The organism is Vibrio sp. B181a, assembly GCF_030248375.1.
Taxonomy (GTDB): domain Bacteria; phylum Pseudomonadota; class Gammaproteobacteria; order Enterobacterales; family Vibrionaceae; genus Vibrio; species Vibrio campbellii.
Genome location: NZ_JAHGAD010000012.1, coordinates 57,380 through 115,050, shown reverse-complemented (window position 1 = coordinate 115,050; position 57,671 = coordinate 57,380). Strand labels below are relative to the sequence as shown.

Annotated in this window: 42 protein-coding genes and 1 pseudogene (2 of these 43 running past the window's edge); 13 read left to right on the top strand and 30 right to left on the bottom strand. The window is 46.7% G+C overall.

Annotated features, from left to right (window positions below; translation table 11 throughout):
- Together bioF and bioB are read right to left on the bottom strand one after the other, a co-directional pair.
- A protein-coding gene (gene bioF / locus KIO97_RS06690; RefSeq protein ID WP_285381635.1) for an 8-amino-7-oxononanoate synthase crosses the window boundary here: on the bottom strand, positions 1–796 show its 5' portion. 356 nt of this gene lie to the left of the window's left edge; 796 of the gene's 1,152 nt are visible here — the first part of the coding sequence; the start codon lies at positions 794–796; its stop codon lies off the left edge, out of view.
- Positions 783–1,835 (bottom strand): biotin synthase BioB, encoded by a 1,053-nt coding sequence (bioB, locus tag KIO97_RS06685; RefSeq protein WP_005378222.1) that lies wholly within the window; start codon positions 1,833–1,835, stop codon positions 783–785. Before bioB ends, bioF begins: the two co-directional genes overlap by 14 nt.
- A 130-nt stretch (positions 1,836–1,965) precedes the next feature.
- Between bioB and bioA the strand changes: the two genes are divergently transcribed.
- A complete protein-coding gene (gene bioA / locus KIO97_RS06680; RefSeq protein WP_285381633.1) occupies positions 1,966–3,243 on the top strand; it encodes an adenosylmethionine--8-amino-7-oxononanoate transaminase in 1,278 nt (425 codons plus the stop codon).
- A gap of 139 nt (positions 3,244–3,382) precedes the next feature.
- Here bioA and KIO97_RS06675 read toward each other — a convergent pair whose 3' ends face one another.
- The 8 genes and pseudogenes from KIO97_RS06675 to lrp all read right to left on the bottom strand — a co-directional run bounded on the left by KIO97_RS06675 (position 3,383) and on the right by lrp (position 12,578).
- Complete coding sequence (locus tag KIO97_RS06675; protein WP_012127608.1) at positions 3,383–3,649, bottom strand: DksA/TraR family C4-type zinc finger protein; 267 nt, start codon at positions 3,647–3,649, stop codon at positions 3,383–3,385.
- 136 nt (positions 3,650–3,785) lie between these two features.
- Positions 3,786–4,217: pseudogene (locus tag KIO97_RS06670) on the bottom strand (hypothetical protein).
- Positions 4,211–4,942 (bottom strand): ATPase, encoded by a 732-nt coding sequence (locus KIO97_RS06665; protein WP_285381631.1) that lies wholly within the window; start codon positions 4,940–4,942, stop codon positions 4,211–4,213. Before KIO97_RS06665 ends, KIO97_RS06670 begins: the two are co-directional and overlap by 7 nt.
- A gap of 206 nt (positions 4,943–5,148) precedes the next feature.
- Complete coding sequence (gene serS, locus KIO97_RS06660) at positions 5,149–6,456, bottom strand: serine--tRNA ligase (RefSeq protein ID WP_285381629.1); 1,308 nt, start codon at positions 6,454–6,456, stop codon at positions 5,149–5,151.
- 92 nt (positions 6,457–6,548) lie between these two features.
- Positions 6,549–7,904: a replication-associated recombination protein A gene (locus KIO97_RS06655; protein ID WP_285381627.1), complete on the bottom strand. Its 1,356-nt coding sequence runs from the start codon at positions 7,902–7,904 to the stop codon at positions 6,549–6,551.
- Positions 7,905–8,531 (bottom strand): outer membrane lipoprotein chaperone LolA, encoded by a 627-nt coding sequence (gene lolA, locus KIO97_RS06650; protein WP_005431005.1) that lies wholly within the window; start codon positions 8,529–8,531, stop codon positions 7,905–7,907.
- Positions 8,532–8,592: 61 nt separating this feature from the next.
- A complete protein-coding gene (locus tag KIO97_RS06645; RefSeq protein WP_285381624.1) occupies positions 8,593–11,931 on the bottom strand; it encodes a DNA translocase FtsK 4TM domain-containing protein in 3,339 nt (1,112 codons plus the stop codon).
- Positions 11,932–12,083: 152 nt separating this feature from the next.
- Positions 12,084–12,578: a leucine-responsive transcriptional regulator Lrp gene (gene lrp, locus KIO97_RS06640; RefSeq protein WP_005528862.1), complete on the bottom strand. Its 495-nt coding sequence runs from the start codon at positions 12,576–12,578 to the stop codon at positions 12,084–12,086.
- Positions 12,579–12,734: 156 nt separating this feature from the next.
- Here lrp and ald point away from each other — a divergent pair, with 156 nt between their 5' ends.
- Positions 12,735–13,859 carry an alanine dehydrogenase gene (ald, locus tag KIO97_RS06635; RefSeq protein ID WP_005528864.1) on the top strand — a complete coding sequence of 375 codons (1,125 nt, stop codon included), beginning with the start codon at positions 12,735–12,737 and terminating at the stop codon, positions 13,857–13,859.
- A gap of 93 nt (positions 13,860–13,952) precedes the next feature.
- Here ald and KIO97_RS06630 read toward each other — a convergent pair whose 3' ends face one another.
- Entirely contained in the window at positions 13,953–15,149 is a 1,197-nt protein-coding gene (locus KIO97_RS06630) for a methyltransferase (protein WP_285381622.1), read from the bottom strand.
- Between the two features lie 53 nt (positions 15,150–15,202).
- On the bottom strand, positions 15,203–16,177 hold the full coding sequence (gene cysB / locus KIO97_RS06625; RefSeq protein ID WP_005425353.1) for an HTH-type transcriptional regulator CysB: 975 nt from the start codon (positions 16,175–16,177) through the stop codon (positions 15,203–15,205).
- A 338-nt stretch (positions 16,178–16,515) separates the two neighbouring features.
- Here cysB and KIO97_RS06620 point away from each other — a divergent pair, with 338 nt between their 5' ends.
- Positions 16,516–17,280, top strand: coding sequence for a hypothetical protein (locus tag KIO97_RS06620; RefSeq protein ID WP_038889536.1), 765 nt, complete (start codon positions 16,516–16,518; stop codon positions 17,278–17,280).
- 126 nt (positions 17,281–17,406) lie between these two features.
- Positions 17,407–18,186 (top strand): tRNA isopentenyl-2-thiomethyl-A-37 hydroxylase MiaE, encoded by a 780-nt coding sequence (locus KIO97_RS06615; protein WP_005528870.1) that lies wholly within the window; start codon positions 17,407–17,409, stop codon positions 18,184–18,186.
- 238 nt (positions 18,187–18,424) lie between these two features.
- Here the strand turns inward: KIO97_RS06615 and KIO97_RS06610 are convergent, their stop codons facing one another.
- Together KIO97_RS06610 and KIO97_RS06605 are read right to left on the bottom strand one after the other, a co-directional pair.
- A complete protein-coding gene (locus tag KIO97_RS06610) occupies positions 18,425–19,453 on the bottom strand; it encodes a metal-dependent hydrolase (RefSeq protein ID WP_285381619.1) in 1,029 nt (342 codons plus the stop codon).
- A gap of 157 nt (positions 19,454–19,610) precedes the next feature.
- Entirely contained in the window at positions 19,611–19,868 is a 258-nt protein-coding gene (locus KIO97_RS06605; protein WP_010646166.1) for a hypothetical protein, read from the bottom strand.
- 395 nt (positions 19,869–20,263) lie between these two features.
- On the opposite strand from KIO97_RS06605, the gene guaD reads away from it, so the two are divergent.
- Positions 20,264–21,682: a guanine deaminase gene (gene guaD, locus KIO97_RS06600; RefSeq protein WP_285381617.1), complete on the top strand. Its 1,419-nt coding sequence runs from the start codon at positions 20,264–20,266 to the stop codon at positions 21,680–21,682.
- 94 nt (positions 21,683–21,776) lie between these two features.
- Here guaD and KIO97_RS06595 read toward each other — a convergent pair whose 3' ends face one another.
- From KIO97_RS06595 to KIO97_RS06585, 3 genes are all read right to left on the bottom strand, one after another.
- A complete protein-coding gene (locus tag KIO97_RS06595; protein ID WP_285381615.1) occupies positions 21,777–24,215 on the bottom strand; it encodes a M9 family metallopeptidase in 2,439 nt (812 codons plus the stop codon).
- A 240-nt stretch (positions 24,216–24,455) separates the two neighbouring features.
- Positions 24,456–24,794, bottom strand: a complete 339-nt coding sequence (locus KIO97_RS06590; protein WP_038889541.1) for a GFA family protein — start codon at positions 24,792–24,794, stop codon at positions 24,456–24,458.
- A 67-nt stretch (positions 24,795–24,861) separates the two neighbouring features.
- Positions 24,862–25,719 (bottom strand): YDG/SRA domain-containing protein, encoded by an 858-nt coding sequence (locus tag KIO97_RS06585; RefSeq protein WP_285381612.1) that lies wholly within the window; start codon positions 25,717–25,719, stop codon positions 24,862–24,864.
- A 340-nt stretch (positions 25,720–26,059) separates the two neighbouring features.
- Between KIO97_RS06585 and KIO97_RS06580 the strand changes: the two genes are divergently transcribed.
- Entirely contained in the window at positions 26,060–27,388 is a 1,329-nt protein-coding gene (locus KIO97_RS06580; RefSeq protein ID WP_285381610.1) for a sphingomyelin phosphodiesterase, read from the top strand.
- Positions 27,385–28,344 carry a chromosome partitioning protein ParA gene (locus tag KIO97_RS06575; RefSeq protein ID WP_285381608.1) on the top strand — a complete coding sequence of 320 codons (960 nt, stop codon included), beginning with the start codon at positions 27,385–27,387 and terminating at the stop codon, positions 28,342–28,344. Before KIO97_RS06580 ends, KIO97_RS06575 begins: the two co-directional genes overlap by 4 nt.
- A 730-nt stretch (positions 28,345–29,074) precedes the next feature.
- Here the strand turns inward: KIO97_RS06575 and trpS are convergent.
- The gene (gene trpS, locus KIO97_RS06570) at positions 29,075–30,097 is read right to left on the bottom strand and encodes a tryptophan--tRNA ligase (protein ID WP_045368461.1); all 1,023 of its coding nucleotides are present in this window, start codon (positions 30,095–30,097) and stop codon (positions 29,075–29,077) included.
- Positions 30,098–30,892: 795 nt separating this feature from the next.
- Between trpS and katG the strand changes: the two genes are divergently transcribed.
- Positions 30,893–33,073, top strand: coding sequence for a catalase/peroxidase HPI (gene katG, locus KIO97_RS06565; protein ID WP_285381606.1), 2,181 nt, complete (start codon positions 30,893–30,895; stop codon positions 33,071–33,073).
- Between the two features lie 142 nt (positions 33,074–33,215).
- Here the strand turns inward: katG and KIO97_RS06560 are convergent, their stop codons facing one another.
- Positions 33,216–34,664 (bottom strand): lytic transglycosylase F, encoded by a 1,449-nt coding sequence (locus KIO97_RS06560; RefSeq protein ID WP_285381604.1) that lies wholly within the window; start codon positions 34,662–34,664, stop codon positions 33,216–33,218.
- 252 nt (positions 34,665–34,916) lie between these two features.
- On the opposite strand from KIO97_RS06560, the gene KIO97_RS06555 reads away from it, so the two are divergent.
- The gene (locus KIO97_RS06555) at positions 34,917–35,873 is read left to right on the top strand and encodes an AEC family transporter (RefSeq protein ID WP_285381603.1); all 957 of its coding nucleotides are present in this window, start codon (positions 34,917–34,919) and stop codon (positions 35,871–35,873) included.
- A gap of 135 nt (positions 35,874–36,008) precedes the next feature.
- On the opposite strand, the gene KIO97_RS06550 is transcribed toward KIO97_RS06555, so the two are convergent.
- The 3 genes from KIO97_RS06550 to KIO97_RS06540 form a co-directional block, all read right to left on the bottom strand.
- Positions 36,009–36,710, bottom strand: coding sequence for a DUF1028 domain-containing protein (locus tag KIO97_RS06550; RefSeq protein ID WP_285381601.1), 702 nt, complete (start codon positions 36,708–36,710; stop codon positions 36,009–36,011).
- A gap of 23 nt (positions 36,711–36,733) precedes the next feature.
- Positions 36,734–38,125, bottom strand: a complete 1,392-nt coding sequence (locus tag KIO97_RS06545) for a YfcC family protein (RefSeq protein ID WP_005426186.1) — start codon at positions 38,123–38,125, stop codon at positions 36,734–36,736.
- Between the two features lie 133 nt (positions 38,126–38,258).
- The gene (locus KIO97_RS06540; protein WP_285381598.1) at positions 38,259–39,506 is read right to left on the bottom strand and encodes an allantoate amidohydrolase; all 1,248 of its coding nucleotides are present in this window, start codon (positions 39,504–39,506) and stop codon (positions 38,259–38,261) included.
- A 238-nt stretch (positions 39,507–39,744) separates the two neighbouring features.
- Between KIO97_RS06540 and KIO97_RS06535 the strand changes: the two genes are divergently transcribed.
- Positions 39,745–40,491: an FCD domain-containing protein gene (locus tag KIO97_RS06535; RefSeq protein ID WP_285381595.1), complete on the top strand. Its 747-nt coding sequence runs from the start codon at positions 39,745–39,747 to the stop codon at positions 40,489–40,491.
- A gap of 28 nt (positions 40,492–40,519) precedes the next feature.
- Here KIO97_RS06535 and KIO97_RS06530 read toward each other — a convergent pair whose 3' ends face one another.
- From KIO97_RS06530 to KIO97_RS06520, 3 genes are all read right to left on the bottom strand, one after another.
- Complete coding sequence (locus tag KIO97_RS06530; protein WP_285381593.1) at positions 40,520–40,972, bottom strand: MarR family winged helix-turn-helix transcriptional regulator; 453 nt, start codon at positions 40,970–40,972, stop codon at positions 40,520–40,522.
- Positions 40,973–41,463: 491 nt separating this feature from the next.
- The gene (locus KIO97_RS06525) at positions 41,464–44,625 is read right to left on the bottom strand and encodes an efflux RND transporter permease subunit (RefSeq protein WP_045397915.1); all 3,162 of its coding nucleotides are present in this window, start codon (positions 44,623–44,625) and stop codon (positions 41,464–41,466) included.
- A 2-nt stretch (positions 44,626–44,627) separates the two neighbouring features.
- Positions 44,628–45,764: an efflux RND transporter periplasmic adaptor subunit gene (locus tag KIO97_RS06520; protein ID WP_285381590.1), complete on the bottom strand. Its 1,137-nt coding sequence runs from the start codon at positions 45,762–45,764 to the stop codon at positions 44,628–44,630.
- Positions 45,765–46,264: 500 nt separating this feature from the next.
- On the opposite strand from KIO97_RS06520, the gene KIO97_RS06515 reads away from it, so the two are divergent.
- On the top strand, positions 46,265–46,891 hold the full coding sequence (locus KIO97_RS06515) for a winged helix-turn-helix domain-containing protein (RefSeq protein WP_285381589.1): 627 nt from the start codon (positions 46,265–46,267) through the stop codon (positions 46,889–46,891).
- Between the two features lie 467 nt (positions 46,892–47,358).
- Here the strand turns inward: KIO97_RS06515 and KIO97_RS06510 are convergent, their stop codons facing one another.
- From KIO97_RS06510 to ascF, 5 genes are all read right to left on the bottom strand, one after another.
- Positions 47,359–48,996, bottom strand: a complete 1,638-nt coding sequence (locus tag KIO97_RS06510; RefSeq protein ID WP_285381587.1) for a methyl-accepting chemotaxis protein — start codon at positions 48,994–48,996, stop codon at positions 47,359–47,361.
- Between the two features lie 194 nt (positions 48,997–49,190).
- Positions 49,191–49,658, bottom strand: coding sequence for a hypothetical protein (locus KIO97_RS06505; RefSeq protein ID WP_285381586.1), 468 nt, complete (start codon positions 49,656–49,658; stop codon positions 49,191–49,193).
- A gap of 173 nt (positions 49,659–49,831) precedes the next feature.
- Complete coding sequence (locus KIO97_RS06500; RefSeq protein WP_039841615.1) at positions 49,832–50,167, bottom strand: zinc ribbon domain-containing protein YjdM; 336 nt, start codon at positions 50,165–50,167, stop codon at positions 49,832–49,834.
- 141 nt (positions 50,168–50,308) lie between these two features.
- Entirely contained in the window at positions 50,309–51,736 is a 1,428-nt protein-coding gene (locus KIO97_RS06495; protein ID WP_285381583.1) for a 6-phospho-beta-glucosidase, read from the bottom strand.
- 63 nt (positions 51,737–51,799) lie between these two features.
- The gene (gene ascF, locus KIO97_RS06490) at positions 51,800–53,293 is read right to left on the bottom strand and encodes a PTS cellobiose/arbutin/salicin transporter subunit IIBC (protein WP_045413890.1); all 1,494 of its coding nucleotides are present in this window, start codon (positions 53,291–53,293) and stop codon (positions 51,800–51,802) included.
- Between the two features lie 1,007 nt (positions 53,294–54,300).
- Here ascF and KIO97_RS06485 point away from each other — a divergent pair.
- Complete coding sequence (locus tag KIO97_RS06485) at positions 54,301–55,419, top strand: hypothetical protein (protein ID WP_045378006.1); 1,119 nt, start codon at positions 54,301–54,303, stop codon at positions 55,417–55,419.
- Positions 55,420–55,485: 66 nt separating this feature from the next.
- Positions 55,486–57,671: the 5' portion of an RHS repeat domain-containing protein gene (locus KIO97_RS06480; RefSeq protein WP_285381581.1), read on the top strand. Its footprint extends 1,507 nt past the window's final position; 2,186 of the gene's 3,693 nt are visible here — the first part of the coding sequence; its start codon is at positions 55,486–55,488; its stop codon lies beyond the right edge, outside the window.

Here is a 57,671-nt window from a genome sequence, read left to right as displayed (position 1 = left end):
CCGTTGAATACACATGGTGACGAGCAAACTGAGTTAAAAAGTCCCCCGTTGCGTGGTCACATAAGATAGCCGCGCCGGACATACCGAAAGCTTTGCCAAAAGTAACGATCAACAACTCAGGCTTAACTGTTGCCAGCTCGCAAGAACCACCACCGGATTCACCAAGAACGCCAATACCGTGTGCATCATCGACGGCGAACCAAGCATCGTGGCTTCTTGTAACTTCAGCGATATCAGCAAGCGGTGCACAATCCCCGTCCATACTGAATACCCCTTCAGTTACGACCAGATGATTGTCTTCGCTACTCAGCAGCGATTTTAGATGCGCGATGTCATTGTGCTTGAAGCGCTTCATTTTAGCTGGCGACAACATCCCTGCCTCCATCAAAGAAGCATGGTTCAAACGGTCTTGAATGAGTACGTCTGATTTTTCTAGCAAGGTGAATAACAACGCTTGATTGGCACTGAAGCCAGAACCAAACAGGATTGCCCGTTCGTAACCCAGCCATTCGGTCAATGCAGCTTCTAAATTACTGTGCGCCGCACTAAAGCCTGTCACCATTGGAGAGGCGCCACTACCGCTGCCATATACACTCAAGCCTTGCTGCCAAGCACGAACAAGCGCTTGATCATTGGCCAAGCCTAAGTAGTCGTTACTTGAGAAGTTGATGTAGCGTCTGCCTTCGTACTCCAAAATCGATTGGTTGCCTGAAAACACCACATTCATCGAACGATTCAGCCCCTGCGCTTTACGATCGGCAAGGGCGGACTCGATACGAGATTTAAACGCTGGCATCGTAGAATAGGTCGTCTTTTGTTGGACGAGCAGCAACACGCTCTACAACGCGATCCAGCAACTCGTTTTCTTCGATTTCATCAGGTTTTTGAGACACTTCTTGGCTGTTAATGCCGAGCTTATTGAACAGCATCATGTCTTTATCTTCAGAAGGGTTTGGTGTCGTCAGAAGTTTGCAGCCATAGAAGACTGAGTTTGCACCCGCCATAAAACACAGCGCTTGCATTTGTTCGTTCATGTTTTCACGGCCAGCCGATAGACGAACCGCTGATTGAGGCATCATGATGCGCGCAATCGCAATCAGGCGAATGAAATCGAATGGCTCAACATCGTCCACTTCTTCCAGTGGTGTGCCTTTCACCTTAACCAGCATGTTGATTGGCACGCTTTCAGGGTGCACTGGCAAGTTAGCTAATTCAACCAACAAGCCCGCTCGATCATTGGCACTCTCACCCATACCGATAATGCCACCAGAGCAAATCTTCATGCCAGCATCACGAACGTGAGAAAGCGTATCTAAGCGGTCTTGATAAGTACGTGTGGTAATGATGTTGCCGTAGAACTCAGGTGAAGTATCTAGATTGTGGTTGTAGTAATCCAGACCTGCAGTTGCCAGTTGCTTTGCTTGGTCTGGCGTCAACATGCCTAACGTCATACACGTTTCTAAACCCATGCCTTTCACGCCTTTGATCATGTCGGTCAAGTGCGGCATATCACGCTCTTTTGGGTTCTTCCACGCTGCGCCCATACAGAATCGAGTAGAACCCGCGTTTTTCGCTTTTTGCGCAGCATCGAGTACACGTTCTACTTCCATCAGACGCTCTTTTTCGATATCTGTGGTGTAACGAGCACTCTGAGGACAGTACTTACAATCTTCCGGACAAGCACCTGTCTTAATCGAAAGAAGCGTGCTTACTTGAACATGGTTGGTTTGTTGGTATTGACGATGAACAAGCTGTGCTTCGAATAGCAGATCCATGAACGGTTTTTCCATGAGATCGCGCACTTCAGCATGCGTCCAGTTATGACGAACTTCCACGTGTATTCCTTTAGTCACTTTTTTTGTTGTGTTGACAGTCTACTGAGTCTCGATAAACTGTCAACACAACACCAAATCACAAAGTTTACACCTGTATATTTTTTAAACTCAATTACTATTGGAATAGCACATGGATCTCGCCTTCGACCGCCAGCACATCTGGCATCCCTACACTTCGACGTTGACACCTCTGACCTGCTATCCAGTGGCATCGGCAAGTGGTGTCCAGATTAAATTGGAAGACGGGACAGAGCTTGTCGATGGTATGTCTTCTTGGTGGTCAACGATCCACGGCTACAACCACCCGCACTTAAATCAAGCGGCTCACCAGCAAATCGACCAAGTCTCTCACGTGATGTTTGGCGGGATTACCCACCAGCCAGCAATCAGTTTGTGTAAGAAGTTGCTATCCCTAGCCCCAAGTAATCTTGAACATGTATTCCTTGCCGATTCAGGTTCCGTTGCCGTAGAAGTCAGCTTAAAAATGGCACTGCAATATTGGCATGCAAAAGGCGAACGCCGACCAAAGTTTCTTACTTTGCGACACGGTTATCACGGCGATACGTTTGCGGCTATGTCGGTCACCGATCCTGATAATTCCATGCACTCTCTCTACAAAGGTTTTTTGCCTGAGCATATCTTTGCCCAGTCACCTACTTGTGGCTATTGGGATGAATGGAAGCCGGAAGATCTTGCCGACTTTGAGCGCAAGATTGAAACGCATCACCAAGAACTCGCTGCGGTGATCCTAGAGCCTATCGTTCAGGGTGCGGGCGGTATGCGTATCTACCATCCAGAATTTCTCAAAGGTGTGCGTAGGCTTTGCGACAAATACGGTTTGTTATTGATTGCAGATGAAATCGCGACCGGATTTGGGCGTACCGGTAAACTGTTTGCTTGCGAGCACGCAGATGTCCAGCCAGACATTTTGTGTGTCGGCAAAGCACTCACGGGCGGCTACATGACCCTCTCTGCGACCCTAGCGAGCAAACACGTCGCGGATACTGTTTGTGGTGGTGATGCTGGTTGTTTCATGCATGGCCCAACCTTTATGGGTAACCCGCTCGCCTGTGCCGTGGCCACCGCAAGTTTAGAATTGATAGAACAAGGTAACTGGCAGCAACAAACCCAGCAAATTGAAACGCTGTTTTCTGAGCTACTGCCAAAACTGGAAAAATACGACTTGGTCAAAAGCACCCGTTGGTTGGGTGCCATTGGCGTTGTAGAAACACACCGCCCAGTGAATATGGAAACCATCCAAGCACTGTTTGTTGAGCACGGTGTTTGGATTCGTCCATTTGGCAAACTGATTTATATGATGCCGCCATTTATTAGCAAACCGGAAGATATTGAGAAGCTAGTTAACGCAATTAATGCTGCGCTTCAACGTCAAGATTGCTTCGCTTAATGCGTTCTCATTAAATTTAAAGAACATTTAAAAAATAAAAACAAGAACGGTTTGAGCATGCAACTCAAACCGTTTTTACTATTTAGAGCAATATTATTAAGCGTCGTACTGATAATCTAAATGCCACTACGAAACATGATTAGCGTAATTGGCTATCTTTACTTGCTCGTCGATTAAATAACGCTTGGCGTTGAGACACCAATTCGATTGTTGACTGACATTCGATACATAAACGAACGCCTTTCATGGCTATTCGACGCGCTTCAGGAATTTCATCTCCGCATTCATCACAATAATGAGCACTTTCGCCCTGTTTGATATTGCCACGAACACGGGAAATCTCGTCGTCGATGGTATGTTGAATTTGTTGGCTGACGCTATCGTCGTTTGCCCACCCTACGGCCATAAGCCCTCCTCGTTACTTGAATGAGAAAATCTACTTACCGTGGTAAGGTGGATGATTATATCGATTACAAATAACAAGATAATTAGGGTGAATTCGAAAACACTATTACACCTTGGTAATAATTTTCTGTCATTGATTAATCGCTACTCTCTTGAAAAAGCAGTGCGAGGTTACTCATACTCCCTTCCTCACACTCAAAATATTGCGTTTACCCTGACTGCTTCAACGTAACACTGAGTATCTTCTCTATCTCATCAAACTCCTCGCTAAAGTACTCACTGACTAATATGACGCGCTCACCAACACTAAATTCCAGTGACTTCTCATCTACCAATGCTCGGTGATAATGTTCGACACGATAATCTAGAGGTTTTATCCGCTGTAAAAGTGGGCTTTTATTCGCAATGGACGTGTAAAGGATAAGCCAGCCTTTGGCTTGCTCTATCGAAATACTAAAGTTCATAGTTTCATTCACTGAGCATTCAAAGACCTTTTTTGGCGAGGTATCAGCAAGAGTAAACGTGCTCATCATGGCAACACTTAAGGCCACCAATCGTTTCATTACCATTCAGCCAACACAGTAAATAGCGCTTGCTCAGACATGCGAGTTAATACATAGCCGTGTGAAGAAGAATACGAGCCACTGAGTACGCTATTCTCTTTCTCAATAACGATATCCTCGATTCCGTCAGCGTTGTAATCCCCTTTTGCCACAATCGTAACAACTTGAAAACCATCGGTCGCGTCAAAGAACTCTGCTCTCACTGGACTGGCGACCTGAGTTCTTTGGATACGGTCCGCTTCATCCCACGTTAATAGTATCTTTGCTTTCTCAGCGCTTTCGTTAGAAATAACAAAAGCAAGCGCACTTGGAGCTAAACTAGGAAAGCGATCATCTAACTTAAATTTCGATATATATGAGCGCTTAGAGGCAGCTAACTTTGCCATCTCACTCCATGTTTGGCACTGCGTTAAATACGCTTTAAACGCACCGTATTCATAAGCTTTAGCCGCAGTAAAACCCGCTGAGCTTGCATTAGCTAAATCTTTGCAATTAGACACCGATTTTGTGTCACCAGACGCACGTCTCAATTCAAGTTCATAGCCCCAATCGAGCGAGTTACGAAGTTGCATATTTTCTTTGGAAGGTTTCGCTACTTCGCGCGCGAAAAAGCGGTCTGTTCGCTCACTATCTAAGTATTGAGGTGGGATAAGTTCGCTTGCGATAACCCTACCGAAAACGAGCAAGGTAAGCGCAAAAATAACACGTAATAAAAGGTGATTCACTGGCATAACATTTCACAACAAAGACAGATGAGGACGTTAGCTTGTCACGTGAAAAACCGCTAAGAAAAATATCATTTATCTCGTACTGCCAGATTCTGGGCGAGCTCGTCACTAATGCGTGTGCTAATTACATAACAACGTATTTTCACTCGACGCAGATAACAAAAAACCCAGCACTGAGGCTGGGTTTTGGTGTTCTAGTGGTTAATGAATTAACCGATGTGCGTTGCGCCTGCCATGTACTTCTGAAGTACTGTAGGGATTGCAATGCGGCCATCCGCTTCTTGGTTGTTTTCTAGGATAGCAACCATTGTACGACCTACAGCAAGACCAGAACCGTTAAGCGTGTGTACAAGCTCAGGTTTCTTCTCGCCTTTACGACGGAAACGTGCTTGCATACGACGAGATTGGAAGTCCCACATGTTAGAACATGAAGAGATTTCACGGTAAGTTTCTTGAGCAGGAACCCAAACTTCTAGGTCGTAAGTTTTACGAGCGCCGAAGCCCATGTCACCTGTACATAGAACCACTTTACGGTAAGGAAGTTCTAGAAGTTGTAGAACTTTCTCAGCGTGACCTGTTAGCTCTTCTAGCGCGTTCATTGAATCTTCTGGCTTAGTGATTTGTACTAGCTCAACTTTGTCGAACTGGTGCATACGAATCAGACCACGAGTATCACGACCGTAAGAACCTGCTTCTGAACGGAAACATGGTGTGTGAGCTGTCATCTTAAGTGGTAGATCCGCTTCGTCAGAAATCGTGTCGCGAACTAGGTTCGTTACAGGTACTTCTGCAGTAGGGATTAGAGACAGTTTACGTGGCTCTTCGTCGTTTACTTTTTCTACTAGCGGCTCAGTGTGGAAAAGATCTTTACCAAACTTAGGAAGCTGACCAGTACCGAATAGGCTGTCAGAGTTTACTAGGTAAGGTACGTACATTTCTGTGTAGCCGTGCTCTTCAGTGTGAAGATCCAGCATGAACTGAGCGATTGCACGGTGTAGACGAGCAAATTGGCCTTTCATCACGATGAAACGTGCACCAGTGATTTTAACTGCGCTTGCGAAGTCTAGACCGCCACCCATTTCGCCTAGGTCAACGTGGTCTTTTAGTTCGAAGTCGTAAGTCTTAGGCTCACCCCAACGAGAGATTTCAACGTTGTCGTTTTCATCTTTACCATCTGGCACTTCATCATCAGGGATGTTTGGTACAGAAAGCGTGAATTCGTCTAGTTGAGCCATTACTTGCTCAAGTTCAACTTTCTTCGCATCAAGATCGCTACCTAGAGTACCGATTTGTTTCTTGATCTCTTCTGCGCCTTCTTTGTCGCCAGCCGCCATTTTTTGGCCGATTTGCTTGGAGATGGAGTTACGCGTGGATTGTAAATTTTCTACTTCTACTTGAATGGACTTACGTTGTTCTTCAAGTTTACGAATAGTCTCTACGTCTAGCTTAAAGCCACGACGCGCCAGTTTAGCAGCTGTTTCATCCAGCTCTGTACGAAGTAATTTAGAATCCAGCATTGTTAATCCTATGCTTTTTGTTGTGAAATCACGCGCACTTTCCAAGGCGTGCGCGTTAAAAAAATTTACTGAACAAATGTATCCAAAAACGCCTACTTTTCATAGCGCTTTTGTGGGCTATTTGCGTCTAAAGTAGCCAAGTAATCTAACTTTTCGCCGATTTTGGTCTCTAGACCACGATTTGTCGGCTGATAGTACCTACGATCGCCCATTTCAGGCGGCAAATATTCCTCACCTGCGGCGTAAGCGCCAGGCTCATCGTGAGCATAACGATACTCTGCCCCATAACCCATATCTTTCATCAAACTGGTCGGTGCATTTCTAAGGTGATGCGGCACTTCATATTCAGGTAAGTTATGAGCATCTGTGAGCGCTTGCTTCCACGCCACGTATACCGCATTACTTTTTGGTGCACATGCTAAGTACACGATCGCTTGTGCAATAGCGCGCTCACCTTCTGCCGGACCAACACGAGTAAAGCAATCCCAAGCGGAAAGTGCCACTTGCATTGCACGAGGGTCCGCATTGCCCACATCTTCAGAGGCAATCGCCAGTAGGCGGCGAGCAATGTACAAAGGGTCGCAACCTGCTGCGATCATACGTGCAGCCCAGTAAAGCGCGGCATCAGGGTTAGAGCCACGAATCGACTTGTGTACAGCAGAGATTAAGTCGTACCAAATGTCGCCTTTGTTATCGAAGCGAGAGACTTTCTCCCCTGCTACTTCCGCAAGCAACTTAAGTGTGATCTCTTTTTCACCTTGTGCATTGTCTTCTGCCATGTCGTATAGCAGCTCAAGGTAGTTGAGAGACATGCGCGCATCACCGTTTACCAGTTCTGCTAAGCGATCTAATACGTTATCAGCGAAGTGTGCAGGCGTATTCCCCAGCCCACGCTCTTTGTCACTGATCGCTTGATTCAGCGCCAGTGAGATTTCGTCTTTATCGAGAGACGTTAACTTGTAAACACGTGCACGTGACAGCAATGCGTTGTTTAACTCAAACGATGGGTTTTCTGTCGTCGCACCAATAAAGGTAACTGTGCCATCTTCGATATGCGGTAAAAACGCGTCTTGTTGAGATTTGTTGAAGCGATGCACCTCATCCACAAATAAGATGGTGCGGCGACCCGCCATTTTGTTCTCACGCGCTTTCTCGATTGCAGCACGAATTTCTTTCACGCCAGACGTCACTGCAGACACACGCTCAACTTCTGCGTTAGCATAGTTTGCAGCCACTTCCGCTAATGTCGTTTTGCCAGTGCCTGGCGGTCCCCAAAGGATCATAGAGTGAATATGACCAGCCTCTAGCGCACGGCGTAGTGGCTTACCGAGACCTAAAATGTGCTGCTGACCGATGTACTGTTCGATCGTTTCCGGTCTCATACGAGCAGCAAGGGGACGAAAATCTTCGTCCCCCGAGAAATCTAATGTGTAATTGCTCACTACCAATTAATTCCTTTGGTCATCCACTTCCACGCCATTAGGAATAGTGAATGTGAATCTGTCTGCTTTTGGTTTTCCAAGCTTCACGTTATTAAAGGTGAACAAGCCTTTCTGACCGTCTTGTTCAACCACGTTGAAGCCTTTCACCACACCTTTGGCATCAATATTAATCTGAAATTGCCCCTGTGTGGAGTCTACCGCGGTAGGAATAAGCGTGAACTGGTCACCCTTTTGGGAGATCTTGTAGTTATCCCAATCACTTGCGCGGTTACGTGTTAACAAAACAAATGGCGTTTGCTCTGTTGCTTGTTCTTGCCAGTAGATACTCACTTGCTCGATGAACGGGCTGTAGTACCACAATGTTTTACCGTCAGAAACCAATAGGTTTTCATCAGGGAATGTTGTGCTCCAACGGAACAGGCTTGGGCGAGCGATTTCAACCGTGCCTTCCCCTTCCATCACTGTTTCGCCTTCAGGGCTGATCACCTGTTGTGAGAAATCCGCACTGAAGCCATCGTTCATCGATAGGCGTTTGTTTAATTCATCTTTAGGAGACGCGGCGTGTGCAGTAGAGAAGAGAGAAAAGCTTAAAACAAGCGCAGAGAAAAGTTTCGCTGAAAATAGTTTTTTCATTCAGATACCTATTGTTAGAACCACTCACCTCAGTTGGACTGAGGTGAGTAACACAAGTTCATTAATCTTTTGGTGGCGCAGGAGCCAGTACTTCACGGTTACCATTATGGCCCGGAGCACTTACGATGCCTTGCGCTTCAAGCTGCTCAACAATTCGAGCCGCTCGGTTGTAACCGATCTTGAATCGACGTTGTACACCAGAAACCGAACCACGACGCGATTGCACTACGTGCTCTACGACTTGATCGAACAATGGATCCACTTCTTCATCCGATTCCATCTGCTCACCCGGAAGCAGACTTTCTGGACCTTGGTCACCACTGATGATCTCATCGATGTAGTTTGGCTTACCACGAGCTTTCCAGTTGTTTACAACCGCGTGAACATCATCATCCGATGCAAACGCACCGTGAACACGGATCGTATGGCTTGAGCCCGGTGGTAAGTAAAGCATATCACCCATACCCAATAGCGATTCTGCACCGCCTTGGTCAAGGATAGTACGTGAGTCCGTCTTCGTAGATACAGTAAACGCCACACGCGTTGGGATGTTCGCTTTAATCAGACCGGTAATAACGTCAACCGATGGACGCTGTGTCGCAAGGATCAAGTGAATACCTGCCGCACGCGCTTTTTGCGCCAAGCGAGCAATCAGTTCTTCAACCTTCTTACCTACCACCATCATTAGGTCGGCAAATTCATCGACAACCACAACGATATAAGGCAGTTTCTCAAGCAATGGCGGCTCAGTGTCCATGCTGTCGCCTTCTTGCCAGAATGGGTCGTGAATTGGGTGACCTGCGTCTGCAGCCATCTTAAGCTTCTCGTTGAAGCCTTTCACGTTACGTACGCCCAATGCCGACATCAGTTTGTAACGACGTTCCATCTCGCCCACACACCAACGTAGTGCGTTAGACGCGTCCTTCATGTCCGTTACTACTTCAGAAAGTAGATGAGGAATACCTTCGTAGATTGAAAGCTCCAACATTTTCGGGTCGATCATGATGAAACGCAGATCTTCTGGCGATGCTTTGTAAAGCATACTCAAGATCATCACGTTCACACCTACTGACTTACCAGAACCAGTTGTACCCGCTACCAGTACGTGAGGCATTTTCGCGATATCTGCAATCACCGCTTCACCGGCGATATCTTGACCAAGAACGACCGTTGTTGGGGACGTTGCTTGTTCAAATTGAGGGCTACTGATTACATCAGACAAGAATACCGTCTGACGGCTCATGTTAGGCAACTCTAGACCGACATAAGGTTTGCCCGGAATCACTTCTACTACACGTACCGCCATTGCAGACAGCGCACGAGCCAAGTCCATAGACAAGCCAGAAATGCGGCTTACTTTCACGCCTGGCGCCAAATCAAGCTCGAATCGAGTGATAACAGGGCCTGGGTAAATACCGACAACGTCCGCTTTGATCTTGTAATCTGCAAGCTTGGTTTCAACCAAACGCGCCACCTCTTCCAGAGCATCACGATCGATAAAGTTATCGCGCTTCTCTGGGTGGTAAAGCAATTCTAGCGTTGGTAGTGGTTCTGCTGGTACTGGCAAGTTTTGCTCTTGCTGCACCAAGAATGGGTTCTGCTGAGCAGCCACTTTCGCTTGAGCATTCGATACCAAGTTTTGGAATGCTGCGACATCTTGATCGCCGTCTTGAACCTCTTCTACCTCGACTGCTTGAGGTGCAGGTTCAAACGTAGCAGAAGGCGCCGGCGCTACCGATTGTGGTTGCGGTGCGACTTGCTGCTGCATAGGTTGTTCTTGTACAGACTGTTGTAGAGGCTGAGAAACGGGTTGTTGCGGCTCTACATAAGTAGGCTGAGCTTGTTGAACAGGCTGCTGCGCTTGGTAGGCATCCTCTTCATCTACAACATCGAAGTTCGAAATAGTTGGTTCGATGTGCTGGCTTGGCTCAGTTTGCTCAACAATATTATCCAGTGCTGCAGCGTTAATCACAGGTTCTTCATGTGAAGGTTGCTCTGTGGTTGGCTGTTCGATTGGCGCTTGAACTGGCGCTTGCTCTTGAGCAACTTGCGCCTGTTGAGCCTGCTCTGCTTCGAATTGAGCATACTCATCGTAGCTTGGCTCGTTATCGTACGATTCCACAACGCTTGGTTCAGACTGTACAAACGGTTCTTGTGGCGCTGCCGGTTGATGAGCAGTTTGCTGGCCAACCTCTTGCGGAGCAACTGCAGGCTGAGGAACCACTTCTTGAGAAACAGGCTGCGTTGCTTCAGGCTGAGCCGCAATAGGAGCAACCGCTGGCTCTTGTGCTTCTTGAGTTTGCGGCGCTTCATCAGCCCAATCATCGGCTTGTTGCGCTGCGGCTTCTAATTCTTCAATGGTGACGTTCAGCTGCTTGGTGCGCTCAACCGTTGGGTCAACATTGTCTGTGTTTACGGTACGAACAGGCTCAACAATTTGAGCTTGCTCTTGAACCTGAGACTGAACTGGAGCCTGAATCGGCGCTGCGTTCACAGCTGCCGCTTGTTGCGTTGGCTGCACAATAGGTTGCGCGGCTGGCTGCTGTTTCGATTTGTCTACGTTAGATTGCTCTACCGCCGATTGTGGCATGTAGATCGGGTATTCATGTGCAGGCGCTTCTTCTTTCGGCTCTTCTACTTCGTAAGCAGTAAGGTGCGGCAGAGGCTCATCTTCCAGCTCCTCTTTACCACGCTTGCTCATCACTCGGTCTTCTGCAAACTCATCCAACTGAGGCTCAAGCGTTTCTTGTTCAGTGCCACGAGCTTTGTTTGTAACAGCGGCAACAGCACCAAGTGCACGGTCACCCAGCCACTCAACAATCTTCAACCAAGAAATACCCGTAAATAGAGTAAAACCTGCTCCCCATAGGAAAAGAAGCACAAGCGTTGTACCCAGCACATTCAGTGTAGGTAGAGACAGACTGGTTAGTACGTCACCAACAACGCCACCAGACGAGAAGTACCAAATGTCGTCAAAGTTGATATCAGCAAGACCACAACTGGTAAGAATAAGGATAACTAAACCTAATAGACGAGTACCCCACAACATAAGTTCGATAGGATCGTCTTCGGAGCGCTTACGGCAAATCACCCATGCACCTGCCGTCAGCAGGAATGGCAATGGGTACGCGAGGGAACCGAAGGTAAAGAATAGCGTGTCGGCTAACCAAGCGCCGAACAAGCCACCAGCGTTATTGATCTCTCCGCCCCAAGCAGTTTGGGACCAAGACGGATCGGCTGGGCTAAAGGTAAATAGTGCAACGGCCAACAATACCGAGCTAAGAACGCCAACGATAAAGCAGCACTCTTTTAAGCGTTGGAAGCCATTTAGACGTGAAGACTGAGGCTCTTCACTGGTTTTGATAATGGTTTCGACTTTCTTTGCGTTCTCTTTGAACATAAATCAACTTGAATATGGAAATGAATTAGGAATAAGCAAAACATTCCGAGCGGCACAAAGCCGCTCGGTAAATTGATTTAACCATATCAAAGAGAAAAACCCAATTACTCTATGGAGAAAGCGGAAGCATTTACCGCTTTCTTTGCAAGAATTTAACGAGTTTTAATCACAAGCTGGTTAGTTTGCTTCACTTCTTCCATAACGACGTAGGTGCGAGTGTCGTTTACGCCTGGAAGACGCAGTAACGTATCGCCCAGTAGTCGACGGTAAGCACCCATATCAGATACACGTGTCTTTAGAAGATAGTCGAAATCACCTGACACTAGATGACATTCTTGGATGTCGTCTAGTTTTTGAACAGCTGCGTTAAACTGCTCGAACACATCTGGCGCACCACGGTTCAACGTAATTTCTACGAATACCAATAGTGATGCATCTAGGAACTGCGGGTTTAATAGCGCAGTGTACCCTGTGATGTAACCTTGACGCTCTAAGCGACGCACACGCTCCAAACACGGCGTTGGAGATAGTCCTACACGTTTTGAAAGTTCAACGTTCGAAATACGACCGTCTTTCTGCAGTTCATTAAGAATGTTGCGGTCGATACGGTCTAGTTCCTTGGACGGCTTCTTATAGTTCTCTGCCATTTTTTATTCCACCTTATTACTTCCTTGCAAAAAAATATACTACAACTTTTTAATATTTGGTGCCAAATATTACAAATCAACATCTATACTAGATATTAATTCGACAATAACACCCTACAAACAGTTAATACAACCATTTTAGAAAGAGGACACAGGATGATCATTGGCGTACCTAAGGAAATCAAGAACCACGAATACCGTGTGGGTATGATCCCAGCTAGCGTGAGAGAACTTATCTCACATGGTCACCAAGTTTTAGTTGAGACCAATGCAGGTGCTGGCATTGGTTTTTCAGACGATGATTACATCGCTGTAGGCGCATCCATTCTTCCTACTGCTACAGACGTGTTTGCGAAAGCAGATATGATTGTAAAAGTAAAAGAACCCCAAGCTGTCGAGCGAGCAATGCTCCGCGAAGGGCAGATTTTATTTACCTATTTACACCTTGCACCAGATTTTCCACAAACTGATGAGCTAATCAAGAGCAAAGCTGTCTGTATAGCGTATGAGACTGTAACAGATAATATGGGTCGTTTGCCACTGTTAGCACCAATGTCAGAAGTGGCAGGTCGGATGTCTATTCAAGCAGGTGCGCAAACGTTGGAAAAATCGCACGGCGGTCGTGGTTTACTACTAGGTGGCGTACCTGGTGTTGAGCCTGCGAAAGTTGTTGTAGTTGGCGGTGGCGTAGTTGGCGCGAACGCAGCTCGTATGGCTGTAGGTCTTCGTGCAGACGTGACTATCCTAGACCGTAACGTAGATACACTACGTAAACTAGACGAAGAATTCCAAGGTCGCGCTAAAGTGGTTTATTCTACTGAAGACGCTATCGAGAAGCATGTTCTAGAAGCAGACCTAGTGATCGGCGCAGTTCTAATCCCGGGTGCAGCAGCACCTAAACTGGTAACAAAAGAGCACATCGCTAAGATGAAGCCAGGCGCGGCGGTCGTTGACGTAGCGATTGACCAAGGTGGTTGTTTCGAAACTTCTCACGCTACAACGCACGCAGAACCAACTTACATCGTTGACGAAGTAGTTCACTACTGTGTAGCAAACATGCCAGGTGCAGTTGCTCGTACTTCAACATTTGCACTGAACAACGCAACGCTTCCTTACATCGTGAAGCTAGCAAACAAAGGCTACCGTGAAGCACTTCTAGAAGACAAAGGTTTCCTTGAAGGCCTAAACGTTATCCACGGTAAAGTGACTTGCAAAGAAGTTGCTGAGAGCTTTGACCTAGAATACGTTGAACCAGCGCAAGCTATCGCAATGTTCAACTAATGACAAAATAACGCATAAATTGTCACGTTTTGTTTACAAAAGCCCACTAGAAAGTGGGCTTTTTTGCATAGAGCATTTAGCTATAAAAAAGATCTAAATCTTATAAGCGCAAATTAAAATGTTTCGAGGTGTGACAGATTTAGCGCAAAACTCTGCCAATCTAACACGATAACCACGTTCTTCAAGATAAAGTGCTTTGTCTAAAGCGAGCCAAATCTCCAACGGACGTTGAAATACCAACTGGACCAGACTCAAACGCTCCATTTGCCAAAAGCGCTGTTCGCTTAACTTTTCAAAATGATCGAAGTCGATTTCTTGAGAAAGATCGATGCCCTTCTGTTCCGCTGCCCAGCGACATAACGATTCAAAACCATCACTTAATTGCGACTTACGAATGCTTGGCACTGGCTGATATCCTTCCATGCCCAAAGCTTGTCGCGTGATCAAATCAAACCCTAAACGAAACACCATTTCTTGCTGTCGATGACGGCGTACACGTTCACCCCCCGTCACAGTCTGCTGTAGCGGAATACGCAGCTCTTGCTTAGACAGCGAGAGAGAAGACGCTCTGCCATGCTCCGACATCGGCTGATACTGCTCAGACTGAATCAAATGGTAACAACAAGGCGAGATTGTCATCGCAGCAATGCCGTTTTCGCTGCCGTACTGCATCAAACGAACATGAAGATCACCACACGCGTGTAATGCCACGGCGTGTTGGGTTGGCTTAAACACCGCTTTGGCTTGGCTATTATACGCATCACCTTGAATAAACGTCATTTTCCAATGATGCTCATTCGCCGCTTGTTGCCCCGAGTCGCACAGCGCTTGTTGGTATTCAAAACTAGTGACAGGCTGATCAGTTTGCGTTGTCAGGATGCGTCCCAAGTATCCTTTACCTGAACACCACTCTAGCCATTCTTCACCGTGATGATGTTGAATCGCCGCTTCGCCCATAGAGCTAATTTGCTCCAACTTACGGCCAGGAATGCCACTGTCTAATCCGCGAGCAAGCTCTAAGCCGTTTAACGCTAGAGGTTCTAAATGCGTCAGTTCAGCGAGCGTTTCAAGTTCTGGCAAAAAAGGACTAAGCGCCTGTAAAGCAAGCTCAGGTTCTGCTTTGTATTCTTCGATTTGAGAGGGAGAAAGAGACGCTAACCACTGGCACAACTGGGGATGTTGCGCTTGCCAAGGTAACGATGCGTGAAGGCTGCTTTGAAATGGATCAAATCGCCACAACGATTGATTTTCGATTAAGTAGTCATTAATAAATTGAAATTGCGTTTTCATAGCTCCCCCTACAACGAGCGCATTGTAGAGGGAATCGAAACAGCAATGAAGTGTTATCTAACCGGAAGTTCGATGTCTTTAAACATCTCTTCAATTTCTGAGTTCGACTTCAGTGAAATCGCTTGTTCAACCACAGGACGGGTTAAGTGTGGAGCAAAGCGCTCCATGAAATCGAACATGTAAGAACGCAGGAAGGTACCACGGCGGAAGCCAATGCTTGTGGTACTTGCGCCAAACAAGTGGCTTGCATCAATGGCAACCAAGTCGCCGTCTTGGTCTTCATCTACCGCCATGCTCGCAATCACACCAACACCAATGCCCATACGAACGTAAGTTTTGATTACGTCGGCATCCGTTGCGGTAAACACCACGCGTGGCGTCAAACCTTCACGGTTAAATGCGGTATCCAGCTCAGAACGACCAGTAAAGCCAAACACGTAAGTCACCAGCGGATAAGCCGCCAAGTCATGAATCGTGACTACGTCTTTCTTCGCCAATGGGTGATCTTTTGGTACCACGATAGAACGATTCCAGTGGTAACAAGGCAACATGATGGCATCTTGGTAAAGATGAAGCGCTTCAGTTGCAATCGCAAAGTTCGCCGTGCCTTTGGCAATCGCTTCAGACATCTGTGAAGGCGTACCTTGGTGCATGTGCAGCGACACTTTCGGGTAACGAGCCGTAAAGCCTTTGATTACGTCAGGAAGTGCGTAACGAGCTTGGGTGTGCGTGGTAGAAATGTTCAGCGTGCCCATTTCTGGGTGAGTGTGCTCACCTGCCACGGCTTTAATGCTTTCCACGCGCGCCAGAATCTCTTGAGAAATTCGCACGATCTCTTCACCGGCGGGTGTCACCTGCGTTAAGTGTTTACCACTTCGTTCGAAGATCTGAATGCCCAGCTCATCTTCCAGCAAACGGACTTGTTTACTGATGCCCGGCTGAGAAGTGTAAAGACTCTCTGCTGTCGCAGACACATTCAGATTATGGTTCACAACCTCAACAATATACTTCAGTTGTTGCAGTTTCATCGTAATCCCTTACTCATTGATTGAGATAATAACGTCATACTTATCTTGCCTACTCGCCCGAGTAGATATAATGATTAGTTATAACGTGTTAGCAACTAAATGAACAGTAATTTCTAACTTATAGCTCAAGCTCATAGCTAATCACTTATCTCGGCTTCATATGCACAAAGTTGAACCTTTAAAATCCGCTTTTTTTTACAGCTCACCGTATTCTCTGCTTAAATCCGACGGAAAACGTGTTTGGGGCAAAATAATCAAATAAATAGGGTGCCGGGAGAGAGAAGATTCATGTATTCTCTATCGCTAGTCATACAAAAGTAAAAAGCAGACGCAAAGATATGAATACTGGTTTAATAGTCATTTTGGTAGCCGTTCTACTGGTCTTGATCCTTGGGTACAACATCATGTTGCAGTACAAGGTGAAAGTAGAGACCGCGAAAAGACAGGAGTCTGCTCGTTACGTGACACTGATTGACGGTACCGAAGAGCTTATTGGTCACGCTCACCATATTCCTTTCAGCAAGGACCTACTGCTGTGCCTAAACAATCGCATTCTTGATGCACTTGAGAGCATGCGCGAGCTGGATCCAAAGAACAAACAGCTTGTCCAACGCATCGAGAACATGAAGCAGCAAATTACTCAACTTAAAGAAAGTAATCAAAGCGGCGAAAGTACGACGTTCAAAATGCCAAGCAGCGACAAGCAAGCAATCCTAATGCTAAAACTGGTTAAACGTCTGCGTGATACGGTTCGTAACGAACACAACAAAGGCCGTTTGGATACACAAACTTACGTAACGGAAAATGCGCGTCTGGAAACGATGCAAATCCGCATCAACATCGAGAACGTCATTAAGCGTGCGAACGATTCCATTGCCCGCGGTCAGCCTGGCACTGCTCTACAGCTGCTTCGTAAAGGCATCGATGCGCTGAGCACCAAAAACGACGCATACTCGATTCAAGCGAAACAAAAACTTGAAGATATGCTTGGTGACCTAGATAAGAAACGCCAAGACAAAAACGACGCTGAAATGCAGCAACTTGCCGATAAAGAACGTGACAGTGATATGGATGCGCTCTTCGGCGAGAAGAAAAAGTGGTAAACTCTCCACAAGCTTTCCGCCCTATCCGATTAAAGGCTGCGTTTGCAGCCTTTTTTGTGTCTTATCCCTTTGAAAAGACGCTGGCTGGATAAACCGAAATTTGAATGTAAAGTATTAAAAATTAAAATGATTAATCTCGACGCCTATCAGGACCTTCTTGCTCCAATTAACCAATTCTTGCAATGCAGCACCCCAGATGAATGGGTTGAGGAAGCAAAGAAGCCTGAAAACCTTCAAACCATTTTATTAGACCATCTACTGTGTGAACTGAAAGCTGGCCAATCGGCGATGTTCCTTATCCGTAAATACGCCGTAGACAAAGCCAGCTCACACGCTCTACTCGATTGGTTCAAACCCTATGAGGACTTCGCGTACCGTAAGACAGGCTCCCTTGAGACTCTGAAAGGTAAGAGCAATATTTCTAAAGCCATCATCGCTAAATCAGACTCGCCTTACAGCCAAGATCTGATCGACAAAATGGTTCTGCTGATCAAAGAAGAGTTACACCACTTCTATCAAGTACTAGAAATCATGGAAAGCCGTGGCGTGGAATACAAGAACATTCCAGCAAGCCGCTACGCGAAAACGCTAATTTCTGAAATGAAGACGCATGAGCCTGAAACCTTGATTGATAAGCTCATTATCGGTGCCTACATCGAAGCTCGCTCGTGTGAACGTTTTGCAAAACTGGCTCCGCATATGGACGACGACATCGCGAAGTTCTACGTTTCTCTGCTGCGTTCAGAAGCACGCCATTACCAAGATTACTTAATTTTGGCAGAGCAAATCGCAGGCAAAGACATTAGCGAGCGCGTCGCGGAGTTTGGCCGCCTTGAAGCTGAGCTAATTTCAACACCGGATGAAGATTTCAAATTCCACAGTGGCGTTCCAGTGTTAGCGGCATAGGCTGCAGCCCAACGTTAAATAGCAAAAAGCCGGACATCGCGTCCGGCTTTTTTTCTGGATCTAATCCAGTACTCACTGTAATTCTGTGTTGGCAAGAGATTCCCGCCTGCGCTCCTTCGTCGCTCTCGGGAATGACACGCTTGAGACATCTCACAACATCAACATCGTCACTCCCATCTCTAGTATCGTCATCCTCAAGAGCGAGACACGAGCGAGTTGGGGATCTCATACACGTAAACTAAGAACGTGCACTCAACGCCATACGCTGCAGATTCGCATCAATACTCTGGTCACCCTTCAGTCTCTCCCAAAGCTGACCGAGCAAATCTAAACTGCGCTCACTCGGATAACGTTGGGTCGATTCTAATAGCTGCCACTGCCCATCTTCACCTTTCTCAGCAAAGATAAACTCGAACGACAGATTGTTAGACATACCCAAACGCAAGTCCGTCACAATCAGAGCATCATCTTCCACGCGATAGTTGAGGTAATCGTGAGAAAAAGCCTTTAAACCTTTCAGCGTATCTGGCTTGTCTGCCATTGGCCAACTGCCAAGCGGATGCGTCACAAAATCAATGCGCTCATCACTGTCTAATACCGACGCTAAACCTTCGTAATATTGACCATCATCCATCACCACCACACGCCATAAAAACGTGTTAAACGGCGTTGGTGTAATCAGCACTTGCTGGTTCGGTAAGTTCTGAGCAGCTAAGTTTTGCTCGACACGAGAAGCAACCATTTGTTGAGAAACGTATCCCCAACCGAGATAAAGCGTAGAGATAAGCACCACGCTCTGACACCAGCGTCCACCGCGAGATTTAGAAAACAGTGCCACACCGATCGCCAGCAACAGCGGCAAGGTGTAAAGCGGATCGATAATGAACACGTTTCGTAGCTCAAAATAGCCCTCAAATGGCCAAATAAGCTGAGTGCCATACGTCGTCATTGCATCCAGTAAGGTATGCGTCACGAATACACTGACTGTGAGGAAAAACACTCGTGATACCGTCCAGAAAGAATCAGGTCGCCAGCGGCAATAAAGCCAAGAAATCAGCAACGCAAAAGGAGGCAACACCAGTAAAGAGTGCGTAAAGCCACGATGCTTAATCGTGTTCTGAACCGCATCACCGTAGTCCAGAATCACATCCAGATCTGGCAAGGTACCGAGAGCCGCGCCCATCAGCAGTACCTTGGCATTGCAATGCTTACCTGCGATCGCGCCAGCAACGGTCGCCCCTAATGCTGCTTGTGTGATTGAATCCATATCCCGCTATCTACACTCATTCATGACAAAGATTGATCGGTTCGAAAACTAAAACGACTTTCAATAAGAGTCAAACCACTCACCCACTTTGTGTCTCTTATTTACTTACTTTTACACACTAAGGGGAGATCAAATGCCTTGGCACGTTTAAAGCCATTTACTGGCTAGCCGTAGCCTCTGGGCGGGATATTTTCTTGATCAATGCTTCACGTCGGAGATCTAAGATCTCATCAATCAATTTCTCTTTGGCATTGATACCAAAGTGCTGATCGTAGTTTTTTACTTTTTCAATTTCATGCGGGTGCAAGCGGTACACCTCATCTTTTAAACGAGCCTCAGCTTCGCTTTTGATTAAGCCTTGGTTTTGTAGCAGCTTAATGATCACTTCATCAGCTGGGTTTACTGCTCTTGACATGGTTCTCCAATCTACAGGTTAAGTTGTGCGCCAAATCGCTGATCAATTCAGCTTATTCATTTGGCATCGCCAATTTACGTCGCACAACTTATAGCCCAAACATGACAACTTTATTGCAGCCCAAGGTCATTTATTAGCAAAGCATCGCATGCACCACTTCAGTTCAAACCTTTGTTTTTCTTCACCATCATGGATCGTGAGTACCTACTTTCACCTTACGCCTCTTTCCGCCGAGCCCCATTCTGTCTGCTCTGAGAGCTCAAACGGACATCTGGCACACATCTCGCTGTAGTGACTGTGCTTTTAATGGTTTTCGGTTGTTACACTCTATTGACAAGGACTTGTTCTGATAAGTCAAAAACCATGGATTTTTAAACGATTCAATGGAGTGACTTATGAACAAAAACGCGATCCTTCTATCTTTACTCGGTACGGCTTTCTTCTCTTCGCAAGCGGCGGCGGACATCACCGCAATCCGCTCTAGCCTATTACATTTCATCAACGATCCAGCCAAAGTTGAACACCTTCCCGATGCCTATCAGTATTTTGAAGACGGTTTATTAGTGATTGAAGATGGTCATATCAAAGCCATCAAAGCGTTCAGTGAAAGCGATTCGACACAGTACCAAGAGATTGTCGATCACAGGGGAAAACTCATCGTGCCGGGCTTTATCGACACACACATCCACTACCCACAAACTCAGATGATTGCCGCGTATGGCGAGCAGCTGCTGGAATGGTTAGAAACCTACACCTTCCCAACGGAAAAACAGTTTGAGGACAAAGCCCACGCCAAAGCCATCTCTCAGTTCTTTATCAATGAACTGCTGAAAAACGGCACCACCAGCGCATTAGTGTTTGGCACTGTTCATCCTCAATCGGTGGAAGCGCTTTTTGAGGAAGCGTTAGATAAGAACATGCGTATCATTGCAGGGAAGGTCATGATGGATCGCAACGCGCCAGACTACCTACTCGACACACCTGAAACGGGCTATCAAGAAAGCAAAAGCCTGATCAACAAATGGCATAACCAAGGACGATTGCAATACGCCATTACTCCACGCTTTGCCCCTACCTCGACGCCCGAACAATTAACGGCTGCCGGGAAACTCAAAGCTGAGTATCCAGATGTCTATGTGCATACCCACTTGTCAGAAAACAAAAATGAAATCGAATGGGTGAAGTCGCTCTTCCCCGACCGTGAGGGCTACTTCGATGTTTACGAACATTATGGCTTAGCTGGCAAGCGTTCTATCTTCGCCCATGCCGTTCACCTGACCGACAAAGAATGGAGTGCATTTCAGCGTACCGATTCCGTCATTTCCTTTTGCCCTACGTCCAACCTATTCCTCGGTAGTGGCCTATTTGATTTAGAAAAAGCGGAACAGAAAGATGTACGCGTTGGCTTGGGCACCGATGTAGGCGCAGGCACCAGTTTTTCTCAGTTAGAATCCTTAAATGAGGCTTATAAAATCATGCAGTTACAGGGTAAGAAGCTGTCCGCATTTAAAGGCTTGTACTTAGCTACACTCGGCGGGGCGATCTCGCTTAGCCTTGATGACAAGATAGGCAATTTTGAAGCAGGAAAAGAAGCCGACTTCGTTGTCCTCAACTGGGCAGCAACGGATTTGCAGAAGTTGCGTTACCAACATTCCAAAAGCTTGGAAGATAAGCTCTTTGCATTAATGATGTTGGGCGATGAGAGAAACGTCGAAGCAACCTACATAGCTGGCAAACTGGCCTATTCTGCCGATGGCGAAGTCACCAAACAGGCGAAAGTCACTAGAAAGACAAAAATCGAGAGCTCAATCTAAACAGACCAAAGCCTTGAACACAGATACATCTAAACCGAAAAGCCGGACGCAGTGTCCGGCTTTGTTTTACATCGATACTTGTTCAGAGTAACGGTTAGTGAAAGTAAACCATCATCTCAACTTCATCCCCTTGTTGCGGCGCATCCAACATGAAGTGCAAATAGCCCGCCTCAGTCACTGGAATTTGCAGAAACTCATTACTGCCTGTGTAGTTAGATGAGTATTCATGCTGATCTGCGGTAGGCCAGTAAGCTTGGCTCGCATACAGGTCCACATCACCATTGCCAGCATTGCCGTTTGTATCCATCAGCCATACACGCACTTCTTGAACACCTTGCGGTACATAAACCGCCGCATAGCGTCGTTCTAGTACTGTGAGCGTCTGCGGTTTACCTGATTCCAATACCACAGGCGTTAAATCATCTCGCTCCGGCGTTGTTGGTGTTGGCGCCTCAGTTTCCAATGAGGCCTTTAGCGTCACCGCATTAAATTCAGAACGACCTGTGACGCTCAGATAATAGCGGCCCGGCTTAATGTAGCCCGATGGCTCTAGCTCAAACGTCACAACTTCATTACTTCCCGCGCCATATTGGCTGAACTCGAAATCGTAGTAATGCGCTTCTTGCTCAAAGCTCATGTACAAATCTGCATCACCTTGAGCGTCGCCTTGGATCTCGACTTCAAAGTGAGTCGTGTATTCAGGCACATCAACGTAGAACAACTGCTCACTGTAAGCCGCACCGCTCAGCACCACACTCTGGTTCGCGGTAAGCTTAATAACTTGGTCAGAAGGTTCTGTCGGCTCGCCCGGATTTGGATCTGGGTTCGGCTTAGGTGGCTCAGGCTCATTAGAAACGGAACCTAACCAGCGTTCAAACTCACCATCGTATTGCTCACCCAGCAATCGGACCTGCCTCGCCCACTCAGAAAACTGACCAGAACGAGAGAGCGTAAGCAAACTCTCCACCTCTTGCGGATGTTCTTCCAACATAAAGCGCACCGCGAGATAGCCCCAGCGATATACGCGATTAGTATCTGGAGAATAAGTGGTCGCAAACACCTTAGACAGGCTCATCTTGCCCTCTGCAATCAAGCCAATCGCCGCATCGTAGCCTTGCTTGTAATGCATGTACTCTGCAAACCCCTCTAGCCACCATACAATGTAACCGTGCTCCAAGTTATCGCCGAACGAGCCATATTGGTTGAATCGCGCATCGAGGTAGTGCGTGTACTCATGCTCCAAGTTAAGAATAGAAAGCTCGTCACCATTGTTGTAACGGTAAGCCACAAAGCGCGCCACGTTGCCTGTTTCTGCCGGGTTACCTTCCAGATACTGACCGCCATTGTCGGTGGTATTACCAAACAAGAACGATGAGTAGTCCGCGTAACTCGCCTTGCCAGCAAACACCGCCACTTCTACTCGTTCATTGTTGTCGTCTGCTACCGGTTGATGACCTGTATTCGCCACTTTATGGAAGTCCGCCTCTTTCGCTGCTAAAACCTCACACGCTTCCACGGCCTGAGCTTGAGTCAAATCTTGCGAACGAATGATTGCCGGGCCATCACACTCATACCGATTCGGCAGAACACGTGCAGCTAGATCTCGCTTGGCTTGGTCTAAGTCGAGACCGTTTAAACCTTCTGGTGCGTAGTATCCCATCATCTCAACCGCGGCTAACCATAGCTTGTCATGCTTGCTACCCAGCGGATATTGCTCCATCACTCGTTGCATCTCTCTCAATGCCGCGGTACGAGTTGAAGAATAAGGGCTGGCAAGCAGACGCCCCACTTCACGCACCGCGTTATACACAAGAAAACTCGCGTCGGTATCCAGTGCCCACTCGTTTTGCTGAGCGAATTTTATCAGTACTTCTATGTGCTGATTGTGGTCTGCCATGTAGCGATAAAAATCGTCTCGCACAGCATGGCCAGACATAGCACGAAAGAGGTTATTCAACCCATCAACCCACTGCGTATCTTGCGCAGTTTGTGGGTTAAAGTGGCGAAGTGCTGCAAGTTGAGATTCCATCGTGAGCGGCAGTTGCTTCACGTTGTCGACCATCAAAGTCAGGCTCTTCATTGCACCTACTTGCTCAAGCCCTTGGTCTAAAGCATGACGGTTCGCAAGGAACGCATTCGTCGATTGGGCAAAACCTTGGCTCAGCCCTTGTGAATAATCTGGCTGTTGCGCGTTGTAGCGAACGTAATAAGCCGCGCGTACGAACTCACCTAGGTTTTCCAATTGGCGTGCTTGTTCTGCCTCACCTTGATAACTTGCAATGGCTCGATTCAGAGCGGTCTGAATGCGACTTAAGCTCGCTTCACTGTAGATATCATTTAAAGAATCAGCAGGGGCAGAAAACCAAGATTCGTAACAATGATAAGTGGCAGCAGAGACCGCAGATGCGAGATCCGGAGCTTGCTTGAGCGCAGGGACTTCACACTGCTCTTCAGCAAATGAGAAACTGGAAACACTGGCGAGCATACAAGCTAACGCCAAGCGATGACGTGGGAATAGACGGGTATGAGACATAACGACACTCATTGATTGATTTAATAATTGAGGCCGCTGTTATATTCCTTACAATCGGAATGGTGAATTCAGTTGCATAAAATTTATGAAGTCAGTTCAGGAAATAGATTTTATGCTCTAATTTATAAACTAATTACTAAATATGCCGATTATCTCTCTACGAAAACGTTACGCAACTGACTGAAATATCAAAGATAAAATCTAATCATAAAAAAGCCAGACGGTGTGTCTGGCTCTCGGTTAATAACGCTTACCATCAATGAGTCTCAGCGGGATATCTTGCAAGATTTCCTCTTCTGCCATCCTCATATTGATGGCAACAACATCAACGTCACACTTTTCTGTCGTCACATAGTGAGTCATGCATCCACATACATTACAGCGGTGAAACTCAACTTCCTTGTCGCCCCAGATGTAAAACACCGAAGGCTCTTTCACATAGCGAACCGAAACTTGCTCAGGAGAATAGTACGCCCAATAAGCCGCATATCGACGGCAGATAGAACAATTACATGAGGCTATCTCTTTCGGTACCTCAGCTTGAACAACGATGTTCCCGCAATGGCATGTGATTTCCATATATTAAGATTCCATTCTAGATTTTTTCTTTGCTACTTTAACAAAACTAGTCGTCTATGGTTGGTAACTAAATCTTAAAATAGTGCTCTCGGTGATATTGAAGAAACTTCTGTTCTATCTTGTGTTTCTTGTTCAGCGTTAATTGCCCTTCTAGACCAATCAAACTGAAGTCATCCGCGATTGAGAACACGCCGTTATCAAACATCACATGATGGTTTGGGCATAAACACAGAATATTTTCGACAACATCAGGGCCGCGATGCGGCTCACCCAGCGGTTTAATATGGGCAGCTTCAGCGTAAAAACCCGCTCCTGTATCAATGGCTAAGCCGCACACCTGGCATTGGTATTGATGCCAGTCTTTCACCTGCTTTGCCTTTCTGTAATCTCGGACGATCTTATTGATCGTTACTGCTTGGCGAGACGTTACCTCATAACGTGCTTTGGCTGCGTCTTGCACCTCTGCCGCAGGTTCCGAATCAACTTGGATAAGTTTATAGCGCCATACTTTGAAGCCGGATAACCCTTGCTCGCACCAATAATCTTCAACGCGATATAAGCCTGCATATCGGTAACCTTTAGCAGGAGAATAATGGCTTTGGTGTTTATGACTTCGAGTAACTCGGACGGGTAAACCCTCCAGCTTGTTTCTAGCTAGAGCGAGGTTGGTGCGTTCTAATTTTTGATCGGCAATTTGTTTATTGGTGTTTTCGTCACGACCACCAGCTCCGGTATAGATGATGACATCGCCAAAATCTTCGTCGTCTTCATAACCGCCGGAAAGTACGATTGAATCAGCGCCTTCTTTAGCGCCACCACTAATACCAGCCTGCGTTGGAGGATGAATGCCAGATTTGGCTAACGCGGCTCGATTTTCAAACATGTCACCGATTTCTGTATCGGGTATGTGTCCAAAAACTCTCATAGTAAAACCTTGTATGTGTACTACTCAGTGAGAAAAACCATCGCCAATAGCGGCGGTATTCCGACCGATACATACGCTAACGGTATCACAATCAATCAGGTTTATATGCGGTAAACATTCTCATTTTTCACAAGAAGTTTTTGTGGTGACAATCGTTTATTTTCATATAGATAGAGAGCAGCATAGGGTAAACAAAATGCTCGATATTGCATCTCTAACTAAACAAAGATCACAACTTATTATCAAAGTCCGACGTGCGGTTTGCTGTCATCCATATTTAACGTGCTAGTCATAATTATCAATAAGAATAATAACCCTAATTCGACATATGGACAGACAGATGAAACTAACACAATGGATTATTTGGCTAAGTGGCTTACTCGCACTGCCAAGCTTCGCAGATACCGATGTATACCTAACGAATAACTCGGACCAACCTTTAACGATTCAAGTCACTCACGAGGGCAGCGACTTATTGGAGTACGGCGAAGAGTGGCAACAACATGTGCAAGTGCTTGGCCCGTGGGAAACCAAATCAATTTTGAGTTTTAACCGCTGGGAAGGCGTTCGAAACGGTCAGCAGTATCGCTTCGAGACCGTCGTTTCTAACCCCTTGGGTGAAAGCATTACTTTAAAGCAAGTGATGGACGGCCATTGGTATAACTCCACCATACAATATGGCGTATCCGCTGCCGATGTGGTTCTGGCATTAAAAGATGATCGCAACATCCACCGCTCTGCTACCGATGCATTTGGTACTCGTACAACCGAGCTGGCTTTTAAATCTGACAAAACTGCGCGCTATGATGACTTGTATTACACCATCACGCCGAACAAGGTCGATGAAATTGCCGATGATAACGAACAGCACCTTAAGTTGGTGACTTACAACATTTGGGCACTGCCAGCGGTGGCTTCTCACATTGGTGACCGCTACGAGCTGATTCCTGAATACGTGAGAGGTTACGACGTGGTAGCGCTGCAAGAGGTGTTTGCGGATGGACGAGAGGCGTTTTTGCGTGAGCTTGCTAAAGAATACCCATATCAAACCAAAATGCTGGATAAAGATGGCTTCAACATTCATGACGGCGGCGTGACGATTGTGAGCCGCTACCCTATCGTGAATCAGGCGCAGTACGTCTTTCCCGATTGTTCTAGTACTGACTGCTTCGCCGACAAGGGCATAAATTATGCGGAGATCATTAAAGGTGGTCAGGCTTACCATGTCTTTGCTACTCATGCCGCCTCTTCTGATACCGACATCGCGCGTGAGCATCGTCAGCGTCAGTTCAAGCAGATGCGTGCGATGGCTAAATCCTTGAATATCCCAGCCAATGAAACCGTGGTTTACAGCGGCGACTTCAATGTGAATAAGTTGAAGTTTCCTGGTGATTACCAACAGATGATCGCGAACCTCAGCGCGGTTGAGCCTGAGTATTCCGGTTATACCGCGTCGACGTTTGACCCGCGCATTAACAACTTTGCAGGCAAAGCGTTATCTGGTGGCGACAATGTGGAGTACCTCGACTACGTGATGGTGAGTAGTGAATATGGCGCGAAGTCGTTTAACGATAACCGCGTAGATGTTCCACGCTCAACGGCAGCAAGCCTATGGAAGCATTACAATCTGTCGGATCACTTCCCAGTTAGTACAGTGCTCAAGCCATGAAGCCAATCGCGTTAATTACTGTGTCCGCTGTGGTGGCGGGCACAATTTGGTTTTCAGCCAATGGAGGCAAGCGTGATAGCTTGTTGCCGTTATCCTCTACACCGGAAAAGACTTCTGAACCCCAAACGAACGAAGGTGCCTCTTTAGCGGTGAGTCAATCGACTGGTAAGGTCATCGTACCGAAAGCCAAAGAGACGCCCTCTCCGATTGAGGCCATGGCTAAGCGCTTGAGTGAGCTCAAAGGACGAGCATTCAAAGAAGAGATAGAGATGTTTTGGCATACGTGTATGTCTGACCACAACTGCGAATCTCAATTGGCTGAGCTTGAAGCGCATTTGTCTGCGGAGCGTTTTGCCCTGCTAGCGAATTACCACCAGCTCAATAGCCTTTGGCAGCAAAGCTTGGGAAATTTATTGTTTGATGAGCAACAGCCGCTGGCGTCTCGTATCGCACTTCTCAAATCAGAAGCAAAAAAGATTTGGGGTGAACTGGCAGAAGTGATTTTTGCTGATGAATTCGCGCTGTACGATTTTAGTGTGCAAGCCGAGCAATTGGCTTCAACTCCCGCTCAAGACTATGTGCAAGCCTACGAAGATTTGCTCCAAACGTGGCAAGGCAGTGAAGCCGCGTTGGGTTTAGAGAGCCATCAAGCCAAGTATGAGCGTGCAGTCGCATTGATTCCTGACGGCGTAACAGAATCAGAGCGTGAGGCGTTGATTCAGGCATTTCAACAGAGCTACCTTTCTGAGCAAGAGAGTGAAGAGATAGTAGCCCGAGAGCAGCAAGTTACAGAGCAAAAGCAGCAAGTACGCGATTATCAAAGTGAGTTGCAGCAACTGGAATTAAGGCTGGCATCGCAAAGAGCCACCAGCCACGCGAATTGGTCAGATTCCGAGTGGCAACGTTATTACCAACAAGCGGTAGCCGATTTTCGTCGCGCGTTTTTTGCAGGTTAATGGCTGGTTTTTCTGAGCAAATATAACGATGAGATTCCCTACTCGCTCATTCTTCACTCTAGGGAATGACGCTGTTGGGAGTTTCATTGCGAGTTAAGTCCCTATAAACCATCGCCCAAACCTCAAACGGGTCATTCCAGCAAGCCTAGGCGCGACTAGGGATCTAGGTACAGCGAGCTAGAACTTTAAGAGGACATCCGGATTCAACAGCACTTGGTGGGTAGATTCTGAATTACTCTCGTTCCTCGCTTTTCAGAATGACGACATTTCGATCATGTGTGTGAAATGAGATTCCCTACTCGCTCATTCTTCACTCTAGGGAATGACGCTGTTGGGAGTTTCATTGCGAGTTAAGTCCCTATAAACCATCGCCCAAACCTCAAACGGGTCATTCCAGCAAGCCTAGGCGCGACTAGGAATCTGGGTACAGCGAGCTGGAATTTTAAGAGAACATCCGGATTCAACAGCACTTGGTAGGTAGATTCTGAATTACTCTCGTTCCTCGCTTTTCAGAATGACGACATTTCGATCATGTGTGTGAAATGAGATTCCCTTCTCGCTCATTCTTCGCTCTAGGGAATGACGCTGTTGGGAGCCTCTGTTTGAAATGAGCTCCTATAAACCACCACCCAAACCTAAAACGGGTCATTCCAGCAAGCCTAGGCGCGACTAGGAATCTGGGTACAGCGAGCTGGAACTTATGCAGAGCTCGCTGTCACCGGAAGCGGCTTCAAAACAGGTTCAAACCGAATACGCCTTTCACATCAAACAGGACTTGTTCCGTTTTCTCACGTGAGCGTTGGCTGCCTTGTTTCAGTATGTCGATCAGCTGCGCTTTGTCGTCTAAGAACATCGCACGTTTTTCTCGAATTGGTCGCAGCATTTCTTGTAAGCACTCTTCCAATACTTTCTTGGTTGTGCCGTCTCCCAATCCACCACGACGGTAGTGCGCTTTTAACTCTTCCACATACGCTTTATCGGTATGGAACGCATCAAGATAAGTGAACACGATGTTGCCTTCTACTTGGCCTGGGTCTTCGATGCGTAAGTGGTTTGGATCGGTGTACATAGACTTTACGGCGGCTGAGATTTCTTTCTCTGTCGCGCCTAGGTTAATGGCGTTACCCATGCTTTTCGACATTTTGTTTTTACCATCAGTACTTGGCAAACGTGGCGCGTCACTCAGCAGCGGACGACACTCTTTCAGAATCTCTTTTCCGCCAAGATGGTTTATCTTTCTTACGATTTCATTGGTTTGTTCTAGCATCGGCAGTTGATCATCACCAACAGGGACTAAGGTTGCATGAAAGCCGGTGATATCGGCCGCTTGCGAGATTGGGTAAGTTAGGAAGCCAGTCGGAATCGAACGCTCAAAGCCCTTGTTTTGAATTTCATTTTTTACCGTCGGGTTTCGCTCTAATCGCGCAATTGAAACAAGATTGCTGTAATACATGGTCAGTTCAGCAAGCGCTGGCACTTGAGATTGCAGACAGATGGTGGTTTGAGTCGGGTCGATGCCCACAGCGAGATAATCGGCCACCACGTTTAAGATATTGGAAGAAACCTTGGAAGGGTTATGCGCGTTATCGGTTAAGCCCTGCATGTCGGCAACCAGAATGGTTTGGTCATGTTGAGATTGCAGTGCAACGCGTTGTTGCAGAGAGCCAACGTAATGGCCTAAATGCAATGGGCCTGTCGCTCGGTCGCCAGTAAGAATGATTTCGCGTTGTTGGGTATTTTGTGTGGTGTTCATAACTTATCTCCGAATAAATTTAGATCGCTACTGGAGATAAAAAAGACAAGACACGCTTAGCTACCGTCCAGCAGCGTAAGAATGTCAGGATTCCGCGCCGCTCTAATTAGAGCGCCACCAGAAGAAGTTTGATGAAGGAGTAAATGTCGTTTTCATGCCTTTTAACCTAACAAGGAGCAGAGCTGAAAACAACCCTACTCCTTGTACAATTTGATTTTTCAGTTTTAACACGTTCGCCAACACCGCATCAAATCTGGATATACATGGCGATGACCAGAGCGGCGCCAAACAGGCTGCCTGATACAAATGCGCACAATACCGCTTTGTTTTGTTTGCTTCTCATCCTTTACTTCTCGACTTTAGATCACCGAGCAACGCTACTTGCTCCGTTCTCATATTGAGTGGGACAGTGGTAAATCCTTTTCGGTAAATCGATACATCACACTTTCTTCGATTCACTCTGCTGAATACAGCCTTACGATTTTTGGCCAAAACTTAAACCACTTCGTCCGAGAAGTGTGATGACGTTAGAACAAGTTCAATGAAAGCCAACATGATTTACACAGGTACCTTTTTTAAAAAGCGCAGTTTAGACTCTTCGGTGAGAAACCGATTATTTCGATTTTTAATGGATAAGAACTGAACTTATTTAGCATCAAATACTGTTAAATGGGATAAGGATGACGCGGATCATCTTTTGACCAAAACCTTGAAAAATAGAGCGAAACCACGAAGGCGAAATATGTAACTCGTAACTAAACTGTCAGGACACTAACCCCAGTCAGGGAGCAAGAGATGAGCGACAAAAACCATCACTCCAAATGTCCTGTTATGCATGGAGCGAATACTAACCAACAAGCTAGCGAGTTCAATTGGTGGCCGAAAAGCCTCAACCTCGACATTCTTCATCAGCACGATCATAAGACCGATCCAATGGGCGCGGATTTTAACTATGCCGACGCATTTAACTCGCTCGATTTCGAGGAAGTGAAAAAAGACCTGAAAGATCTTATGACCGACAGCCAAGATTGGTGGCCAGCGGATTGGGGCCATTACGGCGGCTTGATGATTCGCATGGCGTGGCACTCAGCAGGTACGTACAGAATTGCGGATGGCCGTGGCGGTGCGAGCCGAGGGAACCAGCGTTTTGCGCCACTCAACAGTTGGCCTGATAACGGCAACCTAGACAAGGCACGACGTCTATTGTGGCCAATCAAAAGAAAATACGGCAATAAGCTCTCTTGGGCCGATTTAATGATTCTTGCTGGTAACATGGCTTATGAATCGATGGGCTTTAAAACGTTCGGTTTTGCAGGCGGCCGTGAAGACATTTGGCATCCAGAAAAGGACATCTACTGGGGCGCAGAGAAGGAGTGGCTGCAACCGAGCGGCGGTGAGAATAACCGTTACTCTGGTGAGCGCGATCTTGAGAACCCACTCGCCGCGGTGATGATGGGCTTGATTTACGTGAACCCAGAAGGCGTCGATGGCAAACCAGACCCACTCAAAACCGCACACGACATGCGAGTCACCTTTGCGCGCATGGCAATGAACGATGAAGAAACAGTTGCGCTAACCGCTGGCGGTCATACCGTGGGTAAAGCTCATGGTAATGGCGATGCTTCGGTACTTGGGCCAGAGCCTGAAGGCGCAGAAATTGAAGACCAAGGTTTTGGCTGGCTTAATAAGACCTCTCGAGGCATAGGACGTGATACCGTCACAAGTGGTGTTGAAGGCGCGTGGACGACGCATCCAACGAAGTGGGATAACGGCTACTTCAACTTGCTGTTCACCTACGATTGGGAAATCACCAAGAGCCCTGCTGGTGCCGCCCAATGGGAGCCGGTAGACATCAAAGACGAGGACATGCCCGTGGATGTGGAAGACCCGAGCATCCGCCATAATCCGATGATGACCGATGCGGATATGGCGCTCAAGTATGACCCAGAATATCGCAAGATTGCAGAGCGCTTTCGTGACAATCCAAAAGAGTTCGAAGACTGTTTTGCTCGCGCTTGGTTCAAACTAACACACCGCGATTTAGGCCCTAAGTCTCGCTACCTTGGCCCGGATGTGCCAGCGGAAGATTTGATTTGGCAAGATCCTGTACCACCGGTGTCTTACTACCTATCTGAAGACAATATCGATGCACTGAAGATGGCGATTCTCAATAGCGAATTGAGCATTGCTGATCTCGTTTCCACAGCATGGGACAGCGCACGTACTTACCGCGGCTCTGACCGTCGCGGCGGTGCAAATGGCGCTCGTATTCGTCTTGCCCCACAAAAAGACTGGGTAGGTAACGAGCCAGACAGGTTGCAGAAAGTACTCAACGTACTGGATTCAATTCGCACGACGCATCACTCTCCTATCAGCATGGCGGATTTAATTGTCCTTGCTGGCGGCGTAGGCATCGAGAAGGCGGCATCGAATGCGGGGATGAACATCTCTGTACCATTTAGCCAAGGTCGCGGAGACGCCACGGATGCCATGACGGATGCGGATTCATTTGATGTGCTGGAGCCCATTCATGATGGCTTCCGCAACTGGCTGAAATCCGATTATGTGGTCACTGCGGAAGAGCTCTTACTGGAGCGCAGCCAGTTGATGCAATTGACCGCCGTCGAGATGACGGTGCTTATCGGTGGTATGCGCGTTCTCGGCACGAACTATGGCGGTACGAGCCAAGGTGTGTTCACCGATAACGTCGGCGCTCTGACCAATGACTTTTTCGTCAACCTCACCGATATGAGCTACACATGGCATCCAACCGGTGACAACCAATACGAAATCCGTGAGCGTGCTTCTGGCCAAACAAAATGGACAGCGTCACGTGTGGATTTGGTGTTCGGCTCTAACTCCGTACTTCGCTCTTACGCTGAGGTTTACGCTCAAGACGACAACAAAGAGAAGTTTGTGCAAGACTTTGTGGCCGCGTGGGTGAAAGTGATGAATAACGATCGCTTCGACCTATAAAGCATATTGAGCAAAACAAAGAACCTCTCTGCGCACTCGGCAGGGAGGTTCTCGTTAATGACTTCGAGAGCCGCGAGTTTAAAGTCCATCAGTTCGAACTGAATGTATTCGAGTCAGGAAAAGGCAAACGGACAATTGCGAACTAATAATAGAGCTTAATCGCAGAACGTTTGTAAGGTGGATGAAGGTAAGGCTCAAGCTCACTGCGGCGGTTGTTCAATCGCTCTAAAAGTTTATACGCAATGAAGTAGCGGTTAATGTTAGTCACATAGCGTATTGGCTCCATCCCTATGTATTGTCGCGTCACCACTTCCACATTATCGAACCATACATTTGGGTCATAGCCTTTTTCTTCTGCGATTCTTCTCATCTTTCTGATGTTGCCGGGCCCTGCATTGTAAGCCGCCAGACAGAAGTAAATAACGTCGCTTTCGCTTATCGCCTCATCGTTAAAAAAATACTTCCTCAGATAATGCATGTATTTCAAGCCCGCGTGAATATTGGGCTCTTTTTCGTAGATATTGGAGATGTTTATTGCTCTGTCTCGTGCAGTAGTCGGTAATATTTGCATGATGCCCACGGCACCTTTGTGCGAGATAACATTCTGATTCAACCCCGACTCTTGAAAGCCTTGCGCCATCATCAATAAGTGGTTGAACTGATACTCTTGAGCATAGAGATAGAAGATATCCCAAAGCTCTTTAGCGCGCGTCACATTCTCTCGCTTGAGGAACTTCTTTAACCACTTGTCGTTTTCTAGATACCTTTCATTGACCACATTGCCGAATAAGGTGCCAATCCTGATTTGCTTGATGAACTTGTTTACCGCTTGCTCAAGTTGCGGGGAGTCTTTTCTTATCCCCCAAGCAATTTGCGCATTGTCTCTTACCGTCAATTGATCATGGAAAATAACATCAGGGAAGATATTGCCCCACATGCCCGTTTTATGCCGATCAAGCACGGTAACATCGATAAAGCCAGCGCTGACCATCTCTAGGATCTCATAGTCTTGAATGATCTCATCAAGAAACATGATATTGATGAGCGGCTTCTTTTTGATGCTTAAGTAGTTGTTCGCCTTCGTTAAGCTCTTGTGATAGCTGGAGCTCTCTCTTACCCAGATGTCTAAACCACTCAGTTCATCAATGGTTGTTATGTCAGAGTGCTTGCCGTTAGTTACGATGATTTCCGAGACGTTCTCCCGCACTGGCGCGCTGAATGCAATTAGCTCTTTACGCTCATTGGTGACGGTTAAGTTCGCCACGATGATGTCGCCATATCCAGAGATCAGTTTGGGGATGAGCTCATTTCTCGCCACAGGAATCACCTGAATGTTTATCGCCTTGTTGTTCTTGTGCAAGTGGCTTTCAAGTTCATGAATGAGTTCAGAGATGATGCCTTTCGGCTTGCCGTTTTGGATGTAGTAAAAACCGAGATCAGCAGAGACGAGAATACGAACGGCTTTTTTCTCCTTCAACACTTCCAAATCCCCGACATAAGGCTCGGCCCTTAGCGGCGACAATTCCAAAGCAGGAGTGGAAAATGAAAAAGACAAAAGAAACAAAGCGATACAAAGTACTTTACCCATCATGAGGTTATCCGTTCGCAAATCACTAGTGATAATTTTAGCAATAAAAGACTCTGTACACGTATGTGAGGAGCAAAACGATTTACACAATGAACGCACTATTTGGAGCGAAAATGTCGAGCCTTTTCCCTCTAATCTTTGCCAGAACCCCGCAATTACTGAAGAAAATATCATCACCCCACTGTTTCCCATCGTTAAGTTATGGTTCCATTGGGGAATAACTAGAAAGAACACTTTTTTGCTGCGGATACACTCATGGATGCTGTTTTACATCAGTTGCAATTCTCGTTGTCGATCACTGGCCCCATCTGCTTAATGTTGGTGTTGGGCGTTATTTTCAAACGCATTGGGCTTATCAACGACAACTTTATCGAAGTCGGTTCTAAACTGGTGTTTCAGGTCACGCTGCCTGCGATGTTATTTTTGAGTATCGTCGTCTCCGAGCACGACTTCTCCGCAGCCAGTGGCTTTGTCAATTACGGCATTGTTGCCAGCATTTCGTTTTTCATCTTCACCTATATTTCCGTCAAACTGTTCTTCAAATCTTCACCAGATCAAGGTGTTTTGATTCAAGGTGGCTTTCGGGCCAATACAGGTATCATAGGTATTGCTTATGTGGCGAATGCTTACGGTTCTCAAGGCGTGGCTCTGGCTGCGCTTTATGTCGCGGTAACGACCTTTATCTATAACGTGCAAGCGGTGATTTGTTTGTCTCCCAAAGGAGCTACGTCTGGATCTCAAGCCGCCAAACTGATGATGAGAACCTTAACCCGCAATCCGCTGATCATCTCGATTGTTTCTGGCATGGTGTTCTATCTTCTGTCTATCCCAGTCCCTGATGTCGCGATTGATGCGGGCAACTATCTGTCGAAGATGACGCTTCCCCTCGCCCTGTTGTGTACCGGAGGCTCACTCGATTTAAGTTTAATGAAGAAAGAGAAAGGGCCGTCTTGGTTTGCAAGTAGCTACAAACTGATCGTTGCTCCTATCGCGATTACCACAGGCGCGTATTTTGTCGGCTTTAGAGGGATTGAGCTTGGCATTATGTTCTTTATGAACGCCTCTCCTGTTGCGGCAGCAAGCTACGTTATGGCACGCTCGATGGGAGGTAATTCTGTCTTGGCGGCGAACATTATCGCTCTAACTACCGTGCTTTCGACGGTGACTTGTACCGTGGGAATTGTGATTTTAAAAGCGTATGGCTTAATCTAAACGCTCGAATGGAAGAAGCGGTGCGAGTGGCTGGAGAGGCATGAACAGCTAGAAAACCACGAATAACTAGAAAGATACCAATAGAGACAATAAAGCCTCAGCGAACTGAGGCTTTATGTTTGTACTTTTGGTCACTTACTGATTCGGCAATCCGCTAAGAAACTCTTGAAAGCTGGGTGCACGCACGCGGCTCAGTACCTTTCTCATGTCTTCTATCAAGCTGTCGTCAGACCAATCGACACGAATATCAATCGGCGCTTGCGTGTAGCTCTCGATACGAAGAGAGGCAGAATACGTACCGCGCTTATCGCCGCCCGCTGCCAATGCCGCTTCTAATGCGTTAACCAGAACTTCCGCCAGTGTTGCCTCGTAATCATCACGATATTGAGGTTTGTCCCCCATTCGCACTTGCTCTGCATTAAGCATCGTCTGAGCCATGAAAGAATCAGCAAACGCCTCAATAACAGCGTTATTTTCTAGCATATTGCCCGCAACCGCTACGTCTTGATACGCAAGAGAGCCCACGTGCGCGATGTTCTCTTCGCCATTGATAAACGCCGCATGGCCGTGCTTATCCATCACCATGCATTGTCGCTTGGCAAACTCGGCGTCACTCTCTTTCAGACGTTCAACAACATCGTGGCAAGAGAGCCGTTGAGATAACCATCGATTGGCATTGTCTGCATACCAAGGGTTAGTAAACAAACCTTGGGTGGCACACGCGCCAATCCCACGCCAACTGTGGTTTACGTAGCCACCGACGGCAACGCCGCCAGTCGCTGTAATGGAAGCCGATAACCCTGTTTCTGGGTTAACGTGAATAAGTGAAATCGTCATAGATTCTCGATATAAAAAAGACGTTAGTAGCCAACCATTTGTCCGATAAATAATGCCAACCAACACAGTGCGTAAACAAACACCATAAATGGCATGATAGCTTTGAGCCACTGCTCGTAAGAGACGCGACCTAGCGCCAACATCGCAAGCGTACCACCAGAAGTCGGTACAATAAGGTTAGTAAGACCGTCACCCACTTGGAATGCCGTGATCATTAGCTGACGGCTCATACCAGTTAGGTCTGCCACAGGAATTAGGATTGGCATGGTCACCATTGCCTGACCAGAACCCGATGGCACGAATAGGTTGATCACACCTTGCACCACACTCGCGACAATCGCAGAGATGGCAATCGGCATATCTTGGATCAGTGAGCTTAACGCGTTAACGATGGTATCGATGATTTGTGCTTGGTCGAGGATGATTTGAATCGATGCCGCAACACCAATCACCAATGCGCCTGCGGTTACGCCCGATGCACCTTCCATCATTTGCTTGACGATGCCATTCGCACTTAAGCCGTTGACTGCGCCGATCACAATCGCCATCAATAAGAACAGACCTGCTATCTCGTTGATGTACCAACCGTTGGCAAATACACCGTAAAGCATCACACCAAGACCAGCTAGGAATACGCCTAGCGTCAGTTTGTCTTTCTTCTCTAGGTGGTATTCCGATAGATCTTTGCTTAAGCCTTCTGCTGAATCTGGCTCTTTAAACTCCATCTTCGCCACACGAGTACAGATGTAGTAAGACAGCAATGCAAGAGAAGCAATTACCATCGCTGCACGCAACCAAGCGCCTGAGAAAGTAGGCAGTTCAGCAATACCTTGAGCCACACCCACTGTGTAAGGGTTGATTGGTGACAGTGCAAAGCCCACACCGATACCGCCCACTGCCATTACCGTACCTACAAGACTTGAGTAACCAACGGCTGCAGAAATAAGAACTGCAACCGGAACAAGTGCGATGTTGTTCTCAAAGCCTACCGCCACGCCAAAGAAACCGTAAATAAAGGTGCCGATGGTGATGATCAGATTACGGTTCTTCACACCCGCTTTGTTTACCGCAACACCGATTGCGTTCTCTAGCGCACCAGTACGTTGCAAGATGTGGAACAAGCCACCCGCGATAAATACGATGAACAGGTAAGGCGCCGCGCTGATCAAACCTTTCGGAATCGCGACAAAAATATCAAAGAAATGCACCGCAGGCACATCACTCAGATAAGCAAATGAGTTAGGCACAACGGTAGTACGACCGTCTACCACAACACGTGAGAATTCCCCGGCAGGAACAACAAAGGTCAGTAGATACGTTGCCACCAAGATCATAAAGATCAGGACCATTGGGTCCGGCATACTTTTGTACCAAGCCTTCTTCTGTGTTGTCTCCATCTTCTTTGTCATATCCATAACAAAATCTCTCCTTAGTATAGGAATGAAAACCCATTGGTATGGGCCTTCACGTTCACAAGCTAAAACCAAGTCTTGGTTTTGAAAGTAAAAAAGAGGATGAATCCCCACCCTCTTTTGTGTTATTTCGCTTTTATTGGTGTTTCATCAGCATGCAGAAGTGGTTCAGCACCTCAACTGCGGCAACAAGGTCTTGTTGCAAAATCGCTTCATCAGGATGGTGACTAACCCCATCTGTACAACGCATAAACAGCATTGCAATGTCCGTCAGTTCGCACACTGCTAGACCATCGTGACCTGCGCCACTGAATAGGTGTTTAGTGTCAATGTTGGATAGCGCGATCGCTTGAGTCAGCGCCGCAGAAAGTGAATCCGAACAGGTTACGGCCGATTGCTCATAAGTTTGCTCGTGGCGATACGCGAGGTTGTACTGCGCCATCAAGGTTTCGATATTCGCCAACATTTCTTGTCGCGCAGCAATGCGAGAAGCATCGTTTGGTGAGCGCAGCTCAATGGTGATGTCCGTTTGCTGAGGAATCACATTCACGCCGTTCGGGAAGTTGGCAATTTTGCCCACGACACCCACTAGGTCGTCTTCACGTTTGCACAGTTGATCAAACATGTGGATGACCTGAGCAGCCCCGACTAACGCATCTTGACGCATGTCCATTGGCACTGTGCCTGCGTGTCCGGCTTTACCAACAATCGACAAGGTATGACGCTCAATCCCCGTGATGGCAGTAACCACACCGACTGGCAGGTTCGCTTGTTCAAGCTGCGGACCTTGCTCAATGTGCAGTTCTACAAAACCAAGCACTTTATCTTTGTCGTAAGCGTCTTTTTCGATTTGCTCTGGATGGCAACCAAACGACGTCAATGCTTCACGCATGCTCACGCCATTGGCATCTTGTGCGTCCAACACACTTGGATCGAATGTGCCAGATATCGCTTTTGAACCGAGCAATGTCGATTGGAATCGAGTGCCCTCTTCATCACTGAAAGCGATCACATCGATATTGAATGGAAACTCGAGTTTCTGCTGATGAAAATAGTGAATCAACGCAACCGGTAGAATCACACCCAAGATGCCATCGTATTTACCGCCATTTGGCACGGTGTCTTGGTGGGAGCCAAAAATCAGCGTCTGTGCATTTGGATTTGGGCTGTGGTAGCGACCCATAAGGTTTGCAGCATTGTCCATGCGCACTTCCATACCAGACAGCAGCATCCACTCGCGCAGTTTTTCATTCGCTTTCGCGTGCTCTTCACTGGCACACAAACGAGTAACACCTTCGCTATCTGGGTCTTGGGTTTGGCTGCACTGAGCAATGTCTTCCAACCATTCCCACGCTAGGCTGGCAGTTTCTACAAATTTTTCCATTTTGAATCGCTCTTTTTCTAACCATGTTTATTTTTAATTTATCATGATAAATATCAAATGAAAGACATTTATCATGATAAATAGGCTTTTTTGTGAGAGCGATTCGATCGATAATCGGATGGTTTCATAATCAGCAGTGCGCGCTTTTTCCAAAAAGAGAAACGCAGAAAACAGGTGACATCCTTTGAATTTCCTTCAGAATTCAATAGATACCGCGAGATAACCCAGCGAGGATAATGTGGCGAGCAACGCAAAAGGACGTAGAACTCAACAACTGGCCGAATCGATCAAAGCGTGGATTGTCGATAAAGCTTTGCAACCTGGCGATCGTCTCCCAAGCGAAGTCGACGTGATGGAAACTTTTGATGCGTCAAAAAGCACGGTGCGTGAAAGCATGCGCATCCTAGAGGCACAAGGTATTATCTCGACCAAGACCGGGCCAAAAGGCGGTGTGTTCGTGAGTGAAATGAGCGAGAACAAAGCTCAGGCACTGTTAAGCAACTACCTGTTCTTCAAAGACGTTTCGATTTCTGACCTGTACCAAATCCGCTTATCGCTAGAGCCAGAGATCGCGGCATCGTTGGCGGGCACATTGACTAATGAACAACTTGCTAGACTCGATCAGCAAATTGATAAATACCAAACCCCACCAGAAGACGTGTATCAAGAGCGTGAGCACCACATTGCATCGATTGAGTTTCACAGCCTCTTAGCGAGCTATTCTGGCAACGAGTTGCTGAAGTTTGTGGTTCGTTTTACTGCGCAGATGCTTACTGAGCTAACGATTTATCGCAAGCTGTATGAACCGGGTAACCACAAGCTGTGGCACACGGGCGTGCAAAGCCAACGTTCATTGGTGGAAGCATTACGTAAAGGCGACGCGTCGAAAGCCAAGCACATCATGGAACAGCACATGCTGACTGCGCATCAATTAATGAAGAAGCAAGAAGCTGAAGTGGCGAACCGCTTCCTCACAGAAAGCTAAGTGGCTCGCCATCATCTGAAATGAAGAATTAGGGATGGTTGGCTAATGTCATTTTACGGACCAAACGGAAGAATTCCTCGGATTCCTCTTCCGTCAGACAAGAGAAAAAATCTTGCTTGAGGTTAGTCATGATGCGGTGCACTTTGCGTACCGCTTCTACCCCTTCTTTGGTGAGCGTCAGAATCTTCAGTCTTTGATTGGTCTCGCACTTAGATACTTGAACAAAGCCGCGCTTCTCTAAGTTATCCACCATGCGTTTTGCGACGCTTCGCTCTGTTAGTACCGCATCCGCTAACTCTTGCTGGCTCATTGGTTGAAACTCTTCTAACGCCGCCAAGGCACTCGCCATTTCCAACGTCATTAAGTCCTGACGCGATAGCTCTGCTTGGGCGCGATTGCGGAAGGTTCGGTTCATCACGCTGCACACAAACATCGGGCTTTGATCCAACACGGATATCGGAGAAATCTTCTGATCTTTCATACTTGCCTATTCTACTTTCGGCTTTGTTTTCATTTGGATAGTACTGCGTTTACAAGAGATTCCCGACTACGCTCCTTCGTCGCTTTCGGGAATGCGCGTTGTTGAGTTACATGCTCAATTCAATATTTCGAGCATTCTGATGAGCCTCAGAGACCCTACGTCCGTCATCCTCAAGAGCGAGGGACGAGCGAGTTGGGGATCTCTTTCAACACTCGTTAAGCACAACAATGCCAACGGCCCTGTGCTTACAAGAGATTCCCGACTACGCTCCTTCGTCGCTTTCGGGAATGACGAGAAACATAACCGAAAGAGCAACACCCCGTCATTCCGACGAGCCTAGGCGAGATCAGGAATCTAATTGCCACACGCTCTTGGCTCAGTATTTCACCTCAAACGCAAACTATCCAATTGAATCCAAAAATAAAGGACGCCGAAGCGCCCTTTTCTTGTACTTATTAGCAATAGTATAACTTAGTCTTTAGCGCTAAGTCTTACTCTTGGCTTGCCGTTGGTTGTGAAGTAGATTCCACTTGCTCTTTTTGTGCTTCTTTTCTCGCGCGGCGGTCAAACAAACGCTCAACCACGACGAAGAACACCGGCACGAAGAAGATACCAAGCAAGGTCGCACTTACCATACCGCCAAGTACACCTGTACCTACCGCGTTTTGACCCGCAGAGCCTACACCCGCACTGATTGCCAGTGGCACTACACCCAGACCAAACGCAAGCGAGGTCATGATGATAGGACGAAGACGAACACGTACTGCGTGCAGCGTTGCTTCAATCAAGCCCGCGCCTTTCTCGTAGTATTCCTTAGCAAATTCCACAATAAGAATCGCGTTCTTCGTTGCCAGACCAACAGTGGTCAACAAGCTTACTTGGAAGAAAACGTCGTTATCCATACCGCGAGTCATGACCGCAAGTACCGCACCCAGCACACCTAGAGGCACTACAAGCACAACCGCGAATGGTACTGACCAGCTCTCATAAAGTGCTGCTAGTACAAGGAAGACAACCAGAATCGACAGCGCGTAAAGCATTGGCGCTTGGTTACCAGACAGACGTTCCTCGTAAGAGATGCCGTTCCAGTTCACCGTAAAGCCAGGAGGCAGTTTTTCTACCATGGCTTCGATTTCTGCCATCGCTTCACCAGTACTTACGCCTGGAGCCGCGCCACCTTGGATGTTCATCGCAGGTAGACCGTTAAAGCGTTGCAATAGCGGAGAACCGTAGGTCCACTCACCTGTTGCGAATGCCGAGAATGGCACCATTTCACCCTGTGAGTTACGCACGTACCATGAGTCGAAATCTTTCGGCTGCATACGGTGTTCAGCATCACTCTGCACCATTACCTTCTTCACGCGCCCGCGGTCGATGTAATCGTTGATGTACGCACCACCCCATGCCGAAGCGAGGATTTGGTTTACATCGTTAATGCTCACATCAAGCGCACGCAATTTTACGTGGTCGATATGCACTTGGTACATCGGCGCATCTGCCTGACCGTTTGGACGTACACCCACCAGTTTCGGGTTTTGTGCTGCCATACCTAGGATTTGGTATTGGGCCGCCACAAGCGCTTCATGACCGTTACCGGTTGAGTCTTGTAGATAGAAGTCGAAACCAGTCGCGTTACCCAACTCTTGAATCGCCGGTGGCGCAAACGCAAACACCATTGCTTCTTTAATCGTTGAGAAGTAACCCATCGCACGACCTGTCAGCGAAGCCGCATCCGAACCCGGAGCTTCACGTTCTGACCAATCTTTCAGACCGATAAACGCCATACCCATGTTCTGACCTTGACCCGCGAAGCTGAAGCCCGCTACCGAGAACACTGACGCAACGTTGTCTTTCTCTTCTTCTAGGAAGTAGTTACGGACTTTTTCTAGTGTCTTTTCTGTCTGCTCTTGAGTCGAGTTCGGTGGCAAAATTGCCATTGAGAACACGGTACCTTGGTCTTCATCAGGCAGGAACGATGTTGGTAGGTTCATGAATAACCAACCTGCGCCGGCACTCATTGCCGCGAACACCAATAGCATACGACCAGTGCGTTTTAGCATTTTCGCTACGCCCGCTTCGTAACCCGCCGTTGCCGCATCAAACTTACGGTTGAACCAGCCGAAGAAGCCTTTCTTATCCGAAAATTCCGCATCGCCTTTTTTCAGCAAGCTCGCACAAAGTGCCGGAGTAAGAATGATCGCCACCAATACCGATAGCGTCATCGCCGCTACGATGGTGATAGAGAACTGACGATAGATAACACCGGTTGAGCCAGACATGAATGCCATCGGTACAAATACCGCAGACAGCGTCAAACCAACACCTACTAGCGCGCCAGTGATCTGCCCCATCGACTTCTTCGTCGCTTCTTTTGGATCGAGACCGTCTTCGTGCATTACACGTTCCACGTTCTCTACCACAACGATCGCATCGTCCACCAGCAAGCCGATTGCAAGAACCATCGCAAACATGGTTAAGGTGTTAACACTAAAGCCAGTCGCGTAAAGGATCGCAAACGTACCCAGCAATACCACCGGAACCGCAATCGTCGGGATGATCGTTGCACGGAAGTTCTGCAAGAACAGGTACATGATCAAGAATACCAGCACGATCGCTTCAAGCAGTGTCTTGATTACTTCTTTGATCGACGCATCAACGAATGGCGTTGTTTCAAACGGGTAAGCGATCTTCAAGCCGTCTGGGAAAGTCGCACTTAACTGGCCAAGACGTTCTTTTACAGCTTCTGCTGTTTCTAGCGCGTTCGCACCAGTACCTAGCGAGATACCAAGACCTGCCGCTGGGAAGCCATTGTACTGACCTTTGATATCGTAGCTTTCTGCGCCGCGCTCAACACGTGCCACATCTTTCAGGTAAACGTTCGAACCGTTCGCTTCTGATTTCAGAATGATGTTTCTAAATTCAGCCACGCTGGTTAGACGGCTTGCTGAAGAAATCGTCGCGTTAAGCAACTGACCAGACTGAGCAGGCGCTGCACCTAACTGACCAGAAGAAACCTGTGCGTTCTGCTCACGAATAGCGTTCGCGACGTCGATTGCCGTTAGATTGAACTGCGTCAGTTTGAATGGGTCTAGCCAAACACGCATTGCGTATTGAGATCCAAACGCTTGCACTTGGCCTACGCCCGTTACACGGCTGATCGGATCTTGAATATTGGTAACAACAAAGTCGCCGATGTCGTTTTCTGTGAAGTCAGGGTCTTCAGAGTAAACCGCCACAACCATCAAGAATGAGGTGTTGGATTTGTTTACGATGATACCTTGGCTTTGTACTTCCATCGGAAGCGACGTCATCGCCAATTGCAGCTTGTTTTGCACCTGAACTTGCGCGATATCTGGATCGGCTTCGCTATCAAACGTCAGCGTAATGGTCGCGTTACCAAACGCATCACTGCTCGAGTTTAGGTAGCGTAGGTAGTCCAGACCCGTCATGTTTTGCTCGATAACCTGAGTCACTGAGTCTTCTACGGTTTTCGCAGAAGCACCAGGGTAACGGGCATTGATAGAGATCGTGGTCGGTGAAATCGTCGGGTATTGAGAAACCGGCAAGTTGAACAGGGACATCACGCCCGCCAACATGGTCAGAATCGCAAGTACCCAAGCAAATACCGGACGATCGATAAAAAATCGTGCCATGATTATGCCTGCTCACCTGATTGAATAGTCACTGGGTTACCCGGTTGGATCATCTGTAGGCCGGTGGTGATGACTTTATCCCCCACTTTCAAACCTTCTGTGATGCGCCATTGGTTACCAATAGACTCAGCCGTCGTCACTGGAGTGATAGACACCTTATTGTCTGCACCCACCGTCATTACTGAGGCTTTACCCGTTGCGTCACGCGTTACTGTGTTTTGTGGGATAAGAATCGCCACAGGGTCCACACCTACTGTTACCGTTGCGCGCACGAACATGCCTGGTAGCAATAAACCATCTGGGTTCGCGAATTCTGCACGTAGCGTTACGCTGCCCGTACTTTCGTCTACGTTCACTTCGGTAAACTTCATGGTGCCTTTGTGTGCGTAAGTCGAACCGTCTTCAAGTGTTAGTGTTACTTGAGCGGATTCGTCTTTTTGCAAGTGGCCTTGTGACATCGCTGCTTTCAAACGGAGTAACTGAGCAGAAGATTGCACGATATCAACATTGATTGGGTCTAGCTGCTGGATAGTCGTTAGCGTCGCCGCTTGGTTTGCCGTTACCAGCGCACCCGCCGTTACGTTAGACTTGCTGATCACACCGCTGATTGGTGCTTTCACTTGTGCGTAAGACAAATTGATCTTCGCCGTATTGATTCTCGCTTTCGCTACCAACACTTGCGCTTTCGCTTCTTTGTAAGCCGCTTCTGCTTCATCGAGATCTTGTTGGCTGATCGATTTCTTAGTGATCAACGCACGGTAACGACGAACTGTTGAGTACGTCGATTCTTCCGAAGCTTGAGCACGGATCAGTTCAGCTTCTGCGCTTAATAGATCAGCTTGGAACGTAGAATCGTCGATCTGGTAAAGCGATTGACCTTGCTCAACCACACCACCCTCTTCAAAATTACGCTCAGAAATAATACCCGTTACCTGAGGGCGAACTTCTGCCTCCTTAAACGCTCGGCTGCGACCCGGCAGTTCTACTGTTAGCGCTTGGCGAACAGGTTCAACCGTCATTACCGTCACTTCTGGTGTCGGTGCTGGACCACCTTGCGCTTGTCCTTCTTGGCTCTGTTCACACCCGACCAATAATAGGCTCGACGCAATCAAGAGCGATAGCGTGCTTCTACGTGTCATGAAAATTCTCTCTTCCTAACTAAAAAACGCGACTCAATAAAAAGTCAGCAAATATTAGTCGGGATGATAATTACTCAATGTTGTACATACAACAAAATTTACCGCTCTTTACGATAGACAAAAATATTTGTTCTAAAGCTGTTATTGATATCTCAATTCAGCCTCTTTTTTATTGGAAAAATAAATTTTCTGTGAGCAATCGAAATCACATTTTTCTCAATAAAAACAAGAAAAAAGAGTAGACAAAACGAAAGAATTTGTGACAAAGAAAGTCAACAAAAAAAAACATATTGGAGAGAAATTAATATAACCAGATCATAAACTGAAATGATAACAAAGTGACATTGAATGACATTTACACCTGATTAACATTGAATCATAAACTGAACATTTACGCTTCGCTTTGCGTAATTAATTTTCAAATATAGACGTTGATTTCCTTCTTCATTTCCCTATAATTCGCTCCCCCTAAACAGCCTAACATACGAAATAAGTTGGTTATGAAAAACAACAATAGAATAGTATTAGGGAAATTCACATGGGACAGGACGACTCACTATTTACTGCCCTCCCTTTTGAGTGGCAAAACAGAAGAGCTAGACGCACTTAAGCTCACCAATAAACAAAAAGCGTTATTGAACTGTCTTGTTGATGCGTATCCAAACACGATCAGCAATAAAGAGATTATTCAGCAAGTTTGGGGCTATGAGCACATCTCGCAAGAGAGTTTGCCTCAACTGATAAACCGCACTCGACGAACGCTGGAAGACAACGGCAAAACCATTCTGGTTAACACCCCTGGAGTTGGCTACTCCCTCAGTTTTGAATTTGCTCCAGACGAGCCAGTTTCACAGCCAATGACCAAGCCAGAAGAGTGCGAGCTCAAACCAGTCATCAAGCAAAACGCAAAACTATGGAATGCGCTTTTTATAGTCATGATGCTAGTGACGCTCTTTAATCTTTATGAAACGACGAAAGCACTGTATTACAAGTACGACTTTGAACAAGTGCTAAGAGCCAAAGCTTACCCAGAAATGAACCGTTCAAAAGATGGCACCATCACGCTAACGATAGATAACCATGAATGTATTTACCACAAAGATCAGCTCTTACTTGAATGCCCATAAATACAAGACATTAGCCTTCTTGGTCGTGTTAAATGGCGTTCTATTATTTATCACACACCATTCAAAGGTTCAGCTATTTGGGAAAGTAGAGGCAATAGGATACCGTTGGACAACTTATACCGAGCTGCACAAAAGCCACATAGACTCCCAAATTCACTACTCTGAACTTGATTCTGGCGAGGAGAACTACCAATCCATGGAATATCACTACGAGTATTCCAAATCGAAAGGGAAAGACTATATTGTTCTGGGTCATGACAAGCCGGTAAGCGTCAGATACAACCGTGCCTACTATATTGATGAACAATGTAACGTCTTTTTCTTTGGTAGAGCCAAAAGAACCTTATCGAACATGTCTTTCCGCTGTGCATATTGAAGTACTAGCGTCAGTAAAATGTTTATAAAAAAGGCACCTTTGATTATCAAAGGTGCCTTTTCTCTTTTATTTTAGCCAATACTCACTAGGGTTAAACGCGGAACTGACTAACTTGTTTGTCTAGCTGCTGAGTTTGCTCTGATAGCATAGAAAGTGACTGCTGTGCTTGATTCACCACATCCACAATTGACGTGCTGCTGTCTGCAATGCCTTGAACGTTGCTATTCACTTCATCACTCACTGAGCTTTGCTGACCCGCTGCTGTCGCAATGTGGGTGTTCATCTCGTTCATACGAGCAATCGCGTTTAGGATTTCAGCCAACGATTCTGTCGCTAAACCCGCAGATTGAATGGTGTCTTCGCTGCTAGTTTTACTGCCCTGCATCACTTCCACCGCTTGAGCAGCACCAGCTTGCAGCTTCTCGATCATGGTTTGGATCTCGCCGGTGCTCTTTTGCGTACGGCTTGCTAGGGAACGCACTTCATCCGCCACGACAGCAAAACCACGACCTTGCTCACCAGCACGCGCTGCTTCAATCGCCGCGTTCAATGCCAACAAGTTAGTCTGCTCGGCAATACCACGGATAACATCCAATACCGAAGCAATGTTGCCTACGTCATTGTCTAGTGTATTAATGACTTGGCTTGCGCTTTCAATCTCACCCGCAAGGTCACGAATCGCTGCGACGGTCTGCTCCAAAATCACGTTGGTATTCGACAACTCTTCATTCGCGGTTTGGCTTGCCAATGCAGCTTCCGTCGCGCTATCACTCACGTTACGGCTCGTCACCTGCATTTCATGAACGGCTGCGGCAACGGCTTCGCTGTCACGCTGTTGGCCTTCCGTTGCATCTGCGATGGTTGAAGTCAGCGCGTTTAGGTTATTCATTTCCTGACGCAGTGTGTTTGAGCTTTCTACCACTTGTGATACCGTCGCTTGGATCTTAGTCACGAATTGGTTAAAACCACCAGCCAATTGACCAATTTCATCCTGAGAATGGACGTTAATACGCTGACTTAGATCGCCTTCGCCAGAAGCAATTTGTACCATCGCATTTTTGATATTGTTGATTGGCTTCACCACAGTTCTAAGCAGCAATACCATCATGCCGAGCGCAGCGATAATCACGATCGCGATGCCCGCCCCTAGAATGAACTCTGCGCGCAGACCTGCTGCATTGATCTCCGATTTCAGCGCCTTTTGTTTAACTTCAATCGCATCTTTAACCACGTTTAACTGCTTGCGAACAGCAACAAACTGGGTATCAAATAGGCCTTTGTGCTCGCTGTAGTAACTTGGCCACTGTGCTTGCGGGCTGTGAATCATCTCTTCATAGATATCGAGCCATTTCTGACCTAATGACACAAGCTTATTAATTTCCATTGTTTGATGGGCAGGCAGAAGACCAGCTTGAGTCAGTTCGAGTGCTTTCTGCATTCGTGGTAAGGCTTTGTAAGCATTGTCTTTATATTCAAAAAGGTGATGGTCGATCTCTTGCTGTGTTTCTGCCAACGCTAAGGCTTGGATAGCAGAAGTCGCTTGATAAAGATCGCGGTAGGCATCTTCTATCGTGAATAGGTTTGGAATGATTTGCTCATTAAGTGTGTCGCTTAGCTCCGTTTGTTTCCACATGGTAAGAACATTTAATACCGAGCTAATGGTCAGTAATGCAATCATCAAAGATAGAGGGAGCACTATCTTTTGCTTGATAGACAGGTTGCTGAACATGAATAGATACCTTTTGTTATATTGTTCAATATCGCGCCCAATTATAACAAAGAGATAGGACAAGTAATTCCACATACAGTGCAACGTATTATAATTATTTCTATCTTTACGACCAAGACTTCAAATCGAACAACCAACTGATTTATTAGACTATTTCCCTAGGAAGCAAGATCACAAATGAATAATTTCGAAAATCAGTTAGAGCACAACTGGACATTTTGATTAGATTGAAATATCGCCATCATGGGTTCAACTTTCGAGTAGCCCCACACGGAGAAGCCCAAACACAATAGCGGTAACAGGAAATGGCCCAACGATTTGAACGTACCAAGCTTGCCCCTTCGAATCACTGTGGGCCTGAATACCTTCATACCTTTGGGTGGAAACTGGCCATCGATTAAGCCGCGCACACCTGGAGGTAACATAAATAAAGAGGCGAGCAAAAACGTGGAAAGTGGCATCCAGAAAAGCAGTAAGTGCGCCAAAAACTCCGCGCCTTGCATACCCAAAAACTCAAAACACTGAGGTGCCACAGTAATAGACACCAAATAGGGCAACCCCTTTAACTTGAACCATGCACCAAAAGCCACACCAATGATGCCTATCGCAACGAGCCGTATCAGCTTTTCTTTTTTCGTATACTCCGGTGCGTATTTCTTCATGCCCTTCCCTACAAAGATAAAAAACGAATCACACAAGATTAAGAATGGCACGCCAAAGGGCAAATGTGTGGCTGGCTTTTGAGACACATACTTAGGAATGATGAAACAGAAAGAAAGCAGCCTCAATATCGCTATTGAGGCTGTTGGAAAGTTGGGTCCCGAGTGACTTTAAATTACGCTTTCTTTACAAACTGCGCCGTCACCATCATTTCGCCAGCGCCATCAACTTTGCAATCTAGCTGGTGATCTTTGCCGTCTTTGATACGACGAATCACCGCTTTGGTGCCGATCTTAAGTACCAGCGAACTGCCTTTTACTTTTAAGTCTTTCGCTAACGTGACCTTATCACCTTCTTGCAGCAACGTGCCGTTGGCATCTTTCACGTTTACGGCATCTTCATCTGCCGCCTGATTCGGGTTCCACTCGTAGGCACACTCTGGGCAAACAAGCTGGTCTTGGTCTGGGTAAACGTATTCTGAGTTACAGTTTGGGCAAGGAGGTAGAGACATAAGTAATTACGAGCTAATGAATTTGCCGTTATGGTAAAGGGTATTGCTCACCTTATCGAGTAGATTTGTCAAAAAACGCCCTCACAACTTAGCCATCCCTCTTTGGAAAGGCATTCAAGATAAGGGCGTGTTTCTGTTTGATTAAAGCTCTGTACCGTTGGATGCGATGACACGCTTATACCAGTGGAAAGACTTCTTCGGTGTGCGGTTTAGTGTGCCGTTGCCTAGGTTGTCTCTGTCCACATAGATAAAGCCATAGCGCTTACTCATCTCACCTGTCGATGCCGCAACCAAGTCGATGCAACCCCACGGTGTAAAGCCCATCAGCGGAACACCATCGGTAATCGCATCAGCCATGGCTTCTACATGTTGGCGCAGATAATCAATGCGGTAATCGTCTTGTACTTCACCATTTTCATCCGGTACATCTTTTGCGCCCAGACCGTTTTCTACTAAGAACAGTGGCTTTTGGTAGCGGTCATAAAGGGTATTCATGGTCATGCGCAGACCAAGCGGGTCAATCACCCAACCCCAATCGCTGGCAGGCAAATGTGGGTTCCTAATCGACTTCACGACGTTGGCTTCACTGGTGTTATTGGCATTCATCTCTGCTGATGCACAACGTGAGGCGTAGTAACTGAATGAGATGAAATCGACTGTGTGTTTCAGCGTCTCGTAATCTTCTTCAAGAATCTCCAGCTTCACGCCTTTTTCATCAAACACTTTCTGCGCGTATGATGGGTAATAGCCACGAGACTGAACATCAATAAAGAATAAGTTCTCACGATCTTTTTGCATCGCAGTGAACACATCTTCCGGCTTGCAGCTGTATGGGTAGAAGTTGCCCCCCGCCAGCATACAACCAACTTGGTTCTCTGGATTGATCTCATGCGCAATCTTAGTCACCAGAGCGCTAGCAACAAGCTCATGGTGCGCGGCTTGGTATTTCACTTGATCGCGGTATTCACCTTCTTGGAACAACAAACCCGCACCTGAGAATGGGCTATGCAGAAGGATGTTGATTTCATTGAACGTCAGCCAGTATTTCACTAGTCCATCAAAGGCTTCAAAACAGGTTCTTGCGTAGCGTTCAAAAAAGCCAATCATCTTTCGGTTTCGCCAAGAACCATATTCGTTCACTAGATGCATTGGCACATCGAAATGGCACAGTGTGACAAGCGGCTCAATACCGTACTTGTGGCACTCTTCAAATACGCTGCGATAGAAGTCAATGCCTGCTTGGTTTGGCTCTAGTTCATCGCCTTTCGGGAAGATTCGGCTCCATGCGATCGACATGCGAAAGGTCTTAAATCCCATCTCGGCTAGAAGTGCGATGTCTTCTTTATAACGGTGATAAAAGTCGATGGCTTGATGGCTTGGGTAGAACTCATCTTCACTCAACTCCACCGAATCGACAAGGCCGAGTTTGATTGGCATTCGGTTCTCACCATAAGGGATCATATCCACAGTCGTGAGCCCTTTGCCTCCTTCTCGGTATCCACCCTCAGATTGGTTTGCTGCGATTGCCCCACCCCATAGGAAGTTTTCTGGAAACACAGATTTAGACATCTTATTTACCTCTTAACATAGAGCCACCAGCAAAGGCGGCTCTATCAATTATTCAAATCTTGGTTATGCGGAAGCTGGCTTTGCAGGCTCTAACACCGTTTCTTGCTCTTCGGCTTTTTCTTTATTTGCGACGTCTTTGTTTGCGATAGCTTCGCCTTCTTCGTCTTCATCGTTCGGGATGTCCTCAAAACCAAGGATTAAAGTCAAAGCGAAAGAAAGCACAATCGACAGAGCAATCAGGCCAAATACCCACGCAATACTCATCGGGTCGTTTACATCAAAGAACTGCACACTGGTGAACAAGCTCGGCGCTGCCATTGAGTGACTCGCCAGCCCTGCCATGCCGGCCAGCGCACCCACGATGAAACCAGTAATCATGGTCGCGATAAGTGGTCGTTTCAGACGAACAAGCACGCCGTAAAGCGCAGGCTCTGAGATACCCGCAAAAATAGCAGACGCACCCGCTGCACTCGCGGTTTGTTTCAGTTCGCGGTTTTTCGTTTTCCATGCAACCGCAAGACAAGCGCCACCCATGCCGATGTTGGCACCAATTTCCGATGGCATAACCATGCCTTCACGGCCAGTTTCAGCAATAGTTTGAATGATGGTCGGTGTAAATACGCGGTGCATACCAGTCAGAACCAACAATGGCCAAAGTGCGCCCATGATCGCAACCGACAACCAACCTAGTGTGCTGTGAATGGTGTAAACCAATGCTGAAAGCGCAGTACCAATCCAAATACCTAGTGGACCAATCAAAACAATGGCTAGTGGTGCTGCAATCAATACGATCAGCATCGGTTTTAGGAAGTTCTTCGTTACTGCAGGTGTGATGCTATCAACCCAACGTTCGATGTAAGACAGCGCCCAAGTCATCACCAACACAGGAATAACGGTATAAGTGTATTTAACCGAAGTAATTGGAATACTAAAGAAGTCAACGTGCTTGCCATCAGCTGCTTGCGCCATCAATTCCATGAAGTTCGGGTGAATCAACACGCCCGCAATCGCGATGGACAGTGACATGTTGGTTTTGAATTTAATTGAAGCAGACGCGGCAACCATAACAGGTAGGAAGAAGAACGCACCGTCGCCAATCGCATTGAGGATGATCAGTGTTGAAGAGTCATCATCAAGCAAGCCTGTCATCTTAAGAACCATAGCCAGCAGCTTCACCATTGAACCGCCGATGATCGCGGGAATCAGTGGCGACATGGTGCCGACTAATGCATCAAGGATCTTAGCGCCAATCACTTTTGGAGTAAGCTTGACCTTTTTCTCTGGTTCACTCGATTCTGATGAAGAAAGGTTGCACAACGCCATCACTTCTTTGTACGCGTAAGAGACGTTATTGCCAATGATGACCTGACATTTGTCACCATTGTGAACCACACCCATCACACCTTTAATACCCTTCAGTGCTTCTGCATCTATCTTACTTTCATCGCTTAATACAAAACGCAATCGCGTCATGCAGTGTGTTAGTGCCACTACGTTTTCTGCACCGCCCAGCTTCTCTAGTACTGAACGAGCAATGATGCCGTAATCTTTCGCCATCTTTCTCACTCCAATTATTATTCATCAACCTGTAGGGAGGTTGTTTTCTTGCTGCGAACCTTCAAATGAGAATCAACGAAATCGAACACAACAACCAAGTTACCGGTAACATGTTACTGGTAGCTATCGGTAAATAAACCGCGTATTCGGAGAACAAGTTCAAAGTGGGATAATGGCTGGAATCCACTGCAAGGTGAATGAAACAGCGAAATCTAAACATGATTCACGTTCTCAAAGACGTAAATCTGATCCGCTATTTCATTAATGAAGCCAATGGTGTTGCATATGAGCCAAACTCATCAAATGGAAGAATTAAGTGAGTAAATGTAAAGAAGGAACAAGCGCCATTTACTCTAACTTAGCTAGCTGTTTCAGTGTGCAGATTATCGCAATAGTTAAGGTTCCGGGACTGGTGTATCCATAAAGCTTCGTCACTTTGCATTCTAACTCCCCTTGCTAGTATTTGTCGTTTTTTTGACCAAACCAGCCTAGCAAGAATTTTTGCTCTCGTAACTTTCGTCAAAATACTATTTCTCTGTTCAACAATCCGTTGGCCAAAAAATAAAAACATTCATAGATCTGTGGCTATTACGCTCGCATATTAAACAAGTTAATTGATAATTAAATCAGGAAAAAGTCATTAAATTTCGGCTGACAACAAATATCAAAACCTCTTTTTATAAAAAGAATTGAAGTTGCCATCAAGAATTTAAAAAAACGGCTATTGAGTCTTGAATCACTTTGAATATAACTCAAGGATAAATTATCAAGCTATTGATTTTTAATGGAATGATTTTTCAACACTATTTCAACCAAAACCCGAACTGCCCTTTTTGCAAACCCCATAACTTCCCCCTTAATCTGAACTCGACGATGTACTGACAAGAGGCTCAAAAATCTCTAATTAAGTTAGAACCAAAGTCTAAAACAACTAAATAAAAAAGAAGTTAATAACAACCAAAAAAGGAATCGTATCGAGTACGCTTCCAAACCATGAGGGAATAATAATGGGCAATTTAAAGCAGAATTTATTCATCACACTGCCATTAACTCTACTTTCCGCATCAACGTTCGCGGCAATTAATAGCAGCTATGAGGTTTCGTCGATCACACTCAGCGCTGACCACAATGAAAGCCTTGGGGCCCCGATGCCTTTTTATGCGAATGGGAAAATGCAATCAAAGCTGAATGTTACGGTAGCCTTCGCTGACCGATACGGTCAACCAGTGACGGTAAGCAACGACGAAGTAAAGAATTCGATTTCGTTTTACCTAAAGAGCAATGATGTCCAACTAGGCAGAGACAAAGACTGTAGCTATGGCCGCGACTGTTGGGGCTACACATACAACGAGAATGACTACGCACACCAAATCAGCGGCGCGTATCGCAGTGCTGAAAGCCTTCCTAACTCACGCGTTCTTTCAACGGCATCCAACAAGCTGACAGCTTGGGTATATGGCAACGAAACCGCTCAATATCGCCAAGTTTGTGCACAAATCCAGTTCGAGGGTGGCAACGTCTACGACAGCTGTGCCTACCCATACGATGAAAGTGCGCTCTACCAAGGTGTGCAACCTAAAGAGTACAGCGCTTCTGAGTTTGCAGACATTGGTACAGGTGAAAGAGTTTGGACAGACGACGGTGACGGCTTCTACTTTGAAAAGGCAGAAATTCGTAACTTCTACATCACACCAACAGACACTTCCATCACCATGACCAAAGTTGCCATGGATAACTGGGAAGAGTCGAACAACGACAAGGTCTTTTTACGAGACGAATGGCTTGGCTGTTACGGTGATTGTCCAAACGGATTCCGCTCAGTCAAAGGCTACATCTTTGAACCAGGGCGCGAGCGCACGGTTTCAGACGAATACGTATGGAACAGCGCTGCTGGCCAAGGTCGCACAGCAACGTGGCGCGTTAACCAAAAGCTGCGTTCTGTGACGCTAAGTCAGCTGCTTTTCTCTGGTAACACATCAATTAATGACTCTCAAAAAGAGTACCGCTTCACCGCTTATGACCAGTACGGAAACAAAGCGCGTCTTAAACTGACTTACCCTCAAAGCCAATTTAGCGGCGGTGGTCAGAAGTGGGACTACACCAAATGGAACCTAGTTAACCAATAATTTCTCGGCCTTAGAAAAACGTTAGCCCACACTCGCTGGGCTAACTTTCGCCTTAAAGGAGGCACTATGTCTAATTGGACTTCAAATGCGTTTAACTTTGATAGTTTTTGTTCAGGGGGCGTAGACCAAAGAACAAGAAGCTACTCCTATCAAATTCTTCTCGGTTCCTTAGTCGGTAACTGGCTAAAAGGCCCTAACCTTGATATCGCTCTGCAATTTTCTCCCTACTCGACAGATAACCTAGGCTTCGGCAAAGGTTGGAAGCTCAACATTCCAAGATACGATCTAAAAAATAAGCAACTGCATCTTGCGAATGGACAGTCTTACCGAGCTGAATTAGGTGCAAACTACAAACTTGATCTCCGCTATAAGAAGCTGCTCGATTTCTCCGTAAAAGGCGATGCCAGCGGTTATGAAATTACTTATCGAAATGGTCGTAAAGACATCTTAGATGACCACGGTAACCTAATTAAAATCATTCAAAGTGATGGCCATGCTTTGCATTTTTCTTGGTTAAACATTGGCTCAGAAAAACGCCTAAACAAAGTCTGGGATGACCGCACATCCGAGAGCCAGCCACTTTTGCTTATCGTCCACGTGAATCCGGGCAGAGTGAATATTTTCACCAACATTGGCAGTGCACACGAAGCGTATTTCAGCCTTATTTTGAACAATAATAACCTTGTTCAATGTAACCTATCTGAAGATGCAGGTAGCTATGACTTTGGCTACAAAACGATTGGGGCTTATAACCTAATTCAGAGTGTCACCCACCCTTGTGGGATGCTTGAGCAACTTGCCTATGAAGCAAATGGGATCAGAGTCAACACCAACACTTACCTCCCAGCGGTGACTTCTCATCGTGTGCTGACTCGAAACTCGCCCATTATTACGACGGAGTATGACCGCGTAAATTCCGATAGCCGCAACTTTATGGGCTACGGCGTTCAGGGCGGCAGTTTAAGTGAAGGTATCGATAACCTTCTTGAACGTGGGTTCGAATACGCATACCAAGTACAAAAAGTGGAAGGTGGGACTATTAAGACCATTCAAACCTACAACCAATTCCACTTGCTGGTTACAGAAGAACGCCTGGTAAACAATGAACTTGTTCACCTCAAGACGCTTGGCTATCCAGCGCGTAACAATGAGAATTTTGCCAACCAGCCAGCTCAGTATGCCTTAATCAACAAAGAAGAGCAGAAATGGTCATCGGGTGAAGATAGCCATCTACAAACTCGTCATTGGGATTACGATCAATACGGCAACATGTTGTCTTTCAAAGATGAAAACAACATCACTGAGTTTTATGAATATTACTCGTCAAAAGGGGAGTCTGGCTGCCCTGCTTCGCCTTCTGGCATGGTGAACTTTGTGAAGTCTCGCACCCTAAGTAATGGCTCTGAAGAACGTAAGATCTCCTATGAGTACGGTGAAACGACTGGTTTCAACAACCAAAAGGATGTCGTACTGCGCTTAGAAACTGCTCATGACCGCTACCAAAGCCATTACAGCTACCATGAGGATAAAAACGAGGCGTTTTCTTTAGGTCGTTTAGCATCAATCAAGAACGATATCATGCATGCAGATGGTACCTTCTCAAAAACCTCAAGCTATCAGTACACCTTGGGCAATGAGACGGTCGAAGAGCATGAAGAACTGGTTTGCCACGACAACACCAAAACTAACGTCGTTGTCGGCCATTATTTTGATATCGGAGAAATCGCTCATCACGTGGACGCAGATGGTGTTCGCTGTAGCTTTGAATATGACTCGCTACGTCGTACTAAAACCGAACGTATTGATGGTAGTGCAGCACGCTCATACCAATATCTTGTCGACACAACCCAAGCTAGACAAACTTTGGTGCTGACAGACTGTAAAGGCAACTTATGCGAACAGAGTTGGGATGGCCAAGGCAGAGAGTTAGAAGCGAAACTAGGCAACACAACCACTTGGAAGAAAGAGTACGACGCGCTCGGCCGCCTAGAAAGCAAGAGCTCATTTGATGATCTTCCCGATAAAAATGCACGCTCGATTTCTGTCACTCAAACCGAAAGGTATGAATACGACGATTGGGGTCAGGTTAAAGCCACTACGCTGCCAAATGGCAATCGCCATATTGCGTTTAACAACCTTGCAAGCCGTCAAAAAACACAAGGCATTGAGGGCTTAGCGTTAACAGTTAGCAATTTAAACAGTTGGGGATTGGAAGATAGGAAGCAACAGGGTGATCGTGTTTGGCATTATGA

What these genes read in the sequence shown, in the direction of transcription:
- KIO97_RS06550 (WP_285381601.1), bottom strand. Translation starts at nt 36,710, where the DNA reads ATGACGATTTCACTTATTCACGTTAACCCAGAAACAGGGTTATCGGCT.
- KIO97_RS06620 (WP_038889536.1), top strand. Translation starts at nt 16,516, where the DNA reads ATGAATACTGGTTTAATAGTCATTTTGGTAGCCGTTCTACTGGTCTTG.
- KIO97_RS06615 (WP_005528870.1), top strand. Translation starts at nt 17,407, where the DNA reads ATGATTAATCTCGACGCCTATCAGGACCTTCTTGCTCCAATTAACCAA.
- lrp (WP_005528862.1), bottom strand. Translation starts at nt 12,578, where the DNA reads ATGGCAGAGAACTATAAGAAGCCGTCCAAGGAACTAGACCGTATCGAC.
- katG (WP_285381606.1), top strand. Translation starts at nt 30,893, where the DNA reads ATGAGCGACAAAAACCATCACTCCAAATGTCCTGTTATGCATGGAGCG.
- lolA (WP_005431005.1), bottom strand. Translation starts at nt 8,531, where the DNA reads ATGAAAAAACTATTTTCAGCGAAACTTTTCTCTGCGCTTGTTTTAAGC.
- KIO97_RS06595 (WP_285381615.1), bottom strand. Translation starts at nt 24,215, where the DNA reads ATGTCTCATACCCGTCTATTCCCACGTCATCGCTTGGCGTTAGCTTGT.
- KIO97_RS06575 (WP_285381608.1), top strand. Translation starts at nt 27,385, where the DNA reads ATGAAGCCAATCGCGTTAATTACTGTGTCCGCTGTGGTGGCGGGCACA.
- trpS (WP_045368461.1), bottom strand. Translation starts at nt 30,097, where the DNA reads ATGAACACCACACAAAATACCCAACAACGCGAAATCATTCTTACTGGC.
- KIO97_RS06520 (WP_285381590.1), bottom strand. Translation starts at nt 45,764, where the DNA reads ATGACACGTAGAAGCACGCTATCGCTCTTGATTGCGTCGAGCCTATTA.
- serS (WP_285381629.1), bottom strand. Translation starts at nt 6,456, where the DNA reads ATGCTGGATTCTAAATTACTTCGTACAGAGCTGGATGAAACAGCTGCT.
- KIO97_RS06485 (WP_045378006.1), top strand. Translation starts at nt 54,301, where the DNA reads ATGGGCAATTTAAAGCAGAATTTATTCATCACACTGCCATTAACTCTA.
- ald (WP_005528864.1), top strand. Translation starts at nt 12,735, where the DNA reads ATGATCATTGGCGTACCTAAGGAAATCAAGAACCACGAATACCGTGTG.
- KIO97_RS06585 (WP_285381612.1), bottom strand. Translation starts at nt 25,719, where the DNA reads ATGAGAGTTTTTGGACACATACCCGATACAGAAATCGGTGACATGTTT.
- KIO97_RS06530 (WP_285381593.1), bottom strand. Translation starts at nt 40,972, where the DNA reads ATGAAAGATCAGAAGATTTCTCCGATATCCGTGTTGGATCAAAGCCCG.
- KIO97_RS06590 (WP_038889541.1), bottom strand. Translation starts at nt 24,794, where the DNA reads ATGGAAATCACATGCCATTGCGGGAACATCGTTGTTCAAGCTGAGGTA.
- KIO97_RS06545 (WP_005426186.1), bottom strand. Translation starts at nt 38,125, where the DNA reads ATGGATATGACAAAGAAGATGGAGACAACACAGAAGAAGGCTTGGTAC.
- ascF (WP_045413890.1), bottom strand. Translation starts at nt 53,293, where the DNA reads ATGGCGAAAGATTACGGCATCATTGCTCGTTCAGTACTAGAGAAGCTG.
- KIO97_RS06610 (WP_285381619.1), bottom strand. Translation starts at nt 19,453, where the DNA reads ATGGATTCAATCACACAAGCAGCATTAGGGGCGACCGTTGCTGGCGCG.
- KIO97_RS06495 (WP_285381583.1), bottom strand. Translation starts at nt 51,736, where the DNA reads ATGTCTAAATCTGTGTTTCCAGAAAACTTCCTATGGGGTGGGGCAATC.
- KIO97_RS06555 (WP_285381603.1), top strand. Translation starts at nt 34,917, where the DNA reads ATGGATGCTGTTTTACATCAGTTGCAATTCTCGTTGTCGATCACTGGC.
- KIO97_RS06500 (WP_039841615.1), bottom strand. Translation starts at nt 50,167, where the DNA reads ATGTCTCTACCTCCTTGCCCAAACTGTAACTCAGAATACGTTTACCCA.
- KIO97_RS06505 (WP_285381586.1), bottom strand. Translation starts at nt 49,658, where the DNA reads ATGAAGAAATACGCACCGGAGTATACGAAAAAAGAAAAGCTGATACGG.
- guaD (WP_285381617.1), top strand. Translation starts at nt 20,264, where the DNA reads ATGAACAAAAACGCGATCCTTCTATCTTTACTCGGTACGGCTTTCTTC.
- KIO97_RS06580 (WP_285381610.1), top strand. Translation starts at nt 26,060, where the DNA reads ATGAAACTAACACAATGGATTATTTGGCTAAGTGGCTTACTCGCACTG.
- KIO97_RS06510 (WP_285381587.1), bottom strand. Translation starts at nt 48,996, where the DNA reads ATGTTCAGCAACCTGTCTATCAAGCAAAAGATAGTGCTCCCTCTATCT.
- KIO97_RS06675 (WP_012127608.1), bottom strand. Translation starts at nt 3,649, where the DNA reads ATGGCCGTAGGGTGGGCAAACGACGATAGCGTCAGCCAACAAATTCAA.
- KIO97_RS06665 (WP_285381631.1), bottom strand. Translation starts at nt 4,942, where the DNA reads ATGCCAGTGAATCACCTTTTATTACGTGTTATTTTTGCGCTTACCTTG.
- KIO97_RS06540 (WP_285381598.1), bottom strand. Translation starts at nt 39,506, where the DNA reads ATGGAAAAATTTGTAGAAACTGCCAGCCTAGCGTGGGAATGGTTGGAA.
- KIO97_RS06645 (WP_285381624.1), bottom strand. Translation starts at nt 11,931, where the DNA reads ATGTTCAAAGAGAACGCAAAGAAAGTCGAAACCATTATCAAAACCAGT.
- KIO97_RS06515 (WP_285381589.1), top strand. Translation starts at nt 46,265, where the DNA reads ATGAAAAACAACAATAGAATAGTATTAGGGAAATTCACATGGGACAGG.
- KIO97_RS06630 (WP_285381622.1), bottom strand. Translation starts at nt 15,149, where the DNA reads ATGAAAACGCAATTTCAATTTATTAATGACTACTTAATCGAAAATCAA.
- cysB (WP_005425353.1), bottom strand. Translation starts at nt 16,177, where the DNA reads ATGAAACTGCAACAACTGAAGTATATTGTTGAGGTTGTGAACCATAAT.
- KIO97_RS06560 (WP_285381604.1), bottom strand. Translation starts at nt 34,664, where the DNA reads ATGATGGGTAAAGTACTTTGTATCGCTTTGTTTCTTTTGTCTTTTTCA.
- KIO97_RS06605 (WP_010646166.1), bottom strand. Translation starts at nt 19,868, where the DNA reads ATGTCAAGAGCAGTAAACCCAGCTGATGAAGTGATCATTAAGCTGCTA.
- KIO97_RS06525 (WP_045397915.1), bottom strand. Translation starts at nt 44,625, where the DNA reads ATGGCACGATTTTTTATCGATCGTCCGGTATTTGCTTGGGTACTTGCG.
- bioA (WP_285381633.1), top strand. Translation starts at nt 1,966, where the DNA reads ATGGATCTCGCCTTCGACCGCCAGCACATCTGGCATCCCTACACTTCG.